The 56959-nt window shown below is 51.4% G+C and carries 54 protein-coding genes, 7 tRNA genes, 1 rRNA gene and 1 riboswitch (1 of these 63 cut by a window edge); of the genes, 43 read left to right on the top strand and 19 right to left on the bottom strand.

Going from position 1 to position 56959, the window contains the following annotated elements:
• The 5 genes from ilvA to ACTVDO_RS09540 form a co-directional block, all read left to right on the top strand.
• On the top strand, positions 1-1252 hold the 3' portion of the coding sequence (ilvA, locus tag ACTVDO_RS09560) for a threonine ammonia-lyase IlvA (protein WP_020959903.1). Its footprint begins 20 nt before the window's first position; the window shows 1252 of its 1272 coding nt (coding positions 21-1272); its start codon lies beyond the left edge, outside the window; its stop codon occupies positions 1250-1252.
• A gap of 107 nt (positions 1253-1359) precedes the next feature.
• Entirely contained in the window at positions 1360-1611 is a 252-nt protein-coding gene (locus tag ACTVDO_RS09555) for a YpmP family protein (RefSeq protein ID WP_020959902.1), read from the top strand.
• A 131-nt stretch (positions 1612-1742) separates the two neighbouring features.
• A complete protein-coding gene (locus tag ACTVDO_RS09550) occupies positions 1743-2315 on the top strand; it encodes an SCO family protein (protein WP_442901414.1) in 573 nt (190 codons plus the stop codon).
• A gap of 69 nt (positions 2316-2384) precedes the next feature.
• Positions 2385-3158: an SGNH/GDSL hydrolase family protein gene (locus tag ACTVDO_RS09545; RefSeq protein WP_442901413.1), complete on the top strand. Its 774-nt coding sequence runs from the start codon at positions 2385-2387 to the stop codon at positions 3156-3158.
• A 37-nt stretch (positions 3159-3195) separates the two neighbouring features.
• Positions 3196-3771: a YpmS family protein gene (locus tag ACTVDO_RS09540; RefSeq protein ID WP_020959899.1), complete on the top strand. Its 576-nt coding sequence runs from the start codon at positions 3196-3198 to the stop codon at positions 3769-3771.
• 130 nt (positions 3772-3901) lie between these two features.
• Here ACTVDO_RS09540 and ACTVDO_RS09535 read toward each other — a convergent pair whose 3' ends face one another.
• Both ACTVDO_RS09535 and plsY read right to left on the bottom strand, forming a co-directional pair.
• Positions 3902-5263 carry an RsmF rRNA methyltransferase first C-terminal domain-containing protein gene (locus tag ACTVDO_RS09535; protein ID WP_442901460.1) on the bottom strand — a complete coding sequence of 454 codons (1362 nt, stop codon included), beginning with the start codon at positions 5261-5263 and terminating at the stop codon, positions 3902-3904.
• Between the two features lie 60 nt (positions 5264-5323).
• Complete coding sequence (plsY, locus tag ACTVDO_RS09530; protein ID WP_020959897.1) at positions 5324-5917, bottom strand: glycerol-3-phosphate 1-O-acyltransferase PlsY; 594 nt, start codon at positions 5915-5917, stop codon at positions 5324-5326.
• Positions 5918-6116: 199 nt separating this feature from the next.
• Here plsY and ACTVDO_RS09525 point away from each other — a divergent pair, with 199 nt between their 5' ends.
• On the top strand, positions 6117-6542 hold the full coding sequence (locus tag ACTVDO_RS09525) for an OsmC family protein (RefSeq protein WP_020959896.1): 426 nt from the start codon (positions 6117-6119) through the stop codon (positions 6540-6542).
• 228 nt (positions 6543-6770) lie between these two features.
• Here the strand turns inward: ACTVDO_RS09525 and ACTVDO_RS09520 are convergent, their stop codons facing one another.
• The gene (locus ACTVDO_RS09520) at positions 6771-8231 is read right to left on the bottom strand and encodes an aldehyde dehydrogenase family protein (protein ID WP_020959895.1); all 1461 of its coding nucleotides are present in this window, start codon (positions 8229-8231) and stop codon (positions 6771-6773) included.
• A 318-nt stretch (positions 8232-8549) separates the two neighbouring features.
• On the opposite strand from ACTVDO_RS09520, the gene ACTVDO_RS09515 reads away from it, so the two are divergent.
• Positions 8550-10172, top strand: a complete 1623-nt coding sequence (locus ACTVDO_RS09515; protein ID WP_020959893.1) for a bifunctional metallophosphatase/5'-nucleotidase — start codon at positions 8550-8552, stop codon at positions 10170-10172.
• Between the two features lie 136 nt (positions 10173-10308).
• Here ACTVDO_RS09515 and pepT read toward each other — a convergent pair whose 3' ends face one another.
• Positions 10309-11544, bottom strand: coding sequence for a peptidase T (pepT, locus tag ACTVDO_RS09510; RefSeq protein ID WP_020959892.1), 1236 nt, complete (start codon positions 11542-11544; stop codon positions 10309-10311).
• 22 nt (positions 11545-11566) lie between these two features.
• Between pepT and ACTVDO_RS09505 the strand changes: the two genes are divergently transcribed.
• The 3 genes from ACTVDO_RS09505 to ACTVDO_RS09495 all read left to right on the top strand — a co-directional run bounded on the left by ACTVDO_RS09505 (position 11567) and on the right by ACTVDO_RS09495 (position 14352).
• Positions 11567-11989 (top strand): hypothetical protein, encoded by a 423-nt coding sequence (locus ACTVDO_RS09505; protein WP_442901412.1) that lies wholly within the window; start codon positions 11567-11569, stop codon positions 11987-11989.
• Positions 11990-12193: 204 nt separating this feature from the next.
• Positions 12194-13414: a threonine synthase gene (locus tag ACTVDO_RS09500; protein ID WP_442901411.1), complete on the top strand. Its 1221-nt coding sequence runs from the start codon at positions 12194-12196 to the stop codon at positions 13412-13414.
• 68 nt (positions 13415-13482) lie between these two features.
• A riboswitch (FMN riboswitch) is annotated at positions 13483-13615 on the top strand.
• 152 nt (positions 13616-13767) lie between these two features.
• Positions 13768-14352, top strand: coding sequence for an ECF transporter S component (locus ACTVDO_RS09495; RefSeq protein ID WP_020959889.1), 585 nt, complete (start codon positions 13768-13770; stop codon positions 14350-14352).
• A 66-nt stretch (positions 14353-14418) separates the two neighbouring features.
• On the opposite strand, the gene ACTVDO_RS09490 is transcribed toward ACTVDO_RS09495, so the two are convergent.
• Positions 14419-15033: a sulfite oxidase-like oxidoreductase gene (locus ACTVDO_RS09490; protein ID WP_020959888.1), complete on the bottom strand. Its 615-nt coding sequence runs from the start codon at positions 15031-15033 to the stop codon at positions 14419-14421.
• Positions 15034-15191: 158 nt separating this feature from the next.
• The gene (locus tag ACTVDO_RS09485; protein WP_442901410.1) at positions 15192-15974 is read right to left on the bottom strand and encodes a DeoR/GlpR family DNA-binding transcription regulator; all 783 of its coding nucleotides are present in this window, start codon (positions 15972-15974) and stop codon (positions 15192-15194) included.
• Positions 15975-16185: 211 nt separating this feature from the next.
• Between ACTVDO_RS09485 and ACTVDO_RS09480 the strand changes: the two genes are divergently transcribed.
• Positions 16186-17856 carry a DUF6044 family protein gene (locus ACTVDO_RS09480; protein WP_442901409.1) on the top strand — a complete coding sequence of 557 codons (1671 nt, stop codon included), beginning with the start codon at positions 16186-16188 and terminating at the stop codon, positions 17854-17856.
• Between the two features lie 46 nt (positions 17857-17902).
• Here the strand turns inward: ACTVDO_RS09480 and ACTVDO_RS09475 are convergent, their stop codons facing one another.
• Entirely contained in the window at positions 17903-18535 is a 633-nt protein-coding gene (locus ACTVDO_RS09475; RefSeq protein ID WP_442901408.1) for a DUF2238 domain-containing protein, read from the bottom strand.
• A 160-nt stretch (positions 18536-18695) separates the two neighbouring features.
• Here ACTVDO_RS09475 and ACTVDO_RS09470 point away from each other — a divergent pair, with 160 nt between their 5' ends.
• From ACTVDO_RS09470 to ACTVDO_RS09420, 11 genes are all read left to right on the top strand, one after another.
• Positions 18696-19193, top strand: a complete 498-nt coding sequence (locus ACTVDO_RS09470) for a GrpB family protein (RefSeq protein WP_442901407.1) — start codon at positions 18696-18698, stop codon at positions 19191-19193.
• 204 nt (positions 19194-19397) lie between these two features.
• Complete coding sequence (locus tag ACTVDO_RS09465) at positions 19398-19487, top strand: putative holin-like toxin (protein ID WP_020959884.1); 90 nt, start codon at positions 19398-19400, stop codon at positions 19485-19487.
• Between the two features lie 343 nt (positions 19488-19830).
• A 5S ribosomal RNA gene (gene rrf, locus ACTVDO_RS09460) occupies positions 19831-19947 on the top strand.
• An 8-nt stretch (positions 19948-19955) separates the two neighbouring features.
• Positions 19956-20030, top strand: a tRNA-Val gene (locus ACTVDO_RS09455).
• Between the two features lie 4 nt (positions 20031-20034).
• Positions 20035-20106 (top strand) — tRNA-Ala (locus ACTVDO_RS09450).
• 7 nt (positions 20107-20113) lie between these two features.
• Positions 20114-20196, top strand: a tRNA-Leu gene (locus tag ACTVDO_RS09445).
• Between the two features lie 17 nt (positions 20197-20213).
• A tRNA-Ser gene (locus tag ACTVDO_RS09440) sits at positions 20214-20306 on the top strand.
• Between the two features lie 172 nt (positions 20307-20478).
• Positions 20479-20551: transfer RNA gene (locus ACTVDO_RS09435), tRNA-Thr, on the top strand.
• Positions 20552-20561: 10 nt separating this feature from the next.
• A tRNA-Tyr gene (locus ACTVDO_RS09430) sits at positions 20562-20643 on the top strand.
• An 18-nt stretch (positions 20644-20661) separates the two neighbouring features.
• Positions 20662-20735 (top strand) — tRNA-Ile (locus ACTVDO_RS09425).
• A 152-nt stretch (positions 20736-20887) separates the two neighbouring features.
• The gene (locus ACTVDO_RS09420) at positions 20888-21094 is read left to right on the top strand and encodes a heavy-metal-associated domain-containing protein (protein WP_020959883.1); all 207 of its coding nucleotides are present in this window, start codon (positions 20888-20890) and stop codon (positions 21092-21094) included.
• Positions 21095-21241: 147 nt separating this feature from the next.
• Here the strand turns inward: ACTVDO_RS09420 and ACTVDO_RS09415 are convergent, their stop codons facing one another.
• The gene (locus ACTVDO_RS09415; RefSeq protein WP_020959882.1) at positions 21242-22090 is read right to left on the bottom strand and encodes an MBL fold metallo-hydrolase; all 849 of its coding nucleotides are present in this window, start codon (positions 22088-22090) and stop codon (positions 21242-21244) included.
• Positions 22091-22245: 155 nt separating this feature from the next.
• Between ACTVDO_RS09415 and ACTVDO_RS09410 the strand changes: the two genes are divergently transcribed.
• Positions 22246-22545 carry a phasin family protein gene (locus tag ACTVDO_RS09410; protein WP_020959881.1) on the top strand — a complete coding sequence of 100 codons (300 nt, stop codon included), beginning with the start codon at positions 22246-22248 and terminating at the stop codon, positions 22543-22545.
• Positions 22546-22590: 45 nt separating this feature from the next.
• Positions 22591-24267 carry an ABC1 kinase family protein gene (locus ACTVDO_RS09405; protein ID WP_020959880.1) on the top strand — a complete coding sequence of 559 codons (1677 nt, stop codon included), beginning with the start codon at positions 22591-22593 and terminating at the stop codon, positions 24265-24267.
• 34 nt (positions 24268-24301) lie between these two features.
• Here ACTVDO_RS09405 and ACTVDO_RS09400 read toward each other — a convergent pair whose 3' ends face one another.
• Together ACTVDO_RS09400 and ACTVDO_RS09395 are read right to left on the bottom strand one after the other, a co-directional pair.
• A complete protein-coding gene (locus tag ACTVDO_RS09400; RefSeq protein ID WP_442901406.1) occupies positions 24302-24595 on the bottom strand; it encodes a hypothetical protein in 294 nt (97 codons plus the stop codon).
• A 15-nt stretch (positions 24596-24610) separates the two neighbouring features.
• Positions 24611-25285, bottom strand: coding sequence for a hypothetical protein (locus ACTVDO_RS09395; RefSeq protein ID WP_442901405.1), 675 nt, complete (start codon positions 25283-25285; stop codon positions 24611-24613).
• A 154-nt stretch (positions 25286-25439) separates the two neighbouring features.
• On the opposite strand from ACTVDO_RS09395, the gene ACTVDO_RS09390 reads away from it, so the two are divergent.
• Positions 25440-26015 (top strand): CBO0543 family protein, encoded by a 576-nt coding sequence (locus ACTVDO_RS09390; RefSeq protein ID WP_442901404.1) that lies wholly within the window; start codon positions 25440-25442, stop codon positions 26013-26015.
• An 84-nt stretch (positions 26016-26099) separates the two neighbouring features.
• Here ACTVDO_RS09390 and ACTVDO_RS09385 read toward each other — a convergent pair whose 3' ends face one another.
• Positions 26100-26660: a hypothetical protein gene (locus ACTVDO_RS09385; RefSeq protein ID WP_020959876.1), complete on the bottom strand. Its 561-nt coding sequence runs from the start codon at positions 26658-26660 to the stop codon at positions 26100-26102.
• Positions 26661-26930: 270 nt separating this feature from the next.
• Here ACTVDO_RS09385 and ACTVDO_RS09380 point away from each other — a divergent pair, with 270 nt between their 5' ends.
• From ACTVDO_RS09380 to parC, 3 genes are all read left to right on the top strand, one after another.
• Positions 26931-27350 (top strand): CoA-binding protein, encoded by a 420-nt coding sequence (locus tag ACTVDO_RS09380; protein ID WP_020959875.1) that lies wholly within the window; start codon positions 26931-26933, stop codon positions 27348-27350.
• Positions 27351-27509: 159 nt separating this feature from the next.
• A complete protein-coding gene (gene parE / locus ACTVDO_RS09375; RefSeq protein WP_442901403.1) occupies positions 27510-29447 on the top strand; it encodes a DNA topoisomerase IV subunit B in 1938 nt (645 codons plus the stop codon).
• Positions 29448-29508: 61 nt separating this feature from the next.
• On the top strand, positions 29509-31953 hold the full coding sequence (gene parC / locus ACTVDO_RS09370; RefSeq protein ID WP_442901402.1) for a DNA topoisomerase IV subunit A: 2445 nt from the start codon (positions 29509-29511) through the stop codon (positions 31951-31953).
• Between the two features lie 252 nt (positions 31954-32205).
• On the opposite strand, the gene ACTVDO_RS09365 is transcribed toward parC, so the two are convergent.
• Entirely contained in the window at positions 32206-32913 is a 708-nt protein-coding gene (locus ACTVDO_RS09365; protein ID WP_442901401.1) for a MerR family transcriptional regulator, read from the bottom strand.
• A 282-nt stretch (positions 32914-33195) separates the two neighbouring features.
• On the opposite strand from ACTVDO_RS09365, the gene treP reads away from it, so the two are divergent.
• The 7 genes from treP (at position 33196) to ACTVDO_RS09330 (ending at position 42431) form a co-directional block, all read left to right on the top strand.
• A complete protein-coding gene (gene treP / locus ACTVDO_RS09360) occupies positions 33196-34611 on the top strand; it encodes a PTS system trehalose-specific EIIBC component (protein ID WP_020959871.1) in 1416 nt (471 codons plus the stop codon).
• Between the two features lie 125 nt (positions 34612-34736).
• On the top strand, positions 34737-36428 hold the full coding sequence (treC, locus tag ACTVDO_RS09355) for an alpha,alpha-phosphotrehalase (RefSeq protein WP_442901400.1): 1692 nt from the start codon (positions 34737-34739) through the stop codon (positions 36426-36428).
• A 22-nt stretch (positions 36429-36450) separates the two neighbouring features.
• Positions 36451-37164, top strand: a complete 714-nt coding sequence (treR, locus tag ACTVDO_RS09350; RefSeq protein ID WP_020959869.1) for a trehalose operon repressor — start codon at positions 36451-36453, stop codon at positions 37162-37164.
• 232 nt (positions 37165-37396) lie between these two features.
• Positions 37397-38809: a Na+/H+ antiporter NhaC family protein gene (locus ACTVDO_RS09345; RefSeq protein ID WP_442901399.1), complete on the top strand. Its 1413-nt coding sequence runs from the start codon at positions 37397-37399 to the stop codon at positions 38807-38809.
• 207 nt (positions 38810-39016) lie between these two features.
• Positions 39017-39463, top strand: coding sequence for an acyl-CoA thioesterase (locus ACTVDO_RS09340; protein ID WP_020959867.1), 447 nt, complete (start codon positions 39017-39019; stop codon positions 39461-39463).
• Between the two features lie 127 nt (positions 39464-39590).
• Positions 39591-41087, top strand: coding sequence for an aminotransferase class V-fold PLP-dependent enzyme (locus ACTVDO_RS09335; RefSeq protein ID WP_442901398.1), 1497 nt, complete (start codon positions 39591-39593; stop codon positions 41085-41087).
• A gap of 150 nt (positions 41088-41237) precedes the next feature.
• Positions 41238-42431: an acyl-CoA dehydrogenase family protein gene (locus ACTVDO_RS09330; protein WP_442901397.1), complete on the top strand. Its 1194-nt coding sequence runs from the start codon at positions 41238-41240 to the stop codon at positions 42429-42431.
• 93 nt (positions 42432-42524) lie between these two features.
• On the opposite strand, the gene speE is transcribed toward ACTVDO_RS09330, so the two are convergent.
• The 4 genes from speE to nsrR all read right to left on the bottom strand — a co-directional run bounded on the left by speE (position 42525) and on the right by nsrR (position 44308).
• Positions 42525-43400: a polyamine aminopropyltransferase gene (speE, locus tag ACTVDO_RS09325; protein ID WP_442901396.1), complete on the bottom strand. Its 876-nt coding sequence runs from the start codon at positions 43398-43400 to the stop codon at positions 42525-42527.
• Between the two features lie 82 nt (positions 43401-43482).
• Positions 43483-43632: a hypothetical protein gene (locus ACTVDO_RS09320; protein WP_442901395.1), complete on the bottom strand. Its 150-nt coding sequence runs from the start codon at positions 43630-43632 to the stop codon at positions 43483-43485.
• 24 nt (positions 43633-43656) lie between these two features.
• The gene (locus ACTVDO_RS09315) at positions 43657-43884 is read right to left on the bottom strand and encodes an FAD-dependent oxidoreductase (protein ID WP_023817615.1); all 228 of its coding nucleotides are present in this window, start codon (positions 43882-43884) and stop codon (positions 43657-43659) included.
• Entirely contained in the window at positions 43862-44308 is a 447-nt protein-coding gene (gene nsrR, locus ACTVDO_RS09310; protein WP_020959861.1) for a nitric oxide-sensing transcriptional repressor NsrR, read from the bottom strand. The genes ACTVDO_RS09315 and nsrR overlap by 23 nt, the downstream gene beginning before the upstream one ends.
• Before the next feature lie 171 nt (positions 44309-44479).
• On the opposite strand from nsrR, the gene hmpA reads away from it, so the two are divergent.
• From hmpA to ACTVDO_RS09275, 7 genes are all read left to right on the top strand, one after another.
• Complete coding sequence (gene hmpA / locus ACTVDO_RS09305; protein ID WP_442901394.1) at positions 44480-45715, top strand: NO-inducible flavohemoprotein; 1236 nt, start codon at positions 44480-44482, stop codon at positions 45713-45715.
• Between the two features lie 199 nt (positions 45716-45914).
• The gene (gene purU, locus ACTVDO_RS09300; RefSeq protein ID WP_020959859.1) at positions 45915-46817 is read left to right on the top strand and encodes a formyltetrahydrofolate deformylase; all 903 of its coding nucleotides are present in this window, start codon (positions 45915-45917) and stop codon (positions 46815-46817) included.
• Between the two features lie 117 nt (positions 46818-46934).
• Complete coding sequence (locus ACTVDO_RS09295; RefSeq protein WP_020959858.1) at positions 46935-47309, top strand: helix-turn-helix transcriptional regulator; 375 nt, start codon at positions 46935-46937, stop codon at positions 47307-47309.
• 129 nt (positions 47310-47438) lie between these two features.
• Positions 47439-48314, top strand: coding sequence for an ATP-binding protein (locus ACTVDO_RS09290; RefSeq protein WP_020959857.1), 876 nt, complete (start codon positions 47439-47441; stop codon positions 48312-48314).
• A 10-nt stretch (positions 48315-48324) separates the two neighbouring features.
• Positions 48325-50232, top strand: coding sequence for a hypothetical protein (locus ACTVDO_RS09285; protein ID WP_442901393.1), 1908 nt, complete (start codon positions 48325-48327; stop codon positions 50230-50232).
• 18 nt (positions 50233-50250) lie between these two features.
• Positions 50251-51492 carry a DHH family phosphoesterase gene (locus ACTVDO_RS09280; protein WP_442901392.1) on the top strand — a complete coding sequence of 414 codons (1242 nt, stop codon included), beginning with the start codon at positions 50251-50253 and terminating at the stop codon, positions 51490-51492.
• Positions 51493-51669: 177 nt separating this feature from the next.
• Positions 51670-51864: a hypothetical protein gene (locus ACTVDO_RS09275; RefSeq protein ID WP_020959854.1), complete on the top strand. Its 195-nt coding sequence runs from the start codon at positions 51670-51672 to the stop codon at positions 51862-51864.
• 110 nt (positions 51865-51974) lie between these two features.
• Here the strand turns inward: ACTVDO_RS09275 and ACTVDO_RS09270 are convergent, their stop codons facing one another.
• Positions 51975-52148, bottom strand: coding sequence for a hypothetical protein (locus tag ACTVDO_RS09270; RefSeq protein ID WP_442901391.1), 174 nt, complete (start codon positions 52146-52148; stop codon positions 51975-51977).
• A 378-nt stretch (positions 52149-52526) separates the two neighbouring features.
• Between ACTVDO_RS09270 and ACTVDO_RS09265 the strand changes: the two genes are divergently transcribed.
• Positions 52527-53432 (top strand): tyrosine-type recombinase/integrase, encoded by a 906-nt coding sequence (locus tag ACTVDO_RS09265; RefSeq protein WP_033005840.1) that lies wholly within the window; start codon positions 52527-52529, stop codon positions 53430-53432.
• Between the two features lie 39 nt (positions 53433-53471).
• Here the strand turns inward: ACTVDO_RS09265 and ACTVDO_RS09260 are convergent, their stop codons facing one another.
• Both ACTVDO_RS09260 and ACTVDO_RS09255 read right to left on the bottom strand, forming a co-directional pair.
• Entirely contained in the window at positions 53472-54926 is a 1455-nt protein-coding gene (locus ACTVDO_RS09260; RefSeq protein ID WP_442901390.1) for a tyrosine-type recombinase/integrase, read from the bottom strand.
• Between the two features lie 411 nt (positions 54927-55337).
• Entirely contained in the window at positions 55338-56840 is a 1503-nt protein-coding gene (locus ACTVDO_RS09255; RefSeq protein WP_050367253.1) for an SIR2 family NAD-dependent protein deacylase, read from the bottom strand.
• Between the last annotated feature and the right edge of the window lie 119 nt (positions 56841-56959).

The raw sequence follows: 56959 nt of genomic DNA, 5'->3' as shown, positions 1-56959 counted from the left end.
GAAACAAGGGGCGGTATACGTCGAGGACATTTTGATTGCTTATCATACGCTCAAGGATGTTGTTTTGCATACCCCGCTGCAAAAAAATCCGCTCTTGTCCGAACGGTATGAATGCAACGTCTATTTGAAGCGCGAAGATTTGCAAGTCGTGCGTTCGTTTAAACTGCGCGGGGCGTACAACCGGATGAAGCATTTAACCGACGAGGAACGGCAAAGCGGAGTCATTTGCGCCAGCGCCGGCAACCATGCCCAAGGGGTGGCCTATTCATGCCGGGCGCTTGGTGTGCATGGGAAAATTTACATGCCGGCGACGACGCCGCGGCAAAAAGTGTCGCAAGTGCAGCTGTTTGGCAAAGACATGGTCGAGATCGTCCTTGTCGGTGACACGTTTGACGACTCATACAACGAAGCGGTGAAATGCGCCGAAGCGGAAGGGCGCACGTTCATTCACCCGTTTGATGATGAATACGTCATTGCCGGTCAAGGAACCATCGGGGTTGAGGTGTTAAATGACTGCGACGAGCCGATCGATTTTCTGTTCGCTAGCATCGGTGGCGGCGGATTGATAGCGGGGCTGGGGACGTATGTGAAAAGCATTTCTCCGTCCACCAACATCGTCGGCGTCGAGCCGGCCGGCGCACCGTCGATGAAAGCAGCGCTCGAGCACGGGCATGTCGTGACGCTCGGGGAGATCGACAAGTTCGTGGACGGTGCCGCGGTCAAAACGGTCGGGGAAAAAACGTTTGCGTTATGTAGTGGAATGCTTGATGACATCGTTGTCGTTCCAGAAGGGAAAGTATGCACGACGATTTTAGAGCTGTATAACGAAAACGCCATCGTCGTCGAGCCGGCCGGCGCGCTGCCGATCGCCGCGCTTGAGTTTTACAAAGAGCAAATTCGCGGCAAGACGGTCGTTTGCGTGGTGAGCGGCGGCAACAACGACATTGACCGGATGCAGGAAATTAAAGAGCGCTCGATGATTTATGAAGGGCTGCAGCACTATTTCATCGTCAACTTCCCGCAACGGGCCGGGGCGCTGCGCGAGTTTTTGGATGAAGTGCTCGGTCCGACCGATGACATTACCCGGTTTGAATATACGAAGAAAAACAATAAGGAAAGCGGACCGGCGCTCGTCGGCATCGAGCTGAAACGGCGCGAGGACTACGCACCGCTCATTGAACGGATGAAGAAAAAAGGATTTCCGTTCCAGGAAGTGAATAAAGATCCGAATTTGTTCCACCTGCTCATTTGACGAAAAATACGAAAAAAAGTCGAAAAGATTTCGCTGTATTCCGACATACTTTTTCACCGGATTGGTGTATAATATAAGTAAATCGGTGAAAAAAGAGGATTGATATTTTGCTATTCAAAAGCCTCGAGTTTAAAAACGCGTATGGGCAGAAAGTGAAGATTATCGAAATCCCAGTATTGGAGGAAGAGAACACGTACCGATTTATGATCCAACTTCGCTTGGAGACGTTTATTGCGAAAGTGTACCGATCAAGGACGAATCGTTCTGTTTACTCGTTCCGGGAGCACTTGAAGAAAGTGTTGAAATGGCCGGTATATGAACAAATCTTTAAGGAAACGGTGTTGAAACATAACGCGTGACTGCTGTTGTTTTGCCCATTGCGGCAAAACAACTTTTTTTTGGTGGGATTTTCGCCGATTTCATTATATAATGGAAACGAGATGACGCCAGGTAAAACAAAGCGGTACAGGCAGAAAGGGACGAACAGTTGATGTGGAAACGAATCATGATGATCGCTGCGATTTGTTTGCTTGCTGCGTGTGGGAAAACGATTCCGGATGCCAAAAATTGGCCGGTCGCTGACTTTACGTTTGTTGATCAGTCAGGTGAGCCGTTTGGACTTCGCGATCTGAAGGGGAAAGTGTGGGTCGCCGATTTTATTTTTACAAACTGCGAAACGGTTTGCCCGCCGATGACCGCCCATATGGCCAAACTGAAAGAGAAGGCGGAAGAAAAAGGGCTCGATGTTGAATTTGTTTCGTTCAGTGTCGACCCGGAAGTTGATACGCCAGAAAAACTAGAGGCTTACGCGAAACAGTTTACAAATGACCTAGCAAACTGGCATTTCTTGACCGGATACAGTCCGGCTGAGATTAGCGAACTGGCGCAAAAAAGCTTTAAAACGATTGTGCAAAAGCCGGTTGGCGATGACCAAGTCATCCACGGCACGAGCTTTTATTTAGTCGGCCCGGACGGCAAGGTGGTTCAAACGTACAGCGGCGTGCAGGATGTGCCGTATGACACGATTTTAGAGCATATTGAAATTTTGCAATCGTCGCGATAAGGCAAAAACGGGCGCCGTTTTGCCTTCTTTTCGTCTTTCCCCTGTTGCAGCAAAAGGCAGGTGTCACACATGATACGATGGGGATGGCTTTTCGTGTTGGGGATGTTGCTCGCCGGATGTACGGTGCTTCCGGCCGGCGGGAAGCCAGACCGCCCACATGAGACCGCCATCAGGCAGCCGGAAGCAAAGCCGTTGCCCAAAGACATTCACCTCGTCGCGTTAGGCGATTCATTGACCGAAGGAGTCGGAGACGGCGAAGGGAAAGGAGGCTATGTTGGCCGCCTTATCCCGCTTTTGGCGGCGGAAGACGGGGTGCGGACGGTGACGGTTACGAATGCCGGAAAGCGGGGCCGGCGCATCAACGAACTTGAACCGGTTATTCGCGCCCACCAAGCGGAGCTCGAGCGGGCGCATATCATTACGATTACGATCGGCGGCAACGATGTGATGAATGTCGTCCGCTCGCATTTTTTTGATTTATCGTACGAGCGGTTTGCGAACGAGAGCCAGCGATTTGCCGAGCGGCTCGATCACCTGTTGCTGTTGTTGCGCACGATCAACCCGGATGCGGTCGTTGTGCTCATCGGCTTATACAACCCGTTTTCCACGACATTGCCGAACATTCCGGAAATTGACGACGTCATCGTTGAATGGAACCGTGCGAGCAACGCGGTGCTTTCCCGCTATCCGCGCACGATCTTTGTGGATATTCAAGATATGTTTGCCGACCGCGATGATTTGCTTCACCGCGATGAATTTCATCCAAACGCCGCGGGATATGAACTAATGGCGATGCGGATATATGAAGCGCTGGACGCGCGAAAAGAGTGGTGGGCGAACTGATGGAAAAGAAACGGGATAGCATAAGGAGCATATTAGGATGAATTGGAAACGAGCGTTTTGGACGTTGGCGGCCGTCAATGCCGCTGTCCTTGTCTTGGTGGCTGTTTGGCTGCTGCAGCCGTCTCCGCCGGTAAAACGGCCGGCGCGCCCGGACGTGGAAGGGGCTTCGTTTACGGTATACTCGAAGAAAGAGCATTTGAACGCCGTTATTAACGACTATTTGGCAGAAAAAACGAAAGACCATCCGCTCCGGTACGACGTTTGGCTTGCCGACCGCGTCTACGTCTCAAGCGAAATTCCGATTTTTGAACGCGAAGTCGAGCTCGTCGTCTCGTTTGTGCCGAAAGTCATGAAAGGCGGGAACGTCGAGCTTGTCGAACCGGTCATTTCGCTTGGCGACTGGAAGCTGCCGGTGACATACGTGCTTCGCTACTTGCAAAAGCATGCGCCGCTGCCGGATGAAGTTGTCATTGATCCGGAGCAGGCCCGCATTTATGTGGCGCTCCATGAGATCCGTTTTGGCAACGGGTATCAAGTGGCGGCGAAAAAAATCGATTTGGCGGCCGATGAAATCGTATTTACCTTAACGATCCCGACAAACCGTCCGCGGTAAAAACGTTGGCTTCAACGTTTCCGCGCAACATCGCGAATCTTGTCGGGCTCCTATTTGGAAGAAAAAGGGTGTCTCATTGCCTTTGAGACACCCTTTTTTTGGCCGTCCCAGCCTCGTGCGGCCCCCGCCGTTAGACAAGGCGCAGTCCTTTTGGATAAAAGTTTTTCACCGTTCCTTTAACTTCTTTTCCCCAAGCGAACGGAAATCCGTCCACCGTCACGAGCAGCCAGCCGCGGTCGCCGCCGGTGGACAGCGTTTCACCGCGCCAATACTGAAGGCATTGCCGGCTGCTGCTTGATAAGTCAAGCACGTGTTTCGCTTCGCCCGCCCGCAATGCCAAGGCGAGAGCATGGTTTGGCTCAAACCGCTCTTTTTTGGTCTCGCCAAGATGAAGTCCGGCGCGCATCACTTTTAAGCCGGACAAATCCGGGCACCGGTCCGGCAGCATGGCCAAATGGCTGCCAAACGAGATGACCGTCCCGTGCTGCTCGGTTTGCAATGATTGTTGTTCAAATTGGCGGTACAATCGGACGGCTGCTTTCGGTGCGTTCGCTTTTGCCCACCGCCCGCTCCATGGCGGAGTCGGCCGCTGTTTTTGCAGCTTGGCGACAAAATGCCCTTCTCCTTTGAGACGGTGCGGCCAAAGACGGGCGGCGCATTCAAGTTCGGCCCGGTTCGTTTTCGTCCACTCCGGCCGCCCCGGCTCGATGCCGCCGATTTTCGCAATCGGCAGCAACCGCAAATCATCGTACGTCTCGAGCAGCCATTCCACCGTTTGCTCGTTTTCCTCGGGCGAGAATGTGCATGTCGAATAGACGAGAATGCCGCCTTCTTTCAGCATGGCATAGGCGCTTTCTAAAATGCGCCGCTGCCTCGCCGCGCATTGTTCCACATAGGACGGACTCCAAAACGAGGCGGCCTCTTCTTCTTTCCGGAACATGCCTTCCCCTGAGCACGGAGCGTCAACTAAAATTTTGTCAAAAAAACCGGGAAACCGCTCGGCGAGCGCTTCGGGAGTTTCATTGATGACAACGGTGTTCGTCAATCCGAACCGCTCGACGTTCTCCGCCAACGCTTTGACCCGCTTCGGGTGAATTTCGTTGGCGACGAGCAGCCCTTTGTTTTTCATCATCGCGCCAAGTTGAGTTGTTTTTCCGCCGGGAGCGGCGCACAAGTCAAGCACCATATCCCCCGGCTCAGGCTGCAGCGCCTCGGCGACCGCCATGGCGCTCGGCTCCTGAATGTAGTATAACCCTGCCGCGTGGTACGGATGTTTTCCCGGTTGATCGCTTCGTCCGCAATAAAACCCGGTCGGACAAAACGGTATGGGTGTGAGAGAAAACGGCGCCGTTTCCGCCCAAGCAGGGCGGACTTTCAACGGATTGACGCGCAGGCCGTTTGCTTTTTCCCTTTTGTAGGCGGCGAAAAATTCGTCCGCTTCTTCTTGAAGCAACGTTTTCATTTTTTCTACAAATTGTTCTGGCAACATCAGCAAGCTTGGCTCCTTTCTTCATCAGAAGGGGCATCGATGGCCGCGACCAGCTTGACAGCGTCAAGAGCGGCGTCCCGGCCATTGAATTTTCGGTTCCGTTTTGTTCACAATGCGTTTGATATTGGCGCGGTGGCGGTAGAATATAAATGAAGCAAGCAACAAAACGGCCGCCATCAACGGAATGTCGTCGGTGAAAAAGACGGTGTACACTGCGGCGTAAAGCGCCACCGCCATCGATGACAGCGACACGTACCGCGAAATGGCCAAGACGATCAGAAAGACGGCGATGAGCGACAAAAAGAAAAGCGGCGAATAAAACAGCATTACCCCGCCCGATGTCGCCACCGCCTTGCCGCCGCGAAATTTCGCAAACACCGGATACATATGGCCAATTACCGCAACCGCCCCGGCCAAGAGTGGATGGACCGGGACGGAAAAAAACATCGGCAAGCTCGCCGCCAACGTTCCTTTCAACATATCCCCGACAATGACGATCGTTCCCGCTTTCGCTCCGAGAACGCGGAACGTGTTCGTCCCCCCGAGATTGCCGCTTCCGTGTTCGCGAATGTCGATCCCGTAGCCGATTTTTCCGACGAGAAGGGCAAACGGGATCGAACCGAGAAGATAAGCGATAAGCAAAATAAGTGCTATCATGCCGTGAAACACCCTTTACTCAACAAGTTTGTGCATGTTTCTATTTTATCATGCGTCGGTTAAAACGGTAGACTGGAAATGAAGAAAAGCGATTGTTTTGCATTTTCACACGATAACCGGTAAACTGAAAAGCGGGCAGGGACGGACGGAAACGTTCATTCGTCCCGCAACAAACGCAGAGAAGAGAGGAGCGGCTGTGGTGAAAACGACCGTCACGTGGAACGGAAATATGTCATTCAGCGGTCAAAGCGTTTCCGGTGTCACCATTCCGATCGATGCGGCCAAAGACGTTGGCGGCAACGATTCGGGCGCCCGGCCGATGGAGCTTTTGCTTCACGCCTTGGCCGGCTGCACCGGCATTGACATCATATTGATCTTGCAAAAAATGCGACTTGACGTCCGCGCGTTTTCGATGGAGGTGGAAGGAACGCGGGCGGATGACCATCCGAAGCGGTTTACCGACATTCATATTCATTACGCGCTTGAAGGCGATTTGCCGGAAGAGAAAGTTGCCCGTGCCATTCGATTGTCAAAAGAAAAATATTGCTCCGTTTCCCATTCGCTCAGCGCTGCCATTACGGCGAGCTATTCGATTAACGGCGTTCGCGGGAAGGAAACGATTTAGCGCAGGCGGTGCGTTCGCCTTTACGCCTAGACGGCCGGCGCAGGCGAGCCGCCGCCTGAATGTCGGGCGCGATACGTTCGGGTGCCTTCGCGTTCCCCCTTTCGCCGTCAGCAAGGAACGCGGCGTTCGGGCGTGTATAGGATGGCGCCGATGGCAAGGAGGAAGCAATCGCCCGCTTTGTCTAAAGCAAAACAGGGGGCGCCCGTCGGCGCCCCTCCTTTGTCGCCATTAAAATGGATAGCGGCGATAGACAGTTTGAACAGACACCCATTTAGTCATGGTAAACTCGTCGACCACCCATGGGTTGCCAAAACGTCCGACACCGCTTGCCTTTGTGCCGCCAAACGGCACGGTCGGGCTGTCATTGACCGTTTGGTCGTTAATATGCGTCATGCCGCTCTCGATGCGGAGCGCCAGCTGTTCGCCTTCGCTCAAATCTTCGGTGAAAATGGCTGAGCTTAATCCGTATTCCGTATCGTTCGCCATCGCAATCGCTTCTTCATCCGAGCGGGCTTTGATGATCGTGGCGATCGGAGCGAACAACTCCGTTTGCGCCAGTTTGCTTCGGTTGTCAACATCGACAAAGACGGTCGGCGTCAACACGTTGCCGATCCGTCTTCCTTCGAGCGCCGCCTTTGCCCCTTCCCGTTTCGCTTCTTCGATGATCGCGAGCGCTTTTTCCACTTGTTTTTCGTTGATGAGCGGGCCGATGACGGTTTTTGGGTCGCGCGGGTCGCCATACGGAAGTTCTTTTGCCCGGGCGACGAACTTTTCGACAAATTCGTCATAATGCCGTTCATGGACGATCATCCGGTTAATGATCATGCAAATTTGCCCTTGATGGATGAACTTCCCAAAAATCGCCGCATCAACAGCGCGGTCGACGTTGGCGTCGGCAAGCACGACAAACGGGTTGTTGCCGCCAAGCTCCAAGGCGACACGCTTCAGCATCCCGCCGGCGACTGCACCGATATGCTTCCCTACTTCAGTCGATCCGGTAAAGCTAATGAGCGCAGAGTGCGGGCTTGTCAACATATCGTCGCCGATTTCATCGATGTCCGTCAAGATGACATTCAACACCCCTTTTGGCAAACCGGCGTGCTCAAATGCTTTGGCGATGACAACACCGCCGGTGAAGCACGTTTGAATGTCCGGTTTGTGGACGACGCTGTTGCCGAGCGCAATGGCCGGGGCGATCGTCCGCATCGACAAGTTCATCGGGAAGTTAAACGGCGAAATCGATGTAATCACCCCGAGCGGCAGCCGGTAGACGCGGTTGACTTTCCCTTCCGTTTCCGATGGCAGCTCTTTGACCTTTGTTAATTCATCGGCCATATGAACGGCTTCTTCCACAAGGCCGATCGACAAATCGAGCTCCACGTTCGCTTTAATCAGGCTGCCGCCTGTTTCGCGGGCGATGAGGTCGACAATTTCCTCGCGATGGGTGCGCAAATAGTCCGCCGCTTTGCGCAATACCTCTTTTTTCGTCTCCACTGTTGTTTGCGCCCATTCTTTCTGCGCCTGCTTGGCTGTCCAAAAAGCGTCGGCCAGCTGCTCTTTTGTCGCCAAGCGCACCGAAGCGATCAGCGACCCGTCGTATGGGTTCGTGTTGTCATACGTGCGGGCGCTTTTTCCCTCAACCCATTCCCCATTAAGGAAACTGCGGTTCCATTGCTCAAACATTGCCATTGCTATCACCTCCATCGTATATTGTTCGTTGTTTTTCTGAAGCTATGCCCGATCAACGAAATGACCGACGAGCAGAACAGAAAAGTTTGTTCCTATGCTTAATGCGGTTGGATAATGGTCTGGAGGCCATCCTAAGAGGCCTTGCGCAAGGCTCTTAGGATGGCTTTTTTGATTTGGATGGGCATGTTTTAACTTTACAAAAGATTTACAAAAAGAACGTCTTTTTTCTCTATTATTCTACCTATTCCAAATATATAATCAGGAAGTGGAGAAATAATCAGGAAGTGGAGAAACCATAAGAAGGAAGGGGACTGGAGGATGAAGCGTTCCAAACGATGGGGAAAGCACGTGCTGCCGGCATTGGCGGCGACAGCCATCCTGGCTGCAAGCCCGGTCGGAGCGGCGGGAATAGGAAAGGGGGCAGCAGAGCCTTCTGCTTCCGCGCATCGTTATATTGATGTACAGCTGTTAGGCATGAACGATTTCCACGGCCAGCTCAATGTGACAAGAAAAGTCGGCGGCCGGGAAGCCGGACGGGCTGACTATTTGGCCGCCTATTTGAAACAGCGGGAGGCGGAAAACAAAAACACGCTGCTCGTCCATGCCGGTGATGCGGTCGGCGCCAGCCCGCCGGTATCAGCGTTGCTGCAAGATGAACCGACGATTGAGGTGTTGAACAAGCTCGGGTTTGACGTCGGCACTCTCGGCAATCACGAATTTGATGAAGGAGTAGCGGAAATGCTCCGCTTGATCCATGGCGGATATCACCCGGCGACTGGTGACTTTGCCGGAGCGGATTTCCCGTACGTGAGCGCCAACGTCGTTGATGTAAAAACGGGAGAGCCGATTCTTCCGCCGTACGTCATTAAGCGCGTCAACGGCATGCCGATCGGGTTTATCGGCGTCACGCTCACGGAAACGCCGACGATTGTGACGCCAAGCGGCGTTGCGGGGGTCAAGTTCATCGACGAAGCAACAGCCATTAACAACGCAGTTCGCGAGCTGAAAGAAAAAGGAGTGCAAACGATCGTCGTTCTCGCCCATAACCCAGGCGTATCCAATCGGGACGGAACGAACGCCAACGGCGAAATCGTCGAGATCGCCAAAACAATCGATGACGAAGTGGACGTCATTTTCGCCGGCCATAACCATGCGTACTTAAACGCGATGGTGGATGGCAAGCTGCTCGTTCAGTCGTATTCGTACGGTACGGCGTTTTCGGATGTCGATTTAAAAATCGACCCGCGCACGAAAGACGTCGTCGAGAAAAAAGCGGAAATTGTGACGACCTATCATGACGGCATTGCCCCAGACCCGGAAATTCGCGCGCTCATTGCAAAATACGAAGCGAAAGTGGCGCCGCTTGTCAACCAAGTCGTCGGCGCGGCAGCCGAAACGATCACCGATGAACAAAACGAAAGCGGCGAGTCCGCCTTGGGCAATTTGATCGCTGATGCCCAGCGGGCGGCGATGAAAACCGATTTCGCCTTTATGAACCCGGGCGGCATTCGCGCCGATATTGAACAAGGCGAGGTAACGTGGGGCGAGCTGTACAACGTTCAGCCGTTCAACAACCAGCTTGTGAAAATGACGCTCACCGGCGCGCAAATCCGCCAGCTGCTCAACCAACAATGGCAGCGAGGGCAAACGCGCATGCTGCAAATCTCCGGCCTCCGCTATACATGGAGCGCCAGCAGGCCAGCAGGGGACAAGGTCGTTGACATTCAGCTGCCAGACGGCACCCCGCTTCATCCAGACGCTGAATATACGGTAACGGTCAACAGCTTTCTCGCTGATGGCGGCGACGGGTTTACGGTGTTGAAAGAGGCGGCAAACCGCGAGGTAGGGCCGGTTGATTTGGATGCTCTTGTTTCGTATATTCGCAGCCTTGAGCAGCCGTTCTCGGCACGGATTGAGGGACGGATCAACCGTCTTCCGTGACGGAACGGGATGAAGGCGATCGATCGCTTCATCAAAAAGGTGTCCTGATGTTCGGGACACCTTTTCGTATGGTCGCACCGAAACTGCTGCCTAGCCGATCGGCTCATGATCGTCCGAGATAAGCTCTCACCGCAGATCAGGATGCTTTTTGCTCGAACAGCTTGATGATTTCCACGATCACCTCGGCCGCTTTCACCATCGTATCGGCGGAAACATATTCGTAGCGGCCGTGGAAATTTTCGCCGCCGGCGAAAATGTTTGGCGTCGGCAGCCCCATATACGACAGCTGCGACCCGTCCGTGCCGCCGCGGATCGGTTTCACTTTCGGTTCAATGCCCAAGTTCGTCATCGCTTCGTGGGCGATGTCGACGATATGGCGCACCGGTTCGATTTTTTCCCGCATGTTGTAGTATTGATCGTTGATTTCAAGGCTGATTCGGTTGTTTCCGTATTTTTGCGCAAGCGAAGCGGCGATCTCTTTCATTTTGGCCTTGCGCGCTTCGAACTGTTCACGGTCGAAATCGCGGATAATGTAGTGAAGCTTCGTTTCCTCCACGCTGCCTTGGAATGAAAGCAAATGGTAAAACCCTTCGTATCCTTCGGTATGCTCGGGCGCCTCATCGGCTGGCAGCTGCTGTTGGAATTCCATGGCGATTTTGATCGAATTGATCATTTTCCCTTTCGCCGTACCGGGGTGAACGTTTTTCCCTTTGATCGTGATTTTCGCTTCGGCAGCGTTGAAGCTTTCGTATTCCAATTCGCCAAGCGGCCCGCCGTCGACCGTATAGGCAAATTGGGCGCCGAACTTCGCGACGTCAAATTTGTGCGGCCCGCGGCCGATTTCTTCATCCGGCGTAAAGGCGACGCGCACTTTGCCATGCTTGATTTCTGGATGTTGGATGAGATAGTTCATGGCCGTCATAATTTCGGCGATCCCCGCTTTATCGTCAGCGCCAAGCAGCGTCGTCCCGTCGGTTGTAATCAATGTATGTCCTTTGTAGTGGGCAAGCTCCGGGAAATCGTTTGGCGACAGAACGATGCCTTGTTCTTTGTTCAACACGATGTCGCCGCCGTCGTACTGTTCGATGATTTCGGGGTTGACATTGGCTCCCGTAAACTCCGGAGACGTATCCATATGAGCCAAAAAACCGATCACGGGCACATTTTTCTCCGTATTGGCCGGCAGCGTCGCCATGACGTAGCCATTTTCGTCGACCGTGACGTCTTCCATGCCGATTGCCTTGAGCTCTTCAACCAACATGTCGGCCAGCTTCCATTGCCCTTCGGTGGACGGGCAGGTGCTGCTTTCCGGGTCGGACTGGGTATCCATTTTGGCATAGCGGATGAAGCGTTCGATGAGCTCTTGTTTCATATGTCCATCTCCTTGTTCATTTATGTATGAAATGGTGTGGCGTCCGGATCGTTCCGCGCCTGCTTTTGCCCTCATCATCATGGCTAGGGTGGGAAAAGCAGGTGGTGGTTTCCATATTTATTTTACCATAAGCGGCGTAAACGGTAAAAAAGAGGACCCGGATTTTATGACGGGCCAGCGGTGCGAGGGGGCATCACTGGCAGCGGGCGCATCCAACGCAAAAAGCGGTTCGCTGTCAGACGGGAACCGCTTCGATGCTTTCTGTCGCCAGTTTTTACTTGTCACATCTTCGGTGCGCGTTGCTTATTTTTTTCGCTCTCGGCCTGTTTTTGAGCGGCGAGATTTCCTGGCGTCGCCTTCGTTTCAAGGTTGTTCAAGCTTTCTTTTGTTTTTTGTCCACTGTGATGACCTCCTTGCCATGCTTGTGAGATGGATGACCGGCTGAGTCACTGGCATGGTCCGCCATTTTCCCGACTATAGTGTTTGCCGGTTTCGCGCGATTATGCATAAAAAAGCGAGGGATGCTTCGTCGCTAAATGCATCGGCAACGGCTATGATATAATGAAAAGGTTGGTGTCTCGCTAGAAACGTGAAAGCAGGCGCTTCCTGTCTTGTGTGGGTGAAACGAACGGAAAGGAGAATCGAAACGATGCCATTCAGCTATGTATCCCATCTATACTGCCCGAAGTGTGAACGTACATACGGTGTTGACCAAATTCACCAACTTTGTGAATGCGGGTCGCCGCTTCTAGTCGCGTACGACTTGGAGTCGATGCGCCAAGAAGTAAAGCGGGAGGCACTTGCGGAGCGGGAACCGAGTTTATGGCGGTATCATGAGTTATTGCCAGTGAAGCATCGTGAACATATCGTTTCTTTGGGCGAGGGGATGACTCCGCTTGTGCCGATGCCGCGTTTTGGACAAAAAATCGGTATTCCCTCGCTTTATATGAAAGACGAAGGCGTCATTCCGACCGGGACGTTCAAAGCCCGCGGGGCGGCCGTCGGGGTTTCGAAAGCCAAGGAATTGGGCGTCAAACAGTTGGCGATGCCGACAAACGGCAACGCTGGCGCGGCCTGGTCGCTGTATGCGGCGCGGGCGGGCATTCAGGCGACCGTTGTCATGCCGGTCGATGCGCCGGAAATGACGCGAAAAGAATGCGCCGCCGCTGGTGCCAAGCTGTATTTAGTCGACGGCCTCATCAGCGATGCCGGGCAAATCGTAGCGAAGGCGATTCGCGAATATGGCTGGTACGATGCGTCAACATTGAAAGAACCATACCGGATTGAAGGAAAGAAAACGATGGGGCTGGAAATCGCCGAACAGTTTTCTTGGCAGCTTCCGGATGTCATTTTGTACCCGACCGGGGGCGGCGTCGGGTTGATCGGCATTTATAAGGCGATCAAAGAACTGCAGGCGCTCGGCTGGGTGAGTGGCCGCATGCCGCGGCTTGTCGCTGTACAGGCCGAGCATTGTGCGCCGATCGTCAAAGCGTGGAACGAGAAAAAACGGGAGTCGGCATTCTGGCCGAATTCGTCAACTGTGGCGTTCGGCATCAACGTGCCGAAAGCGCTCGGCGATTTTCTTGTGCTCGAGGCCGTGTATGAAACGGACGGCTGTGCCGTGGCCATCGGCGATGAGGAGATTTTGGCTGAGCAGCGGACGGTGGCGGAACTGGAAGGGGCGTTCATTTGTCCGGAAGGAGCGGCGGCGTTTGCCGCGGCCCGGAAATTGCGCGAAAGCGGCTGGATTCGCGGCGGAGAGACGGTCGTTGTGCTCAATACGGGAACAGGATTGAAATACGCCGATTTGATCCACACCGCCCCGCTGGTGCTCGAGCCGGGGGATCCGTTTCCAAAGCGGGAATCATAAAAAATCATAGACAAATTGAAAAAGAGATTGTATACTAAACACATCGGAATTATCAAAAAACAGAAACGATTCATCTTCGGGGCAGGGTGGAATTCCCGACCGGCGGTGATGAGGCGCTTGGCCTCTCAGCCCGCGAGCCGCAAGGCAGGATCCGGTGCAAGTCCGGAGCCGACAGTATAGTCTGGATGGGAGAAGATGAAGGTTTGCCGGTGTTTCGTGTATGTGCGAAACGCCTAGTTGAGCATACCCTTTTTTCTCCCTTAGGCTCCGTGCTTAAGGGAGTTTTGATTTGCGCTCAATGCGGCAGCCTTCTTCTTGTGAGGATGAATCACGAGAAGGGAGGAGAAATAAGGATGAAGCGTGTTCCAATCCGCGTCTTTGCCGGCATCGGGGTGTTGGGCGCCATGGCGTATGTGTTGATGATGCTTAACTTTCCGCTGCCGCCGTTTCCAAATTTTTTGCTTGTTGACTTCAGCGATGTGCCGGCGCTTGTCGCCGCGCTGTTGTACGGCCCGCTCGCCGGCGTGGCGGTCGAATTTTTGAAAAACGTGCTGAACTATGTTTTCGTCGGCAGCGCGACCGGCGTTCCGATCGGCCAAATCGCCAACTTCACCGCTGGGGTGGCGTTCCTTTTGCCGGTTTCCTATGTTTATCGAAAAGCCGGGTCGAAAAAAGGCATGCTGCTGGGGCTGGCGGCGGGGACGGCGGCCATGGCTCTCGTGATGAGCGTGCTCAACTACTATGTGTTTTTGCCGGCGTACACGCTGTTTCTCGGCGCCCCGGCGATGAGCGCACCGGAAATAAAGGAACTGGTGATATCCGCGATTTTGCCGTTTAACGTCGTCAAAGGAGCCATCATGGCGATCGTGTTCCAGCTTCTCTTTGTGCGCCTTGGCTCTTGGCTTGCCAAACAAGCCGCATCCCGCCAGGCCGCTTAATGACCAAAAAGCGAGGGTGTTTTTCTCAACCCCTCGCTTTTTGGTGTACCGGCCGCCTTGGGGTTGTCAAAACCGAAATCGCGGCACCCAATCGGCAAATCGCTCTTCCTTAAACGGATTGGCGGTCATCGAATAGCCGCGCTCTTCCCAGTAGCCCGGCTCATCTTCCTTCATAAAGCGGATGCCGGACGCCCATTTCGCCCCTTTCCATAAGTAAAACGTCGCCGGCGGGATGAAACGGAGCGGATAGCCGTGCTTCGGCGAGATGTCCTGCCAGTCGTGATGGTTGTCTTTCCACCGATAGACAAACAAGGCATCATCGCCCATGAGCGCCTCAAGCGGCAAATTCGCCGAATAGCCGAACCGGTCGCCGTTTAAGTAGCCGTAAATTTTCACGTATTTGACATCGCGGTCCAGTTCGACAAAGCGCAAAAACTGGCGAAAAGCAATGCCTTCAAACGTCGTATCGAATTTCGACCATGTCGTCACGCAATGCATATCCACGGTCGAAACCGTCTTCGGCAGCTGCATCACCTCTTGATACGACAGCGACACTTCCTCTTTCACATCGCCGAACAGCCGAAACGTCCATGTTGCTTCATCAAATTCGTACACATCCCCTTCATGCAAAATCGGCCATTTTTCGGTTTCAAACTGGCCGGGAGGGAGTTGTTTGGTCATGATGGGCACTCCTTTTGATAGGTTGTTTTCTTCCATTGATGATACAAAAGAACGGAAGGGGATGCAATGAAGGTGCATAAACAGGGGTGCCAACAAAAACAGATAAAAGCAAAAATAAAACAACATTTAAAAAGGGAGCCAGCGACAACATTGACCGTTCAGCGGCCAACAGAACGATGTTTCAAACGGGCGATCGTCAACATGAGTTGCTTCCTTTCTAAATCGTTCATTGTCTTATCATCAACGTGGTCGTCAACGATAAGGTGATGTACGTCATCAAGTGGGGCCATGCGGACAAAGGCGCGTACGCCAAACTTGCTTGAATCGGCCATCAAAATCACTTGATCGGCAATAGTCATCATTTTTTTCTTCAACAACGCCTGCCATTCATTGGACTCACTTAATCCGCTTTCCAAATGAATTCCTTTGCATGACAAAAACGCTTTGTCGACATAATATGTTTCCAATGATCGCTCCGCCAACGGCCCTACATAGGAGAGCGAGCGCGGCAATAGCACGCCGCCGGTTGAGATGACTTGGATTTTTTCTTTTTTGCTTAACTCAACGGCGACTTTCACCGAATTTGTCAAGACCGTTAATGGAATGTCAGGCAACGCTTTGGCCAAATACCAAGCGGTCGTGCTGGCGTCTAAAATGATGCGCTCGCCGCTTTGGATGAATTTGACTGCTTCTTGGGCGATCGCCTTTTTTTCCAGTGCATTTGCAATTTCCCGTTCGGAGAAGTCAACTTCCGATTCGTTGCGAATGCTGATGGCGCCTCCGTGGCTTCGTTTTAGTTTGTTTTCCTTTTCTAATTTTTCCAAGTCGCGCCGGATCGTTTCTTCGGTGACAGAAAATATCTTGCTTAATTCGGACACGCGGACGCTTAGCCGTTCGTTAACGAGCTCGACGATTTTTTGCTGCCGTTCTGCCACTAACACGCCGGACTCCTCCCTTCGCCTGTTTTTATAAAAATTTTTTGTTTTTGTTTGTTTATTTTTGTTTATTTTTGTTTTTATCATAGCATATTTTTCCCCTGTCAAAATCAAAAAGTTTGAAAAAAGAAACGAGGAATAATTTTCTTGTTTCTGTACAACGTATCCAATAGGGGCTTTTGCAGCCAAAAACGGACGGGACAGGAGCGTGGTGCCGGTGACCGAACAGCGAGAACGACGGTTTTTCCTATTGGCGCTTGGCGTCATCGCCATTTATGTGTCCCCGCTCTTTCTCCTTGGCGAAAACGCTCATATTCGCGTGCACGATAACTTGGATTCCAATATCGCCTGGTACAAAGTGCTTGCTGAAAGCGGGCAAATCACCGGGCCGCTTGACGCGACGATTCCGCAAATCGCTAACGGCCAATTGTCAAGAAACGCCCTCGGCTCGGAGCTGACCGGCATCGTCTGGCTGCACGCCTTGTTTCCGACGATGACTGCGTATGCACTCAGCCAAACGATCACGAGGGTCGTGGCGTTTTTGGGCATGTATTTGCTGTTAAAGACGCATTTTTTAACTGATCCACGCTGGACGGCCGTCCGCATCGGGGTGGCGCTGGCGTTTGCGCTGACGCTTTTTTGGCCGTCGGGGATGTTAAGCACGTTAGGCATGCCGCTGGCGCTTTGGGCGTTTTTAAGCATCCGAAAAGGTGAGGGGAAGTGGAGACATTACGCAGCGCTCACGCTTCTCCCGTTTTATTCTAGTTTTGTGCTCGGATTTTTCTTTTTTCTTGCCGCCATGGGCGTTTTTTGGCTTGTTGATGTGCTGCGCGGAAGGGGATGGAACGTTCGGTTCTTCACCTCGATCGCGTATATGACGCTGCTTTACTTGCTTGTCGAGTACCGGCTTGTCTACTCGTTTTTATGGGAAGATGAGCCGACGAGCCGGGATGAATACTTCCATGCCCGCCTGACATTTTGGCATTGCGTCCGCTTGACGTGGAAAAACTTTCTTCTCGGCCACCATCATGTCATGACCGAGCATACGTTTTTTATTTTGCCAACCTGGTTGGTGGCGTTGTATCTCGTTTTCGTGAAAAAACGATGGAAGCAGGAGCGGGCGTTTCTGTTTTTGTTCGCGTTGAACTTCGCATTGTCCGCATGGTACGCCTTTTGGTTTTATAAAGGATGGCTGCCGCTTACGGAGCGGTTTCATTTTTTGGATACGTTTAACTTTGCCCGCTTTCATTTTTTGCGGCCGATGATCATTTATGTGCAGTTTGCGCTGGCGTTGAAAATCATGTGGCAATATAGCGGAAACGGGAAAAAGTGGGCGAAACGGCTGCTTGCGGCCCAGGTGATCTTCGTGTTTTTGATCAATGAAGAAATCGTCTTCCGCTATGAGCCGACGGTAAAGCAATTTTACGCGGAAAAACAGTTCCAAGACATCAAAGAATACATCGGGCTTCCCGTAGCCGATTACCGCGTCGTGAGCATCGGCCTTCATCCAGCCATCGCCCAATACAACGGGTTTTACACGCTCGATACGTACAACAACTTTTACCCGCTGTCATACAAATACGAGTTCCGCAAAATCATAGAACGTGAACTGGCCAAAAGCAAAACGATCCGCACGTATTTTGACGAATGGGGCGGGCGTTGCTACATCTTCACCGCAGAACTTGGGAAGCGGTACATGTTCACGAAACATTCGAAACAGCGGCTGAAGAACTTGCAGCTGAATACAGAACAGTTGAAAAAGATGGGCGGCCGCTACGTTTTCTCGGCCGTTCCGATCGATAACGCGGCGGAAAACAGGCTTGTGCTGGACCGCGTATTCACATCCGCTGAGTCGGCGTGGACGATTTACTTGTACAGGGTGAAATAAAAACAGCGGCCCCCTATTTGAAAGGGGAAGCCGCTGTTTTCTTGGCCTAGCTATGGGGCTGATCCAACCGCGCAAGCTGCCGGTCGTGCCATCTTGAAAGCAACAGCAAGGCGACGATCGTCCCGATCAATGCACATAACATGTCCCATTGCGTGTCCCAAATATCGCCTTGCGTGCCCAAAAAATCCTTCGATGCCCTTCCTCCCTTAGAGATGATGGAAACGAGCCATTCGATGATTTCATACAAGGCGGCAATGGCGAGCGACATGCTTGTGACGATTGTAAAAAGCCAAGAGCCGCGCGACAGCGGCGTTTTCCTTAGCACGATCTCCCTCAGGACGATGGCAAACGTCCCTTTGAGAAAATGGCCAAACCGGTCATAATGGTTGCGTTCGAAATGGAACGCATCTTTGATCCAGTTGAAAAAAGGAACTTTAGAGTAAATATAATGGCCGCCGATCAACATGAGGATCGCCAGCATGGCGATGATGGCATACGACATCGTTGTCAGCCGAAAGCGCCGATACAAAGCGATGATGATAACAAGCCCGATGAGTGCCGGGGTGACCTCAAGCGCCCATACCGCATAGCTGGCCGGGCGAATCACCGACCAAACGAACACGGCGGCGACGATCAGCAACAACAGCCCGTGAATACGTTGTTGTCTTATTTGTTCCACCTTTTTTCCTCCTTGAAACAGCGGGACTCACCTATCGTCATTATTCGGAAAAACGCGGATTTTATACAAATTATTTTTATGCGGAAAAGTATTTTTATGCGGAAAAGGGACAGAACGGGTTTGTATTGAAAAGAAATAAGACAGGGAGGGGAAAAGGAAAATGGAACTCGTTTCGTTTTTGCTTTCCAATCAGATTCGCGAGCGGGCGGAGCGTGTGTTTTCGGAACATCAAGAGCGTATTTTGCGGTTGCTTCCCAAGGCCGATGTGCAGCATGTTGGAAGCACGGCGATTCCCAACAGTCTCACAAAAGGGGATGTTGACTTGCAAGTGCGGGTTCCGGAGTCGATGTTTGCAGAGGCGATCGAGAAGCTATCTACCTTGTATAAGGTGAATGAAGGGAGTGTTCGAACCGATTCATTTTGTGCGTTTTATGATGAGACGGCTGATTTGCCGCTAGGAGTGCAGCTGACGGCCATCGGTTCGGAACTTGATCTATTTTGGAAGTTTCGTGACGTGTTGCTGGCCAACGATCGGTATAGAGTCGAATATGATGAGCTGAAAAAGCAATACGAAGGAAAAAACATGGAAGAATATCGACAAGCGAAACAACGGTTTTTTGGGCGCTTGATGAAAACGCCGGAGTTTCAGCGGCTGTAAGAAACGGAGAGGAGGGATCGTGGAGATGCGACGTGAAGTAACAGGCAAGATTGGTGGGATCCCTCCGGTAGGGAAACATTCCTAATTTTCAATGAAGACGCGAATATATATTCGCATTTTCCTGATTTGATGGTATAATGAAACATGCACAGCTAGATGCAGGGTGGGCGGTGGCCACTCCCTGAACGAAGGGGGGTGGTGCTGATGATGACGATTGCCGATGCGCTGACGCTCATGATTGCGTTTGCGTCACTCGTTGTTGCGGTGATCGCCGTATCAAAAGACAAAAAGTAACCCACCCTGCTAGGCCGAGGCGAGGGTAGGTTACGATTCCCGAGGCTTGGGCCACTGCGCTTCTTGCAGCGGCTGTGTATGGACAGGGCATTGGTGGCCGCCAATGCCCTGCTTTATTGTACGTTCCTTCTTCCTTTATTATACGCGTATAAAGAGGGGAATGACAAGAACTTTAGAGAAAGAGACAGTGAAGATCGAAAAAAAATGAAAAAGAGGGTTGACTCTTTCGCTTTTTTATAGTAGATTTTACATTGTCGTTCCGATTCTGAAAGAGCTGGAATAAAAGATACAAAAAAGCTTGACAAACTTTTGGATTGCTTTATAATAAAAATCGTCGCCATTGCCTAGTGGTGATAGCGGAGGGGAAACACCCGTTCCCATCCCGAACACGGAAGTTAAGCCCTCCAGCGCCGATGGTAGTTGGGGCCAGCGCCCCTGCAAGAGTAGGTCGCTGCTAGGCAATATCGTGGAGTATTAGCTCAGCGGGAGAGCACCACGTTGACAGCGTGGGGGTCACTGGTTCGATCCCAGTATACTCCACCATGATGGGGCGTTAGTTCAGGGGGAGAACGCTTCGCTGGCAGCGAAGAGGTCAGGGGTTCAAATCCCCTACGCTCCACTTCTATGCGGTCGTGGCGGAATGGCAGACGCGCTAGGTTGAGGGCCTAGTGGGGGCAACCCCGTGGAGGTTCAAGTCCTCTCGACCGCATCGCTCCAAACAGTTATGGAGGAGTACCCAAGTCTGGCTGAAGGGGTCGGTTTCGAAAACCGATAGGGGTGTCACAGCCCGCGGGGGTTCGAATCCCTCCTCCTCCGCCATGGTTCCAACTCGTTTTATTTCTATTATGCCGACTTAGCTCAATTGGTAGAGACGAGCATCAACATCATTGAATTGACTGCGAGTTGCCTCGACGCATCCTGCTTCTGTGAATGGGCTGTTAGAGGAAGAGGCACAGTAGGCAAACAATGAGCCACGTTTTATTTCTATTATGCCGACTTAGCTCAATTGGTAGAGCAACTGAATCGTAATCAGTAGGTTGCGGGTTCAAGTCCTGCAGTCGGCATCGCCATTACGGAGGGGTAGCGAAGTGGCTAAACGCGGCGGACTGTAAATCCGCTCCCTTTGGGTTCGGCGGTTCGAATCCGTCCCCCTCCATTTTTATTTTCCATAAACGGGCCTATAGCTCAGCTGGTCAGAGCGCACGCCTGATAAGCGTGAGGTCGGTGGTTCAAGTCCACTTAGGCCCATTTTTGATATGGGATGGTAAGAGCAAGTGACTCTTGCCATCTTTTTTTGTATTATCACGAACGGTACGATGTGCCTCGTTTATGAGGGAGCGAATCGGGGAAAATAAGCGACGGGAACGGCATGTTTCTGAAGAAGAGAAGGAGGGAAGACGATGGCTGAAGCTACCTTTTATATTGACGGAGCGACATCGCCGCAGCCTATTGCCCGCATTGAACGACTCCTTAGCGGGCTCGATGGCGTGGAGCGTTCGCTCGTCGATACAGAGGATGGGGAAGTGAAGATTCAATTTGATGAGAAAAAGATTTCGAAAGAACGCATCGTCTTAACGTTGCAGCAGCACGGCTTTCGTTTTCAGTAGCGAGGCGTCTTTGCGCCCCGCTATTCAACTGCGTAAGGGTGTCCCAGTTGGACACCCTTTTGTCTTGAAGAATGGCACGCTTATGGATCTTTTCGAACCGGGAAGCCTTTCGTTTCCTAGCATGGGCGTAGATGGGAGAGTGTTCACTCAATGGACGTACTTCCCGTAATCGGGAACGGCAAGGCGGTCAAAATCGCGGGCGAGTTTTGTCAGCCCCTCACGCAATTCCTCTCCTGCTACTGGGGCGCCGTGCCCTGTGACAGCGACCGATGGGAAGAGTGCAGCCAATTTCCGGACTGATTCACGGGCAGCCGTCCAGTCGATGGTATAGTAGCGCGGCGGGCCGGTAATGTCGGTTTGTTGGGTCAACACTTTGTACAGCGAGTCTTGACGGACGGTGACAAACGCATCGCCAGCGATTAAAGCCGCATCGCGCGGGCGGAACAAAGAGATGTGGCCTGGTGTGTGCCCAGGTGTGTGCAGCCAGCGGAACTCCGGCAAATGCGGGACGGTGCCATCCTCTGGAAGCGGATGAACGTGATCGCCCAGTTGAATTGGTTCGTTTGGGAAAAACGGTGAAATTTTGGCGAGAATCCCCCCTTCAACGGACGCGTCCGGTTCGGGATAACGCGCCTTGCCGGTCAAATACGGCAGTTCGTCTTTATGGGCGTACACCGGCACATTCCATTCCTGGATGAGCTCAACCAACGCCCCGACATGGTCAAAATGGCCGTGGGTTAAAATAATGGCTTGCGGGCGGCTGCCGCTGCCAAAGCGGTTTTCAATAACCGAAACAATGTCGTCCGCTGATCCTGGCATCCCCGCATCGATCAATACGAATGTGCCATCGTCAGGGTGGCCGACTAGGCAAATGTTGACGATTTGGATTGTATGGCAGTACAGGTCAGGCAATACGCTGACCCCGACGCCGCTTGCTGCAGATGTCGCAGGAATAAAATGATAGTCTTCCCCGTAATGCAATGGTTCATCAGCCATCAAAATCTCCTCCTTTGCATCGTTGTCCAACGGTAGATAGCATGCCGCATCGCCCCGCCTCTTATACAAATACAAAGGGCTGCCGCCTAACTCGACACGGATCGGCAAGCAATGGTACAATAAGGAAAAGGATTAACATAAGGAGGGGAAAATGGATGAGCATTTTGAAAAAAGGGTTGGCGTTTGGACTTGGTCTCGCCATTGCCAGCAAGGAGCAGGTGGAAAAACTCGTGGACGAGCTTGTGAAAAAAGGGGAGCTGTCGCTTGATGAATCGAAGGAAGTGATCGATCAATGGAAGCAGCAAACCGAAGCACGAAAAACAGAAGTGCAGCGGTTGGTGCGCGAACAAATCAAACAGGTGATTGACAAGCTCGACCTGGCGACAAAGGAAGAGGTGCGGCAGCTTGAGGAGCGGATCCGCCGTCTTGAGGAAAGGGAACAAAGCGGGGAGTAACGGGCTTTTTTGGCTGCTGTTTGACGCTCTAAGGGAGATGATCGGATGATCGGGAAACGGGTGCGCCATCTTGGCCGTTATCATGAAATTGCCAGTGCATTGCTTCGGCACGGATTCGGGATGATCGTCGATGATCTCGGCTTTGCGTCCGTTTTGTCCTTGCCGCCGCGCTGGCGTTCGGAACGGGGAAAACGGGAAGGAAAAACGGTCGGGGAACGGATCCGCCTCGTGCTCGAGGAGCTTGGGCCGACATTTGTGAAGCTTGGGCAGATTGCCAGCACGCGGCCCGATTTGATCCCTGATCATATCATCCGTGAACTGGAAAAACTGCAAGACCAAGTTCCGCCGTTTCCGTTTGCCGATGTCCGTCAGATTGTGGAGACAGAGCTTGGCGGCCCGCTTGAGGTGCTGTTCCGCTCTTTTGCCGATACGCCGCTTGCGGCCGCTTCTCTTGGACAAGTTCACCGGGCCGTTCTTCCCTCCGGGCAGCCGGTGGCGGTGAAAGTACAGCGTCCGCACATTTCCGCCCGGATTGAGACCGATTTGGAAATTTTGCAGGACTTGGCCATGCTTGCAGAACGGCGCTTAGATTGGGCCGCATCGTACCGGCTGTCCGAAATCGTTGACGAGCTGGCGAAATCGCTGCGGCAAGAACTCGATTACACCATTGAAGCGCGCCATGCGGCAGCGTTCGCCGAACAGTTTGCCGGTGATCCGACGGTATACGTGCCTGGCGTCTTTTGGGATTATACAACGAAAAACGTGCTTACGATGGAATACGTCGAAGGGATCAAGCTCGGGGAAATCGAGCGGCTAAAAGCAGAAGGGCACTCTTTCAAAACATTGGCGGAACGGTTGACCACAGCGGTGTTAAAGCAAATGTTTGAGTACGGATTTTTTCATGGCGACCCCCATCCTGGAAATGTGTTCGTTCTCCCTGATGGAGCGCTTGTCTTTATTGATTTCGGCTTGATGGGCCGTCTCCGTCCGAATGTCAAGCACCATCTTTCATCCCTCATTATCGCCTTGATGCGGCAAAGCACTGATGGGGTGTTGGACGCGATTTACGGCTTAGGGCTTGTTCCGGATGGGGCCGATGAGGGGAAACTGCGCGACGATATCGACGAGCTGCGGGAAAAATATTACGGCGTCCCGCTTGGTGAGATCAGTCTCGGTGAAGCTGTTGAAGACCTTTTAACGGTAGCGTTTCGCCATGGCATTCGCATTCCGAGCGACTTAACGCTGCTAGGGAAAGCGTTGCTGACCGTTGAAGGGGTGGTGGAAACGCTTGATCCGCAGTTTCGCATCATGGATGTGGCGGAGCCGTTTGGGCGGAAGCTGTTGAAGGACCGTCTTCGGCCTGACCGGGTGGCGGAGACAGCGTGGCGGCGCGTTGCCGACTACGGCGGGATGCTGCTTCGGCTGCCGGACAGCTTAAAGGAGTTAACGAAAGTGATGCGGCGAGGCAAGCTCCAGCTTGAAATGACCGCCCCCGACCTCGAAACGTTGTTACATAAACTCGATCAGGTTAGCGGCCGGTTGTCATCGAGCCTTGTCCTTCTTTCGTTTAGCATCATCATGGCTGGCGTCATGGTTGCTTCGTCGTTGGGACGCCCGTCAGCACTGCTGCGGAACGTGCCGATGACTGACATTGGCATCGGCATGGCGGCGCTCATGATTGGCTGGTTGCTTTATGTGCTATTCCGGTCGCGAAAGTTTTAGTGCGGGAAAGGGGAGCGAGTCCCCTTTCGTACTTTTATTGAACGGTGTTGGCTGCGTCTTGGACTTGTTGTTGCAACTGCCCGAGCTGTTGCTGCAGTTGTTGTTGGACTTGTTGTTGCTGTTGCTGTTGTTGAAGTTGTTGCTGCAGCTGTTGCAGTTGTTGCTGGCCCGCCTGGTTTTGCGTCTGTTGGGCTAAACTGCTTTGCAACTGGGAAAACGTTTGCTGGATTTGTTGAATTTGGCTTTTCAGTTGACCGAACTCTGCAGCAAATTCCGTCTTTTGCTGTTTGACGATGCTTTCGACAATCTCCTTTGTTTTTCGATCCATAAAACGAACCCCTCTTTAGAAATATTGTTGTTGTTGGCCGAGCTGCATTTGCGGTTGCTGCTGTTGTCCTTGTTGGCCGAATTGCATTTGCGGTTGCTGCTGTTGTCCTTGTTGGCCGAGCTGCATTTGCGGTTGTTGCTGCTGCCCTTGTTGGCCGAATTGCATTTGCGGTTGTTGCTGCTGCCCTTGTTGGCCGAATTGCATTTGCGGTTGTTGCTGTTGCCCTTGTTGGCCGAATTGCATTTGCGGTTGCTGCTGCTGTCCTTGTTGACCGAATTGCATTTGCGGTTGTTGCTGCTGCCCTTGTTGGCCGCCTGACATTTGCCGCAAATATTGCGCCGCTTGGTTGATGGCTTGGTTCATTTGCGCAAACGCCCGGTTGCTTTGGATGTATTGCGCTGCCTGGTTTAAAATTTGCGTTGCCTGCTGGATGGCTTGCTGGAGCAGCTGATCCGCTTGTTGTTGGGCTTGCTGGGCTTGTTGGCTGAAATATTGAATTTGCTGGAGCAGTTGGTTCGTTTGCGGATTTTGCTGCATTTGCATACCTTGCTGGGCTTGCTGCAGCAACTGGCCCATCGATTGTTGAATGCGATTCAGTTCGTTGCGCAACACGGCAAACTCAGCGGCAAACTCTTCTTTCGCTTTCCCTTTAGCGAGCGCCTCAACGGCCTCTTTTGTTTTCGAATCCATACTTCCCACTCCTTACCAGTTAAGATGTTGGCCCGCCCCTGCGGCGGACAGACATTATTATTTCGCTGCCTTGCGTCGATTTATTCTCGTCATAAATTCCGTCTTTTGGCCTATACTAACGCTGTATGCTGCGAGGAGGTTTGGCGGTTGCAAAATGACGGAGGAATTGATGATGGGTGTTTCACTATGGACCATTCGGGTCGTGGAAATGATTGCCGTGGCGGTCAGTGCAGCGGGAAGTATTTGGATCATGAGGCATGACAAAAAGCGCTATGGTGTTCTTTATGCACTAAGCGCCGCTGTCGGCATTCTCCTTTGTCTTGCGTTTGTGTTTGCGGGTTTTTATACATTCCCGGTCAAATTGATTCCGCATCCGCCAATTCCACTCATTGAAATGTTGACTGTCGTTCCGTTTTTCACCTTGCTTGGGGTGAGGTACAGCCCAAAGGAGTGGGCGTGGAAGCTGCCGTTTTATTTTGCGGGTGTGCAGGTGATTATGACGCTTGAGCTTGTCGCCCTCCTTTCACCGCTGCGGCTGATCGAGTACAACGAGCAATGGGACGCGTGGGATTCGTATACCGCATGGTGGCTGTATTTGCTTTTGTTTGAGTGGATCGGGGGGAACATCGTTCCCGCTGACGCGCGCGCCCGCTTGCTGCTTCCTCGTTCCGCTACGGGCGGTGGGGCTGGATCATCGTTCATGCCGTGGCGATGGCGACCGTCTTTTTAGCCGGGGTTTACACAGGGTGGAGCATAAGCAGCCGTTAGCTGGAAACGCCGCCCGCAATGACGGGCAGCGGGGGAGACAAAGGGCTCAGCTGCGCGCTTGGACGCGAACGAGAAAGCGGGTTACTCCATAGGCGATGAATACGATGGCTAAGTCAATTAAAAAGAGGTGAAACTTGTGCAATCCCCGGTGCAAGTCGAGCAACCCGAGCCATTGTTCAAGCGAAGCGAGCCCAAACGCGAAGACCGCACTGAGCAAAAGCGTATATGCATAAAAGTTTTTGTTGCGGTTCGTGCAATACTGGTAAAGCAGCAAAAAGCCAACCGGCAGCACCGAGGCGGTAATGTTTAAGGCAAACGGCAAAAACGGTGTCAAAAAATAGCGAGGAGACAAGTACATCGCGTTTTCTAAGGCGATGTACGCATATGTCCACAATATATGAACCGTATACCCGAAGAAAAACACTTCCAAAATGCGCCTCCGGTCAACCGTGAAAACGAGCAGAAGCACCGGAGCGACAAGAAAAACGACAATGAGCCAAAACTGCCATGTTCCGACGTTGGAATAGTCGTTCCAATATGACTGAAGCAGATCGTGCAGCTTGCTGCGGCTGTCGTCGATCGCATTCCAATAGCCATGAATACTCATAAAACATTCCCCCTTGCACGTTTATGATTTCACATAGCCGGTCAAATATGTGGAAAGGGTTCGGCCTAAAAGCTGGAAAAAAGCGGCCGGCTGTTTTAGAGGCTGGGGGGTTCGGGAAGGATACAAGAACAAGTGCCGATTTTGGCCTGGGCCGCCCGAGGGCAACGGCAGCCTATTTTTGGCGATTTTGCCGCAGCAAAGAAGGATTTTCATTTTGCGGCAGCGAAACTAGTACAGCGAAAAGGAGAACGAAGGAAGGAGAGGAACCTGATGTCCATTGTCAACCCAAGCCGTGAAGAAATCGGCGAAATTTTGCAGAAAGCGAAGCGGATTGCGGTAGTTGGTTTATCGAACAACCCGGAGCGCGAGTCGTATATGGTGGCGAAAGCGATGAAAGATGCCGGATATGAAATTATTCCCGTCAATCCGATGATTGATGAATGGGAAGGCATTCCGGCGGTCGACAAGCTGACGGATATCGAAGGGCATGTCGACATCGTCGATGTGTTTCGCCGTTCCGAACATTTGCCGGAGCTCGCCCGCGAGTTTGTGCAAATCGACGCGGATGTGTTTTGGGGACAGCTTGGTGTCGTCAATGAAGAAGCATACGCGTTTTTAAAAGAAAAAGGCTATACGGTGATTATGGACCGCTGCATTAAAGTGGAACATGCGCTCACAAAACGCGCATAACGATTGAAACGACCATCTTCTCTAAGATGGTCCTTTCGTTTTTCAGGCGTCGTTGTCCGATTTTGTCACGTAGTGTCAAAAGACAATGGACAGCTGGGCATTTTATGATACAATAAAACAGAAACAGATGTTCTTGTTTTGGCAGGAAGGGGTGGCCTTGTGGCAAAACAGTCGATATACGAATATAACGAAGATGCCATTCAAGTGTTAGAAGGGCTTGAGGCGGTGCGGAAACGGCCGGGGATGTACATCGGCAGCACCGACAGCCGCGGGTTGCATCATCTTGTTTATGAAATCGTCGATAACTCGATCGATGAAGCGTTAGCCGGATATGGGAACTACATTTTGGTGCAAATACATAAAGACAACAGCATCACCGTCCTCGATGAAGGGCGCGGCATGCCGGTCGGGATGCATAAGCTTGGCAAGCCGACGCCGGAGGTCATTTTGACGGTGCTCCATGCCGGGGGCAAGTTCGGCCAAGGCGGCTATAAAACGAGCGGCGGCTTGCACGGGGTCGGGGCCTCGGTCGTCAACGCCTTGTCCGAGTGGCTTGTCGTCACGATTCACCGCGATGGCTTCATTTACCGTCAGCGGTTTGAGCATGGCGGCAAGCCGGTCACAACGCTTGAAAAAATCGGGATGACGGACAAAACCGGAACGGTAATCCAATTTAAACCTGACCCGACGATTTTCAGCACAACGGTATTCGATTATGAAATATTGGGCGAACGGCTGCGCGAATCGGCCTTTTTGTTAAAAGGGCTGAAAATTGAGCTCGTGGATGAACGGACCGGCATGCGCGACGTCTTTCACTATGAAAATGGCATTGAAGCGTTTGTCGCCTATCTGAATGAAGAAAAAGACGTGCTTCATCCGGTTGTGTATTTTGCTGGCGAGCAAAACGGCATTGAAGTCGAGTTTGCGTTTCAGTTCCATGACGGCTACTCGGAAAACGTCTTGTCGTTTGTCAACAACGTGCGCACAAAAGACGGCGGGACGCATGAAGCCGGGGCGAAAACGGCGATGACGCGCGTTTTTAACGAATACGCCCGCCGCGTCGGCTTGCTCAAGGAAAAGGATAGAAATTTAGAGGGGGCCGATATTCGCGAAGGGCTGTCGGCGGTCGTCTCGGTGCGCATCCCGGAGCATTTGCTGCAGTTTGAGGGGCAGACGAAAGGGAAGCTCGGGACGAGCGAAGCGCGTTCGGCCGTCGATGCGGTTGTTTCCGAACAATTGACATACTTTTTGCAAGAAAATCCGGACGTGAGCGCGATGCTCATTAAAAAGGCGATCCGGGCGTACCAGGCGCGCGAAGCGGCCCGCAAAGCGCGCGAGGAAGCGCGCAGCGGCAAAAAGCGGAAAGGAAAAGAGGCGCTTTTAAGCGGCAAGCTGACACCAGCGCAAGGGCGCAATCCGCAAAAAAACGAGCTGTATTTGGTGGAAGGCGATTCGGCGGGCGGCTCGGCCAAACAAGGGCGTGACCGCCGCTTCCAAGCAGTGCTGCCGCTGCGCGGGAAGGTCATCAATACAGAAAAAGCGAAGCTTGGCGACATTTTGAAAAACGAGGAAATCAATACGATCATTCATGCCATTGGCGGCGGCGTCGGCGCTGATTTTTCGCTTGAGGACATTAACTACGACAAAGTGATCATTATGACCGACGCCGACACGGACGGCGCTCATATTCAAGTGTTGCTCTTGACGTTTTTTTACCGCTACATGCGCCCGCTCATTGAAGCGGGGAAAGTGTACATCGCCTTGCCCCCGCTTTATAAAATCAGCAAAAAAAGCGGCAAAAAGGAAGTCATCGAATACGCATGGACGGATGAGCAATTGCGGGAAATCACGAAACGAATGGGCCGCGGCTATACGATTCAGCGCTACAAAGGGCTTGGCGAGATGAACGCCGACCAATTGTGGGAAACGACGATGAATCCGGAAACGCGCACGTTGATCCGCGTGCGCATTGAAGATGCGGCCCGCGCCGAGCGGCGGGTGACGACGCTCATGGGTGACAAGGTCGAACCGCGTCGCAAATGGATTGAAACGCATGTTGCCTTTGGGCTTGAGGAAGAGCCAGGGTGGATCGGCTGATGGCGGCGCGAAAAGGCGCCGCCATGATTGCGCCGACGTCTTGTAGGAAAGGAGAGGTATGATGGCAGAGCGATTGTTGGAATTGCCGTTAGAAGACGTGCTTGGCGACCGCTTTGGCCGCTACAGCAAATACATTATCCAAGACCGGGCGCTGCCCGATGCACGCGATGGGTTAAAGCCGGTGCAGCGCCGCATTTTGTATGCCATGTACGTGGAAGGCAATACGGCGGACAAACCGTTTCGCAAAGCGGCGAAAACGGTCGGGAACGTGATCGGCAACTTCCATCCGCACGGCGACTCGTCCGTGTATGAGGCGATGGTGCGGATGAGCCAGGACTGGAAGCTGCGCAACGTGCTGATTGAAATGCATGGCAACAACGGCAGTGTAGACGGCGATCCGCCGGCGGCGATGCGTTATACGGAAGCGCGTCTGTCGGCCATTGCCGCTGAACTGCTTCGCGACATTGACAAACAAACGGTCGCGTTTGTGCCGAACTTTGATGATACGACGGAGGAGCCGACGGTTTTGCCGGCGATGTTTCCGAATTTGTTGGTAAACGGATCCACCGGCATTTCCGCCGGCTATGCGACCGACATTCCGCCGCATGCGCTCGGCGAGGTGATCGATGCTGTCCTGATGCGCATTGACCGGCCGGATTGCACGGTTGACGACTTGATGACCGTTCTTCCCGGTCCTGATTTTCCGACCGGCGGCATCATCCAGGGGAAAGACGGCATTCGCAAAGCGTACGAAACGGGGCGCGGCAAAATCATCATCCGCGCCAAGGCGGCAATCGAGCAGGCGAGAGGCGGCAAAAGGCAGATTGTCATCACCGAGCTGCCGTATGAAGTGAACAAGGCGAATTTGGTGAAAAAAATCGATGAGCTTCGTTTGGACAAAAAGCTCGACGGCATCGCCGACGTCCGTGATGAAACGGACCGGAACGGGCTGTCGATCGTCATTGAGCTGAAAAAAGACGCCGATGCCGAGGCGATTCTCAGCTATTTATACAAAAACACCGATTTGCAAGTGCCATACAGCTTTAACATGGTGGCGATCCATGAACGTCGGCCGAAGCTGATGAGCCTGCCGGAGCTGTTGGATGCATACATCGCCCACCGGAAAGACGTCGTCACAAACCGCTCGCATTTTGAGCTTAACAAAGCGAATGAGCGAAAACATATTGTTGACGGCTTGATCAAAGCGCTCTCGATTTTGGACGAGGTGATCGCGACGATTCGCGCGTCAAGCGACAAGCGCGATGCGAAAGATCGGCTGATGGCGAACTACGGGTTCACCGAGGCGCAGGCGGAAGCGATCGTGACGCTTCAGCTGTACCGGCTGACCAACACCGATATTACCGCACTTCGGCAGGAAGCAAAAGAGCTCGACAAAACGATCGCTGAATTGACCGCGATTTTAGCCGATGAGAAAAAGCTTCTTATGGTCATTCAAAAAGAGTTGAAGTCGATGAGAAAACAATATGCGGATGAACGGCGAACGGTGATTGAAGAGGAAATTGAGGAGCTGAAAGTGAACGTTGAAGCGCTCATCTCGGCCGAAGATGTGATTGTCACGGTGACAAAGGAAGGGTATGTGAAACGGACGAGCTACCGTTCCTACAGCGCATCGAACGGTCAGGACATCGGCATGAAGGAAACCGACCGCCTGCTCGCTCAACTGGAGATGAATACGACCGATGTGCTCTTATTGTTTACCCGTCGTGGCTATTATTTGTATTGCCCGGTGCATGCGCTGCCGGATATCCGCTGGAAAGACGTTGGCCAGCATATTTCAAGCTTGATTCCGCTCGAGCGCGATGATGAACTTGTCGCCGCTGTTCCTGTTTTCTCATTTGAGACGGATAGACAGCTTGTCTTTGTGACCAAGCAGGGGATGGTGAAACGGACCGAACTTTCCCAATATCAAGTGCAGCGCTACACACGCCCGCTTGTGGCGATCAATCTGAAAGACGATGATGAAGTAACCGCCGTCTATGCGACCGACGGCCGTGGTCTCATTTGGTTGGCGACGCATGATGGGTATGCGCTATTGTTTGCCGAAGAAGAAATCAGCTTGGTCGGCGTGCGTGCGGCCGGGGTGAAAGGCATTCAACTAAAAGAAGGCGATTTTGTCGCCGCCGCCTGTCCGATTCGTTCCGAAGACTGCGGTTCCCTCATTGTCGTAACGCAGCGTGGGGCGGTGAAAAAAATGGCGTTAAGCGAGTTTGAGCCATCCTCGCGCGCTAAACGCGGCGTGCGAATCGTGCGCGAAGTGAAATCGAACCCGCATCGAGTAGTTATGGCCATTCTCGTTGATGAGAGCGGGGGGACGGTCGGAATCCGGACGGAAAAAGGGGTCATCGAGACGGTGGAGGCCGCTTCGCTTCGCCTGTCGGACCGCTACAGCACCGGATCGTTCGTCATCGATACAGATGAGGCGGGGACGGTGGCAGACGTCTGGAAAGAGCCGGTGAAGGGGATTGGCAAAGGAGAAGAAGGATGAAGCGGAAAGGGGGCGGACCGTTCGGATGTGCCTGCCGGGCGGCGCGCGCGTTGTTCGATGGCGGGGAAACAGCGGGCGAAAGCCCCGCGCCTTCCAACCAACGCTTGTTTGCCGCCAAGCGAACCGGCGGGAAGAACCGCCCGTCCATGCCGGGGACTGATCAACAAAATAGGCAACGAAAAAGGGCGCTCCTTTTCATGGCGCCCTTTTTCTATTGTGGCATTTCCATTCGGGAAGTGGATGGCTGCGCTTTTACCAAAACTTCCACCATTTGTCCGCCCGGGTTCGGGCGGTGCTGGCGCTTGCCGCTGTTTGGCGGAAGGAAAGGACGAGTTCCCGGAACGCTTTCTCCCGTTCCAAAATGCGCTGTTCCAACCGTTTCCGCTCTTCCTCCTGTCTTGTCTTTTCCTCGTGGCAAAACGCGACGACCGTTTCCAAATGTTCATGCAGCTGTTCGGTTTTTTGCTGCCAAGCTTCTTTGTAATCATGAAGCGAGCGGTGCACCGTTTCGGCGGCTGCTCTCGTTTGCTCGCCGATATCATCAAGCTTCCCTTTTACCTCATCCATCGCCTGCCGCACGACCGCTGTTGTTTCCCGCTTTAAGGCATCGACGATCTCATCTTTCATGCGGGCAGCGAGCTGCTCGGCTATGTATGGAGCGCCATGGCGCAACAAGCGGGGAACATCGATAATTTCCCCTTCCATCACCGCCGATTCCGGGGGAGAGGACGGTTCATTGGCTTGTTTCAATTCCGCAGCGATCTCGTGCAGGCTGCGGCCGTCGGCGAGCAGCGTCTGGATTTGGCGGAACCGGTTGACGAGCTCTTCAGTGTAAATGCGCGCTCCTTGGGAAGTGCGTGGAATCGTAATCCATTCAGCAAGTTGCTTTTCCCATTGTTTCAAGTCGCGGGCTGTGACCCCGATTTTTTTCGCCGCTTCGCGGAGCGTATATGTTTTCATGGCGTTCCCCTCTTCCTTTTTTTCTCGTTTAGGATGACTATGTTTTATTTTCCCACTTGGTCGTTTATTTTCCTGCTGTTTGACAAAACATAACAAAAGAAGTGGAAGTTAGTGAAAAACAAACAATGATTGTCGACATATGCAAGTTTTTATCGAAAGACGTTGACAAACCTGTATATACAAGATAAAATAAGTTTGTGTTGTATATACAAGTTTGTAACCGATTGCTGAAAGCGATTTAACACAATCGGAAGCGGGAGAAAGAAAAAGGAGGCATGCGTGATGGGGGCATATGAGCAAACAGCCGCGCAAATCGTCGAGGCCATCGGCGGCAAGGAGAACATTGTTGCCGCCACACATTGTGTGACCCGGCTTCGGTTTGCGCTCAAAGACGAAGGGAAAGTTGACAAAGAGGCGCTCGAACGCATTGACGTCGTCAAAGGATCGTTTTCGGCTAACGGCCAGTTTCAAGTCGTCATCGGCCAAGGGCTTGTGGATAAAGTGTATAACGACCTTGTTGAACTGACGGGCGTCGGACGGGCGACAAAGCAGGAAATAAAAGATGCGGCGGAAGCGAAGCTCAACCCGCTGCAACGTGCGATCAAGACGCTCGCCGACATTTTTATCCCGATTTTGCCGGCGATCGTGACAGCTGGTTTGTTAATGGGGATTAACAACGTTTTAACCGGACCAGGTATTTTTTATGAAGGGAAATCGTTTGTCGACGTGCATCAACAATGGGCTGATTTGGCGAACATCATCAACTTGATCGCCAATACAGCGTTCGTCTTCCTGCCTGGTTTGATCGGTTGGTCGGCGGTGACGAAATTCGGCGGCAGTCCGCTGTTGGGAATTGTTCTTGGCTTGATGCTCGTCCACCCGGATTTGTTGAATGCTTGGGGCTGGGGGGCGGCGAAACAAGAAGGGGAAATTCCAGTTTGGAATTTATTTGGGCTTGAAGTGCAAAAAGTCGGCTACCAAGGGCAGGTATTGCCGGTGTTGGTGGCTTCGTACGTATTGGCGAAAATCGAGCTGTTTTTGCGCAAGCGCATTCCGGATGCGTTTCAACTGTTGCTTGTCGCACCGCTTGCACTGCTTGTTACAGGTTTCTTGGCATTTATCGCCATTGGTCCTGTCACGTTTACAATCGGGAATGCGATTACGAGCTTGTTTGTCGGGATTTTTGACAATGTTCCAGCCATTGGCGGTTTGCTGTATGGCGCGTTGTATGCGCCGCTTGTCGTCACCGGGATGCACCATACGTTCTTGCCGGTTGACTTGCAGTTGATCACCAGCACAGGCGGTACGTTCTTATGGCCGATTTTGGTCATGTCGAACATCGCTCAAGGCTCTGCGGCATTGGCGATGATGTTCGTCGCTAAAGACGAAAAGCTGCGCGGATTGTCGTTTACCTCCGCCGTCTCGGCCTATCTCGGCATTACCGAGCCAGCGATGTTCGGGGTCAACTTGCGCTTCCGTTTCCCGTTTATTGCCGCTATGGTCGGAGCGGCGATAGCAGGAATGTTTATCACGATCAATAAAGTTATCGCGCCATCGATCGGTGTCGGTGGTTTGCCGGGCTTCTTGTCGATCGTGCCGCAGAAATGGCTCCCGTTCTTTATCGGGATGGCGATTGCGATCGCGGTGCCGTTTGTGCTGACGTTTATCTTCGGCAAAGTGCGCAAAGCTGCACGCTAACGGTACATTCATAGAAGTAAAAGAACGATGTGCTAAATGATCAGTTTGCTGACATACCATTGGCCGCCAACGCCAATGGTATGTTTTTCATTCATTGTTGAAGTCAACGAACGAGGTGAAAAAACGTGTCAACAACACCATGGTGGAAAAAAGCGGTTGTGTATCAAATTTATCCGAAGAGCTTCCGTGATACGAACGGGGACGGCATCGGCGATTTGCCCGGGATCATCGAAAAGCTCGATTATTTGAAAGAACTTGGCGTTGACGTGATTTGGCTGACGCCGATTTATGCGTCGCCGCAGCGCGACAACGGCTATGACATCAGCGACTATTTCGCCATTCATCATGCGTACGGGACGATGGCTGACTTTGACCGCTTGCTTAATGAGGTGCATGCGCGCGGCATGAAGCTTGTCATGGACATGGTCGTCAATCATACGTCGACCGACCATGAATGGTTCAAGCAGGCGAGTGTATCCAAGACGAGTCCGTACCGCCATTTTTACATTTGGCGCGACCCGAAGCCGGACGGCAGCGCGCCGAACAACTGGCAGTCGAAATTCGGCGGTTCGGCGTGGGAATATGATGAACAAACTGGGCAATATTATTTGCATTTGTTCGATGTGACACAAGCCGACTTGAATTGGGAAAACGAAGAACTGCGCCGCTGCATTTACGAGATGATGCATTTTTGGCTGCAAAAAGGGGTCGACGGCTTCCGGCTCGATGTCATCAACTTGCTGTCCAAAGACCAGCGCTTCCCGGACGATGACGGCTCGATTCCACCGGGCGATGGACGCCGCTTCTATACGGACGGGCCGCGCATCCACGAGTTTTTGCAAGAGATGAACCGGGAAGTGTTTTCTCAATATGACGTCATGACCGTCGGGGAAATGTCGTCGACGACGATCGACCATTGCATCCGTTACACGAATCCGAAAAACCGCGAACTCAATATGACGTTTAACTTCCATCACTTGAAAGTCGATTACCCGAACGGGGAAAAATGGGCGGTCGCCCCGTTTGATTTCCTCGCCTTAAAACGCATTTTGTCGGAGTGGCAAGTGCGGATGCACGAAGGCGGGGGCTGGAACGCGCTTTTTTGGTGCAACCACGACCAGCCGCGCATTGTGTCGCGCTACGGCGATGACGGGACGTATTGGAAAGAGTCGGCGAAAATGTTGGCGACGGCGATTCATCTTATGCAAGGGACGCCATACATTTACCAAGGCGAAGAAATCGGCATGACCGACCCGAAATTCACCGATATTCGCGATTACCGGGACGTCGAGTCGCTTAATATGTACCGGATTTTGCTTGAAGAAGGCAAAAGTGAACAAGAGGTGTTAGACATTTTGCAGCGGAAGTCGCGCGACAATTCGCGCACGCCGATGCAATGGGACGACAGCGCTCATGCCGGTTTCACATCCGGGACGCCGTGGATTCGCGTCGCCGACAACTATCGGCACATCAACGTAAAACAGGCGCTTGCCGATCGTGATTCGATTTTTTATCACTATAAGCGGCTGATTGAGATGCGCAAGCAGTATGACATTATTACGACCGGCCGCTACGAGTTGCTCCTTGCCGACGATCCGCACCTTTTCGCCTATATGCGCCATGGTGACGGGGAGAAGCTGCTTGTCGTCAATAACTTTTATCCGGTCAAAACGACGTTCGTGCTGCCAAAAGAAGCGGGAGCGGACGGTTGGAAGGGCGAGCGGCTGTTGTCCAACTATCCGGATTCACCGGACGATTTTCGCCGCATCGACCTGCGTCCGTACGAATCAGTCGTTTATCTTCTGCGCCGTCCATGATACAATACAGACGGTGATGATCATGCATGAAAACAAATATTTAGCCATTTATCACGATCTCGTTTCCCGCATCCGTCATGGGGAATGGAAGGCGTACGATAAGCTGCCGTCAGAAAATGAGCTGGCTGTCCGGTATGAGACATCGCGCGAGACGATTCGCAAAGCGCTCAACTTATTGTCCGAGCACGGATACATCCAAAAAATGAAAGGAAAAGGGTCGATTGTGCTTGATGTCGGCAAATACGACTTTCCGGTCTCCGGGCTTGTCAGCTTCAAAGAGCTGGCGCAAACGATGAAACAGCCGGTGCGGACGATCGTCCATGAACTGGCGGTCGTGAAGCCGGACGGCGAGCTTCGGCAGCAGCTTCGCGCATCAAGCAAAGATGATGTTTGGAAAGTCGTGCGCGTCCGCGAAATCGGCGGGGAGCGGATCATTTTAGATAAAGATTTTTTCTTAAAAAAATATGTTCCGGTATTGACGAAAGAGATTTGCGAAGACTCAATTTATGAATATTTGGAAACGAAACTTCATTTGCCGATCAGCTTCGCGAAAAAGGAAATGTCGGTCGATGAGGCAACGGAGGACGACCGCCGCTATTTGGATCTAAATGGCGATGACCGCGTCGTTGTCGTGAAAAACTACGTCTATTTAAACGATGCGGCCTTGTTTCAATACACGGAATCGCGGCACCGGCTTGACAAGTTTCGTTTTGTCGACTTTGCCCGTCGGAAATGACGAAGTCCGACCGTGCGCTAGCAAGTTGGGCGGCAAGCTTCATGTTTTTCTGGGACTGGCCTAAAACGCATTCGCGTTGTAGATCAGTCCCATCTTTATTTCGGCGCTCTAGTCGTGGGGGAAACAAATAAACAATAAAATAAAACTATGTTCTAAATAATCATTAAAAATCATAAACAATCTACATTATGGCTATCCTTGTTAACAACGGCATCAGAAAGGGGGCGCCGACGTGGAAGGAACCTGGTGGTCGCTGTTGCCTTTTCTTCTCATCATTCCACTTGCTGTTTGGCTGAAAGAAATTTTGCCCGGCCTCGTTGTCGGTCTGCTTGTCGGGGCGCTCTGCCTTGAGCAGTCGGTCATTGGGGCCATCGAGCGAACCGTCTCCGCCATTCTTCATTCGCTTAGCGATCTTGAACATATCAAAGTAGCAGCGTTTTTATATTTGTTCGGTTCGCTTGTCGGCATGATGCAAATTACCGGCGGGATCAAAGGGTTTGTCGAAAGGCTTTCCGGGCGCATCCGCACGAAGCGCGGGCTGCTTTTATTCGTTTGGCTGACAGTGCCGGTAACGTTTTTCATGCCGATGTTCCGCATTATGCTGCTTGGGCCGGTGATGAAGGCGGTGCTTCGCCAGTTTCGCATCGACCGTCGCCGCATGGCGTACATCATCGATGTCTCGACTGAGCCGATCATCGTGCTGTTGCCGGCGGCGACGGCGTTTGTCGGCTTCATGACCTCAGTGGTGGCGGCAGCGCTGGCGCAAAACGATATTCGTGAATCAGCGTATGATATGTTTTTACGCAGTTTGCCATACAACTTGTTTGCCATTATCACCCTTATTGTCGGGCTGTTGACGACGTTGTTGAACATTCGGATTGGCAGACCGCAGGCCAAAAAAGGGGAAGGCGAAACGAATGAACTGCACGGTCTCGGGCTGCGCAAAGAACTGGCGCTTATCGCCGGAGAGCCGCTTCATCTTTTCGTCCCGTTGGCGCTGCTGCTCGGATTAACGTTTGTCTTTTTTGTCTATGACGGCCGTCAGCGTGGAGCGCGCGATTGGCTTGAGGCGTTTTCCGAAGCCGATGCGACATGGGCGATGCTTTTGGCGCTGTTTGTAACGATCCTATTGTCCATGGTGTTTTACTTGTGGCGCAAGCAGTCGCTCTCGGAACTCATTTATCATTTTTTCGCCGGGGGCAACGAGCTTATGGCGCCGATCGGCATGTTGATTCTCGTTTGGGCCGTATCGGCGGTAGCCGGGGAGCTCGGATTCACTGCTTACGTGGCCTCGACGTTTGGGACATGGCTTCCCGGGCCGTTCGTGCCGGCGGCCGTGTTTTTAGCCGGCTCGTTTCTGTCCTATTTTATCGGGTCGTCATGGGGGACGTGGGGCATTTTCATGCCCCTTGGCGTCACACTCGCCCATGCGACCGGAGCGCCGCTTGAGATGACCGTCGGCGCGGTGTTTGCGAGCGGAACGTTCGGTGCGTTCGCTTCACCGCTCGGCGATACAACGATTACAACGGCGGCAATTATGGATATGGATTTGATGAGTTATGCAAAATATAAGTTGCGCATCTCCCTCATTTGTGCTGGGCTGTCGCTCGCTGGGTACGTGCTTTTGCCGCTTTGGGTCGGTTAGAAGACGCGTTTCCGCCCAGCCTTTCTTTCGCCTTATTTATAATATAACACCATGTTCTAATTAATCAATATTAAAAACAAAACAGTTGCATCATAAAGCAAATCAAGCTATGATAAAAACAACATACTGACTAGTCGGTAGTCAAGTGTTCAGGATGATCCACGCATCGAACGCTTGGCTCCATCTAAGAAGGGGAGAGGGAGAGAAATGAAAACACATACGATCACAATTAATCCTCGCTTTTGCGAAACTGACGCGCTCGGGCATTTAAGCAATATCAGCTATTTCATTTATTTGGAGGAAGCGCGCACCCGCTTATTCGATGAATTAAGCTATGGAGGACGAACTGGCAATTGGCATTTTATTTTGGCGTCTGCGAAATGCGATTTTGTCAATCAAGGGTTTTTTGGCCGGCGACTCCGTGTCGAAACGAACGTCTCCCGCATCGGTCATAAAAGTTTTCAATGCATTCACCGCATTATTGAAGAAGAGACTGGCCAACTGATCGCCATCGGGGAAGCGGCGGTCGTCTACTTCAACTTCCATACGCAAATGAGCGAACCGCTTCCAGATGACTTGCGGGCGTTGCTTGCGCAATACCTCGTCTCCGCTGTCGAGGAGACAAATTCATCTGTTCGCTGCGAAAAACAATGACTATGTTTAGGTTGCGTCACCCGCCGGCAGGGCGGGTTTTTTTGCCTTTGTTCGTTTTCTCTGGACCGAACCGCCCAATGGCCACATATTGTATGAGTAAGTTGACCCGGAAAGGAGAACGATGCCGGTGATTCACGCAAAAATTGGAAGCGCCACCTATACGTGTCGCGGCGAGCTCGAGGACCACTTCCAACCGTTTCGCGACGGAACAATCGGCCGGTTTCATCCGTTTTCTACGCCGTTTGGCGAACAGCGGCTCATCTACGCCGACTGGACGGCGAGCGGACGGCTGTACCGGCCGATTGAAGAGAAAATGGTTCGCGAACTTGGTCCATTTGTCGGCAACACGCATACGGAGTCAAATGTGACCGGAACAAAAATGACGCTTGCGTATCAATACGCCAAAGACATCATCAAACAGCACGTTCACGCCGGGAGGGACGACGTATTGATCATGCAAGGAGCCGGCATGACGAGCGCCGTCAACAAACTGCAGCGCCTGCTTGGCTTGCGCGTACCGGAACGATGGAAGCCGCATCTTCCGCTTACAGATGATGAGCGTCCGGTCGTCTTCGTCACCCATATGGAGCATCATTCGAATTTATTGTCATGGGCCGAAACGATCGCTGAAGTCGTCACGATTCGGCCCACCGCCAACGGTGGGGTTGATCTTGATCATTTGCGCGAGCTGCTCAAGCGCTACCGGCAGAGGCCGCAAAAAATCGGCGCATTCACCGCCTGCTCGAACGTCACTGGTCTAGAGACGCCGTATCACGAATTGGCCAAACTCATGCATGAATACGGCGGACTTTGTTTTGTCGATTTTGCCGCTTCCGCTCCGTACGTCCGCATCGATATGCACCCGGATGATCCACTCGAAAAGCTCGATGCCATTTATTTTTCTCCGCATAAGTTTCTCGGTGGGCCGGGAAGCGCCGGCGTGCTTATTTTTGACAGTCGGTTGTACGACCAGAAGGCGCCGGACCATCCGGGCGGCGGGACGGTGTATTGGACTGATCCATGGGGGCATTATGAGTACGTGGAAGCAGTCGAAGAGCGGGAAGACGGGGGAACACCGCCATTTTGGCAAACGATCAAAGCAGCGCTCGCCATCCAACTGAAAGAGCAGATGAATATCACGAAGATGGGCGCCCGGGAAAAAGAACTCGTTTCGCTCCTGCTGCCGGCGTTACAGGACATCCCTGGTGTTCATGTGCTAGAAGGACATCGGAGCGACCGTCTTGGCATTGTTTCGTTCGTGATCGAGGGACTTCATTATAATCTTGTCGTCAAACTGCTTAACGACCGCTTCGGCATTCAGGCACGCGGTGGTTGCTCATGCGCCGGCCCGTACGGCCATTATTTGCTTGGCATTGATCAAGAACAGTCGGCTGCCTTGCTGAAGGAAGTCAAAAGCGGAAACGCCCTCGCCAAACCGGGTTGGATACGTCTATCGCTCCACCCGACGATGACGAATGAAGAAGTGTATGCGATCATTCGCGCCGTCCGCCAAATCGCCCGCTATGGCCGCCGCTGGCAAGATGAATACGAATACGATGCGGCAAAAAACGAGTTTGTCCACCGTGGTGATGACCGGTATATCCGGCATTTTTTCCTCTTTTAATGGCCGTCTGGAAGCAGGAACGGCTCCATTTCAGACCGGGAAGTCTCCCGCCTCTTAGCATGAGCATAGACGGGGGAGCGTTTTGGTTTTCACCCCTAATCAAAACCGGTACAATGAAATCATCTCAACAACAAAAGAAGGAGAGAGCTGATGAACGAATTGTACCATTTGATCGTGAGGACTGAGCGGGAACGGGAACTGTACGAACAGGCGCGGCACCTCGCCGGGCGGTTCGCGGCGCGAGCGGCGAATTATGACGAACAGGCGGAGTTTCCTTTTGCCGATTTTGCCGATTTAAAGGAAGCGGGTTTCCTTTCGTTCACTGTTCCAACTGAATACGGCGGCCAAGGGGCGTCGCTTTATGAGTTGGTGTTGGTGCAAGAAGTGCTTGCCCAAGGCAGCGGTGCTACCGCCTTGTCGTTCGGGTGGCATGCGAGCATCTTGATGCGTCTGTTTTTGCTTCGCCGCTGGCCGCAATCGATGCTCACCCGCTTGGCCAAAGAGGTGACAGAACACCATGTGCTCATTAACAGCGCCCATTCCGAGCGGGCGACCGGCAGCCCCGCGCGCGGCGGCAAGCCGGAAACGTCCGCCGTCCTTCGCGATGGCCGCTGGGTGCTCCGTGGACGAAAGGCATTTGCGTCGTTAGCTCCGGCGTTGGATTACGTGCTGATTTCGGCCACAATTGAAGACAGCGGCCAAGTCGGGGAATTCCTTGTGCCGATGGCGTCCCCGGGTGTCCGCATCGAGCCCGCATGGAACACGCTCGGCATGCGGGCGACGCGCAGCGACGATCTCATCTTAGATGGTGTCGAGATCGAACCGGAAGCGTTGGTGGAGATGCTGGAGAAACCGACCGGTGCAGTGCCGGCGCAAGGATGGCTTTTGCATGTCCCGGCATGCTACTTAGGGATCGCCATCGCCGCCCGCCATGAGGCGATCCGCTTTGCCCAAACGTACCAGCCGAACACGTTGTCGCAGCCGATCGCCTCAACGCCGGAGGTGCAGCGGAAAATCGCCGAGATGGAGTGGCGCCTCGTTCACGCCCGCCATTTTCTGTACACCATCGCCGACTTGTGGGACCGTTATCCCGACAAACGGTCCGAGATGAAGGAGGAATTGGCAACCGCCAAGCTTGTTGCTACGAACACCGCGCTTGAGGTCGTCGATTGGGCGATGCGCATCGTTGGCGGGCAAAGTTTATTCGCTGATAACCCACTCGGACGCTATTATCGGGATGTCCGCGCCGGTCTGCACAATCCGCCAGCCGATGACTTAACGCTCGCATGGCTGGTAAAACGGGTGTTGGCCAATCACCCGCCAAGCGAACCAAGCAACCATTAAAAGGATTTCCTCTCCAGGGAAAAGGGCGGGAGAAGATGCGGCGGAAATCAAAAAAAGCTGTCCCTAACGCAAGGGCAGCTTTTTTTGATGAAATTACTTCATATCGAGCGCTGAACGCAAAAATTCCGGCAAGGCGAAACATTGGCGGAAGACAGCATCATTGACATATTTCGTATCACTTGGAATCGCCGTCTGCGCCGGAAACTCAAGCGGCCGTTTGGAGCCGATCGTAAAGCTCCACAGCCCGCCCGGATACGTCGGCACAACCGCCGTGTAGACGAGCACGTGCGGGAACAATTCGCGAATGTTGCGGTATGTCCGCTTTAAAATATCCAAATGGAAAATGGGCGACTGGCTTTGGCACACCATCAACCCGTCCTCTTTTAACGCCCGGTGCACGTTGGCATAAAACTCTGGTGAAAACAGCGCCTCAGCCGGGCCGACCGGGTCGGACGAGTCGATCATAATGACATCGTACTCGTGTTCCTTCCCGCGCACAAAGGCGACACCGTCGCCATAAATGAAGTGGACGCGCGGGTCGGATAAATTGCCGGAGACGGCCGGCAAATGTTCTTTGCACGCCCGGACGACCTTCTCATCAATTTCCACCATCTCGATCGCCTCGAGGCGGGCATACTTGGCTGCCTCCCGGGCTGCCCCGCAGTCGCCCCCGCCGATGATCAGCGCCCGTTTGGCTTCCGGATGAAACTGAAGCGGCACGTGCGAGATCATTTCATTATAAATATGGCCGTCAATCGAGGTCGTTTGCACGACGCCGTCTAGCACGAGCATGCGGCCAAAATCATACGAATCCAAAATCATGACATGCTGGTACTCAGACGGCTCGGCAAAGATCACCTCTTTGATCCGGTAGCTGATTTTCAAATTGTCGCGGTCATCTTCGGTGAGCCAAAGCTCTCCGTTGTCCATATGCAAGTAAGGGGGTAAAGCGTTTCCTTGCTGTTTCATTGTTACCTCCTTTGGTTTTGCAGTTTTTTCTCACACCTTTCTAATCTTAATATATTATGCCCGCGGTGGCAAACAAAGGGGTTTACCGGCCGGTGCCGGACGTGTTCATCCCGCCGCCCATGTTCGACGACTGGTTGCGTTTTTCCGGCCGCTCCTCGTCTTGGCCGCAGCCGACACAAAGGCTGACCGCTAACGCGCAAATGGCGGCAAGCGGCATCCATCGTTTTCGCATCCTTTCCTCCTCCTTTCGTTTCAATCATAAACCGAGACGGCGGGCGACGACCGTTGCCGCCCGCTCCCCTGAGACGACCGTCCCTTCCATCGTCGCAAAGTACGGCTGGCGCGTATAGTCTCCCGCCAACGTCAAACCGGGCCCATCTGTTCCTTCGTGCGGCGATGCTTGCTTATAGTGTGCCTGCTTGGGCGCAAAATAAAACTCTCCGGCCGAAGCCGGAGAGCCGTTATTGGCTGTGCCGCCCGCCAAGCAATAGGCGGAGCGGGCCGCGGTTTTCAAGCAAATCGGCAAGCGTATAGGCGTCCAACACCCGCAAAAATGCTTCCAGCGCTTCCTGCAGCACGGAGCGAAGCCGGCAGACAGGCGTCAAGACGCATTCATTGCCATGAGCGGCAAAACATTCGACGAGCGACAAATTGTCCTCGGTTTCGCGGACGACCGCACCGACGACGATCTCCTCCGGTCGTTTCGCAAGGCGAATCCCGCCGTTGCGTCCGCGGATCGTCTCGATGTAGCCAAGCTTTCCGAGCTCATGGACGATTTTGCTTAAATGATGCTCAGAGAGGGAAAACGCAGCGGAAATTTCTTTAATATTTGTTTTTTCGCCTTCATCGAGCGTTCCTAAAAACAGCAGCACACGCAACGCATATTCTGTATAGTTCGTCAGCTGCATGGTCATCCACAACCTTTAGACGAGATGGTTGCTTCCATTGTATCACACCTGTCTCTAGGAGGGAATTGTGAACAATTTGTTAAAGATGCATTTGAAATATTGCTTTTTCACTATGCGTATGGTTGAATAAAACATGTATTTAAAATACATGTTTTTGTGAGGGGATGACACATGGCTACGACAACGGCTTTGCACCCAAAAACGATTGAGATCGTCAAATCGACCGTACCGGTGTTGGAGCAGCACGGCGAACAAATTACCAAACGGTTTTACCAATTGATGTTCTCCAACCATCCGGAATTGTTGAATATTTTCAACCATGCCAACCAAAAACAAGGGCGGCAGCAACGCGCCTTGGCGGCAGCTGTGTACGCGGCGGCGCGCTATATCGATCAATTGGACGCCATTTTGCCGGTCGTGCGGCAAATCGGCCATAAGCACCGGAGTTTAGGCATTAAACCGGAACAATATCCGATTGTCGGAAAGCACTTGCTGATGGCGATCAAGGACGTGCTCGGCGACGCCGCCACTGATGACGTGATGGCGGCTTGGGCGGAAGCGTATGAAGCCATTGCAGCTGTTTTCATTCAAGTAGAGAAGGAGCTTTACGATGAAGCCGCGGCCAAACACGGCGGCTGGCGCGATTTCCGCCGCTTTGTCGTCGCGAAAAAGGTGAAGGAAAGCGACGTCATCACGTCGTTTTATTTCGAGCCGGAAGACGGCGGCGCCATCAGCGACTATTTGCCGGGCCAATATGTGAGCGTAAAACTGGACATCCCTGGTCAAACGTATACGCACATTCGCCAATACAGCTTATCCGACGCCCCCGGCAAAGGGTATTACCGCATCAGCGTCAAACGGGAAGCGGCAACGGCGGAAAAACCGGCCGGCATCGTGTCGAACTATTTGCATGACCACATTCACGAAGGCGATGTCGTCGAGTTAAGCGCTCCAGCCGGCGACTTTACGCTCGACTTGACAAACGAAACGCCGGTTGTGCTGATCAGCGGCGGCGTTGGGGTCACTCCGCTTTTAAGCATGGCGAACACATTGGCCATCCGTCAGCCGAATCGTCCGGTGACGTTTCTTCAAGCTGCCCTAAACGGCCGCGTGCAGGCGTTTGACAAAGAGTTGCGGACGTTGGCCGAACGCCCGTCGTTTGCCTACTATCTCTGTTACGAGTCGCCGTCTGAAGACGACCGCCGTCATCCGCATTTCAGCAAAGAAGGGCGGATCGATCTTGCCTGGATGCAAACGGTTATTCCGACGAAAGACGCTGACTTCTACTTCTGCGGCCCGGTGCCATTTATGAAAACGGTCTACCGCGCCTTAACAGAGTGGGGCGTGCCAGAAGAACGCATCCATTACGAATTTTTCGGCCCGGCCGGCGATTTGACGAAAGACTGACCGATCATTGTTCCATCAACAGGAGGCATCCCCACCAAGGGGATGCCTTTTGTGATGGAGAATATCAACAATTCTCCTATTTGGCGTCAACCTTTGCTACAATGTCTGTAGTGAAAATTTAGGCACAATCTGTTGGCAAGAAGAAAATTTTTCTGTATGATGGAAGGCAAACGACTGCAGGAAAAGGGAGAGAAAATCGATGACGACGTTTCGCCAACATCGCTGGCAATCATTCTTGCAAGGGTATGAACAGCGCGCCCGGCTGCTCATTTCCTGTCCGGACCGCCCAGGCATTGTCGCCGCGGTCACGTCTTTTTTGTATGAACATGGCGCCAATATCGTCGAGTCCAGCCAATACTCGACCGATCCAGAAGGAGGCACGTTTTTCCTCCGCTTGGAGTTTGACTGTCCCAACATTGCCGATCGAAAAGCGGCGATCGAGGCGGCGTTTGCCCCGATCGCCGCTGAGTTCGGCATGGATTGGCAGCTTCGCCTCCATAACGATATTCGGCGGATCGCCATTTTCGTCTCGAAAGCGGAACACTGCTTGCTTGAACTTCTTTGGCAATGGCAGGCAGGCGAACTGATCGCCGATATCGCGCTCGTTGTCAGCAACCACCCGGATTTGCGCGATGCGGTCGAACCGCTCGGCATCCCGTATGTGTACATTCCGGTGACGAAAGAAACGAAAGCCGATGCCGAGGCGGAACAAATTCGTCTGCTTCATGAATATCGCATCGATACGATCGTGCTCGCCCGCTACATGCAAATTTTATCGCCGGCGTTTGTTGCCGAATTCCCGGGGCGGATCATCAACATCCACCACTCATTTTTGCCGGCATTTATCGGCGCCAGGCCGTACGAGCGGGCGTATGAGCGCGGAGTGAAGCTGATCGGCGCTACATCCCACTATGTCACCGATGATTTGGATGAAGGGCCGATCATCGAGCAGGATGTCGCCCGTGTCGATCACCGCCATCACCCTGACGATTTGAAACGGATCGGCCGCTTGATTGAAAAGACGGTGCTCGCTCGGGCGCTCAAATGGCATTTGGAAGACCGGGTCATTATTCACGGCAACAAAACGATCGTGTTTTACTAACAGGCAGCAGGGAAGGACATTTCCTTCCCCTTTGTGATATAATGGAAAGAAAGCGGAACCAAGCAGGAATCCGCCGCCTAGAAAGCGAAATCCAATGGAAAGGAAGGAGGGCATGCAATGGGGGAGAAACGGACGCCTAGCGGTTTTCTGTTAAAACAACGTGCGTTTTTAAAATTATATTTGATTACGTTGACGGAGCAGGAACGGTTGTACGGCCTGAAGCTGCTCGATGTGCTGCGTCAGGAGTTTAAACCGTTCGGTTATCGCCCGAACCATTCAGAAGTGTACAAAGCGCTCCACGATTTAATCGAAGACGGCATTTTAAAACAAGTGAAACAGAAAAAAGAGGGAATGAAGTACCAGGAAGTGGTGTATTACCGGTTCGCCGAGGGCGGGCAGGAAAAAGCGAAACTGTACAAACGGCAGCTGAAAGCGGAACTCGACCGATGCGCGGCGCTCATTCGCAAGGCGATTGAGGACAACTACAGCTAGGAGCGCCCTGTTTTTCCTTCTTCATCTTATTTACATAATATAATTATAGTATACTTCGTTTGTTTTGCGTCCTGGCGGGTGATTTAGTAGAATGAGAGGGAAAGATGGCGACAGAAGGGAAGACATCACATGATCACATGGCCATTGGTTGTAACCGAAGAAATGAAAAAGCGAAAAGAACTGTTCCACCGCGACCCGGATCGGGTGTTGGTCGGGTCTGGCGGATATACGGCCGAAGACGAGGCCATCCTCCATGATGCGGCAGTCGCGCTCGCACTTGGAAAAAACGTGCTCTTAAAAGGACCGACCGGATCCGGAAAGACGCGGCTTGCGGAAACATTGTCAGCCTTGTTTGGGCAGCCGATGCACAGCATCAACTGCTCCGTCGACCTCGATGCCGAAGCGCTGCTTGGGTTTAAGACGATCGTGCACCGTGGCGGCCAGGCGGTGATTGATTACGTTCCCGGCCCGGTCATTCAGGCGATGACAAAAGGCCATTTGTTATACATTGATGAAATCAACATGGCCAAACCGGAAACGCTCCCGATTTTAAACAGCGTCCTCGATTACCGGCGCCGGCTCACCAACCCACTCACCGGCGAGGTCGTCGAGGCGAAGCCGACATTTGGCGTCATCGCAGCGATCAACGAAGGCTATATCGGCACCGTGCCGCTCAACGAAGCGTTAAAAAACCGGTTTGTCGTCATCGATGTGCCGTATGTGCAAGGAGCAACGTTAAAATCGGTGCTGTTGGCGCAAACTACATTAACGGACGAAACGTTGATCGACCGTTTCGTTTCTCTGTCAGCCGACTTGCTCGCGCAAGTGCGAAACGGGCAAGTCGCCGAGGAAGCGGCCTCGGTGCGCGCCCTGTTGGATGCGTGTGACTTGGCCGCCTATATGCCGCCGTTGCGCGCCATTGAACGAAGCATTGTCGATAAGCTCGACGATGAGCGGGAACGGGCTGCGGCGCGCAACATCGCTGAAACATGGTTTGATGAGTAGGAGGCGGCATATGGAACGGTTTATGATGTTCAACGACCGGCCGATCGACTCGTTTTTGGTCATGCAGCTTTCCGATCTCGCCCAAACGCTTGCCCGCAGCCGCCGTTGGACAGTGGAGTTTGCCGCCCACTCCGGCGTGCATTTGGCCAAGCAGACGATTTATGTCAGCCAGTTGTGGGATGTGTACCCACTTCCGGATAAAGAACGGGCGATGAAAAGCGACGTCGCCTTGCGGATGGTCGGCACATACCGGCATACCGATGCGGCTGCCGTCCGCGCCTTCCGGCGGACAGCCGAGGCGCAGCGGCTCCCAAAACTGTTAAAGCAGCTGTTTTCCTTCGCTGAAGATCTTCGCCTAGAGGCTGTCTGCGAGCGGGAACGGCCGGGGTTGAAACGTTGGTTTCGCGCACGCCGCCGCTTGCACCGCCGCTATTTTTTCCAGCAATGGCAGGCGAACCGGACGCGGGGTGCCTTGGCCGATCAATTTTTGGCCGCCATGTATTTGCGGCTGACCGCGGATTCGCCGCTTGACGATGTTCCGCTCGCCCCGATGGCGGATGGAGCCGGACAAGCGCGCCTTGAAGCGCTATGGCCGCAATTTTTTGACGCCTCATCGACGGCGGAAACGGCCCGCTGGGCGTTGGCGGTTGTAGAGCTGATGGAACGTGTGCTGCCAGGGGATATGGTAAACGCCTACACGTCGCTGCCGATCGTTGATCATGATGAAGAACGGAAGATGACGCTTCACGATTTAAAGCGGACCGATCCGTTGGAAAACCGCGATACATTGAATGATTCCCCAAGCGGGGAAGTGCACCGGCAAGTGCTGTCAACCTGGCATCGGGAAACGAGTCGAACAGGCGGGAATTTTCTCCGCTTTGAGTTGGAGCGCGGCACGCGCACCGGCATGTTTGGCGACGGAGCGCGGCCAGGTGAGGACGGAGATCAGGCGCTCGCCATCGTCCAAGGAACGTCGCGGCCGACGAAGCGAAACGAATATGGTCCCGAGGCGCACGCCTCCTTCGGCGACCATCCGTCCACCGGAAGCGGTGCACCGTATGGCGAGGTGAACCGTCAAGCCGGTCTCGTTCTTCTTCCTACCTCGCCGCCAAGTCCGACTCATCTCGAGCAGTACCGCACCAAGCAGGCAGCGGTGGCGCCGTACCGGAAGCGGCTCGTGCGCGTGATGGAGCAATGGCTTGAGCATCAGCGCAGCGCCTGGCGCACTAACTTGCCCGCCGGGCGGCTGCGCAAACAGTTAGTGCCGTTTTTCACCGAAGAGCGGCCGCGCCTGTTTTACAAAAAAGGCGAGCCAGCGCGGCGGTTTGATGCAGTGTTCGGGCTGTTAGTTGATTGTTCAGCCTCGATGCATGACAAAATGGAGGAGACGAAAACCGGCCTTATTCTTTGCCACGAGACGCTGAAAACGCTGCGGGTGCCGCACGCCATTGTTGGATTTTGGGAAGATGCGAACGAAGCCACCGCTTCTTGGCAGCCAAACTATATGCAAATGGCCATATCGTTTCGCCAGTCATTGGAGCCATCAAGCGGCCCGTCGATCCTGCAGCTTGAGCCGCATGAAGACAACCGTGACGGATTCGCCATCCGTTGGATGACAGAACAACTCCTCCGCCGTCCGGAAGCACAAAAAGTGCTGCTCGTGTTTTCCGATGGCGAACCGGCCGCATATGGCTACGAACAAAACGGCATCATCGATACACATGAAGCGGTCGCCGAAGCGCGGCGCCGCGGCATTGAGGTCGTCAACCTCTTTTTAGGCCGCGGGGCGGATGACGAACCGACGCGACGAACGATCGAAAACATTTACGGCCGTTTCCGCGTCTTCGTACCACATGTCAGTGAGCTGACGGACCGGCTGCTTCCGCTTTTGAAAACGTGGCTGCAAAAAAGCTTGTGACAAAAAGGATGGGAAACGATGATCAAATTATTTACCGACAGCGATTTAGACGGTATCGGCTGCGGGTTGCTCGCCAAACTGGCGTTTACGGAAGTAAACATTTCGTTTTGCTCCTACCGGAATTTGGATGAACGGGTCGCCCGGTTTCTACAAACTGAAGAAGCGGACAACGCCATGCTGTTTATCACCGACTTGGCCGTCGGCAAGGATGTTGAGCAGCAGCTCGCCGAACGGGCCAAGCGCGGCGGTCATGTGCAAGTCGTCGATCACCACGTGACGGCACTTCATTTCAATGACTACCCGTGGGGGTGGGTTGTGCCGGCCGATGGTGACGGCAAAAAAACGTGTGCGACTTCTCTTTTTTATGACTACCTCGTCCGGGAAGGGAAACTGACGCCAAGCGACTCGCTAGCAACGTTCGTCGAGCTCGTCCGTCAATACGATACATGGGAATGGGAAGAAAACGGAAATGTGCAAGCCAAGCGGCTCAATGATTTGTTTTCGATTTTGGGGCTCGACGGCTTTTGGGAGACGATGAGCGAGCGTCTCGCCTCCGGTGAACCGTTCGCCTTGACCGAAACGGAAGAGCTGCTTTTGGATACGGAAGAAAAGAAAATTCAACGCTACATCCGGCAAAAACAAAAGCAGCTTGTTCAACGCTGGCTCGGTGATTATTGCATTGGCGTTGTGTTTGCCGAGCGGAATCTTTCCGAACTTGGCAACGCCTTATCGAAACGATACCCGCATCTGGATCTCATCGCTATGGTCAATATGGGGACAAAGCATATCGGCTTTCGTACCATTCACGATGACGTCAATGTTGCTGAGTTCGCTAAGCAGTTTGGCGGCGGCGGCCACCCGAAGGCATCGGGCTGCTTTGTGGATGACACGACCTTCCCGCTGTTTGTCATCGAAACGTTCCCGCTTGCACCCGTTTATGGCGATGCGGAACAAAACCAACTGAACAAGCGGGAAGAGGCGGAAGGCGTGTTTTGGACGAATCATCATGGCCAATGGTGGTTAAGCCGTCAGACGGAACGAGGATGGACATGGTATGCCGACGGGGGAGAAGCTCGTACATTCCCCGATGAAGCCACGGGCGAACGCTGGCTGAAGCGGCAGTTTGCCGCAGGGCTTGCTCACGATGCCGCTGTGCTTGAGTTTTTAAGCGCGCGGCTCGGCCGGGATAAAGATGCCATTCAAGCCGACTATCCGGCAGCTGTCAAGCAATACAACCAACAAACCGGCATCGAACGATGATGCCGGTTTTCACACGATTGAACGGGGACGGGGGGGACTGCATTCCGTGCAGCGGTTAAAAAACGGCTTTGTCACAGCAACGCGGCACAGAAATGTTAACATAATTGTAACAGTTTTGGTGTTTAGGAAAAACAGTCTTCGATTATAATGGAATTAACTATATAGGGGGTGAAAAAGGTGAAGCAGTATGTCTTTTCCTTCCAGACAGATCAAGGAAAGACGGTCGTGTGGGAAGAGGCGATCTTGGCGTCCGGAATGATGGAAGCCTTTTCAAAAGCCCAACGGCTCCTTATCAAATATAAACAAGAAAAAGGCGTGCCGGTTCGCATTCGGTATAAAGGAGTCCGCTATCGCCATACCGATATTGCATAACGTTGAAAGTTGAAAAAAGAAAGGATGGGAGCATGCCTTTCCTGCGACAATCGACACGCAGCGGCTAACGTGCAGTGTTTTCTTGAGACACTCGGGAACACTGCACGTTTTTATTTGATTTGCACCCGCACGCGATCAGGAAGGCGAGACGGATACGGAAAATGATTGCGGCGAAACACATACTGCTCCGGCACAAGCCATGAACGGCGCAAAAACCAAATCGGCGACTCTTGATTTTCCGGCACGACACTTCTTGTCAACAAATATGGACGAGCCCTCATCATCGCGCACTCCTTTAACAGATTTCCGGGTGGTGGGTAGTTCACGAGCCCAATATGCCCGCTATCATGCGTATGCTGCAAAACCGTTCATTCATGCCGGATGGCGTTGTTTTTTTGTTTTCGTCTCACTATCAAAAGATTACTTGTTATTGAGACAAAACCGAATATAACTTCCTATAATTTATATTATGTAAACTTATCAATTTCCCCGAAATTTGAGGGTTTCTTCCCTCAAGTACCCATAAAATCAATTATCCGGAACTTGTTAACCTAAGTTCCTCATAATTTTTTGTGTCTACGAATTATCATTTTTTAAACGAGTTATCATTATTTTTTTATCGATTATCATCGGTCGTTGATTATCAACTGGAGGTGTTTTTTATGTTGTTTCGACAAGCCATTGATGAATTTGTGTTGTACTTGCAAATTGAAAAAAACTATTCACTTAACACCGTTGATGGTTATGCTTATGATTTGAGATGTTTCGAGAACTTCTTAATTCAACACGGTTATTCTGTACAACTTCATGACATTACAAAAACGCATGTTCGTCGCTTCATCCAGCATCAGATTACAAAAGAAAACGTCAAACCTAGAACGGTCTATCGGAGAATTTCTTGCTTGAAATCGTTCAGTAAATACTGTGTCAAAGAAAATCTAATCGACAGCGATTTTATGATCGGAATTGATACTCCTAAAACGGATAGCAAATTACCGACTTATATGTCTTTGTCTGAACTACGAAAGCTGTTCCATTTTTTGGAGCAAGACAATAGCCGAATGGCGATGCGAAACCATCTTCTATTTAAACTGTTAGCCACTACGGGTATGCGAAGATCTGAAATTGTTGAACTAACTTGGGAACAAATTGATTTATCGAACAACACGATACGCATATATGGGAAAGGAAAAAAAGAGCGCTTACTCCCCCTTCATCCCATGGTTGTCCCTTTAATTAAGAGCTATATGGGAAGTTTAGAAGAATATCAGCTCCATCCTTCCCAACCGGTATTTTTAAATAAAAACGGTAAAAAACTGAATCCGCGTGGTTTACATAAGATATTTAAAGAAATCTTACAAAAAGCTGGTCTGCCACCTCAACGGTTCTCACTCCATCATTTGCGGCATACGTTTGCTACCTTGTTGATACAAGAAAATAAAGAAAATGTTGATTTGCGTACCGTACAAGAACTACTCGGCCATGAAAGTTTAGTCACGACGCAAGTATACACTCATGTTGACTTTGAGCAAAAGAAAAAAGCGATTGAAACATTTAACATATTTTAAAACCTGCTTAGTACGGAAATAACTACCCTAGCCGGGTAGTTATTTCATGTGAATATGAGTTGGCGGATACAAAGGCACTGGATGCGTGAGATCGTATGACATTGAGTGCATTCCATGAGTTTGCTGATAAGGCATTGGAGCATGTGGAAAATACCCTTGCTGCGCCATAGCAATCTGATTATAAAGTTCTGGTGCTTTAAATGTAAAATAATCAGAATGATTATTCCCTGATTCTTTAAGTATTTTTTGATGTAATGCCGCAAATGCATACTTTACGAGATGTTCTTTAAACAGATTGATGTAATTTTTGTTTTTCAATTGATTCGAATAAACTTTAGGAATTTCATCAAAAATTTCTTCTAAATCTAGCGTGATATTATAATTAGATTCAAGTTCCATAGCAGTTTCAAAAAGAGTTTCGATTATTACTTGGGCCGCTCGAATTTCTTTAATATACTTTGCATCACTTAAAATATAATGCTGCAGAGCGCCAAGCTCATATTTAGAGTGTCCAAGCAAAAAGCGTATAGCATCATCTGAGACCCCCATTTCATGAAACAAGGTAGAAAGAGTGTATCGTAGTCCGTGCGGTGTGAAATACTTCTCTGTTTTACGGATTATTTTGTTTCTTCTTCCCTTCTCTTTTGCATTGTTATGATTTTCATTATTCTCTGGTTGTTCATATTCTACTTTCACCCATCCCAAATGTTCACATACTTTATCGATTATATAATTCATTTGCTTGTTAATGAGCGGTTTCCCTCTCAAACCGTATAACAATGCATCATTTGGTTCCATGTGTTCTGTATATTGGGTGAGTAATTTCATGAGCTTAGGTGGTAATGGAATAAAGAAATCTTTGTTTTTGCTGTTTGGTGAATTATCAGTGTGTTTATCCCCTTCCTCTAGATATTGGTCAAGAAGTTTGTCTTCTTTTACTCGATCTTTTTTTGGATCAAACTCATAAACTAGCCCGTTCATAGTAGTAGAAACTGAACGAACTGTTAGTTTTTCGAGCGATGTGACTCTGAGAGCAGTAAACATATCTATTAGGGTTGGAACTAATACATTAACACCACTTTCTTGCAACTCAAACGCAGCTTTGTAAACTTGGTATAATTCGGTAATATTTAATGCTCTCGAATGATGTTTTTGTTTATTAGAATCTGTGATTTTTAATGCTGCGAATGGATTTCCGTTAATAACTCCGAGCCGGTTATAATGCGTAAACATAGATTGCATCGTTGCCTGATGTTGTTTTATCGTTCTCGGACTATAGCCTTGTTTTCGTTGATCATTTTCCCATATCTTCACAAATTCATAATCGATATTCTCAAGCACTGGATTTAACCCTTGGTTTAACATATATTCTGACATGTAAATTACATTTTTACGGTAGGTACGTCTAGTGTTTTTTGACCAAAACTGGCTTTTTTCATATTCATTAAAAGCCTCAATTAAAGTAGATTTAGCTGAAATATTTGTCTTGCTCATGATCTATTACCTCCGTATAAAAATAATTGAGCTTAAAATACAAAAAACCCCAAGCCAAACACCGCTACTTCTTATGCGTGTATATACGCATAGGTAGCGCTGTAAAGCTTGGGGTTTTCCCTTGTCGTATATTAAGTTATTCATTTGTTTTGTATTTTATCAGATTATGATGAAAAGTCAACAACTATTTTGCAAAATTTTATAGATTTGTTTCTTTTTCAGCTAAATATTTTTATAAATCATCTGTAACGGATAGCGTATTTAACGCTCGTTTAATTAAAGCTGGACGGTGTTTTAAATAGCTGTTTAAAAGGTGTGATTGTGTTCCACAATTGCGCCTTATTTTATTATTGAACAATACTATTTCTGTGGCCGTAATGACCCTTCTTCTATATTCTATAAAGACAAACGTTAAAGTTCTTGGTTAATTAACTCGCTCAGTAATTTAGTTTCATCTTCTGTAAGACTAACTGAGGGGTCAATTAAAGAATAATCTCGAAGTCTTTGTTGCCTTTTAATCGGATGTTCTGCGACTGTTTTGCAATCTCTTCTCATTTTATCTACCCAGTACATTACGTATTGTTGTATTTGTTTTGGTAAAGCCTTAAAATCTGCTCCTTTTTCAATCCAGTGATTAACATTCCAAGAAAGAGGAGGTGTTGGTTTCCATCCCCAACTATAGACGTATTCAATTGCTTTTGCTGCAACAACAATGTAAGTACTTTTACTAACACCTTGCATCCCAACAAAGAAATGGTCACCACCGTACTTACTTTTTGGGCTTCTTACATTAGCAGTTGCCATAAGTGCAGCCAAAATCCTAAGTTTATTCAATGGATTCTTTAATTTTAAGTTAAAGATTGCTGCATTCAAAGAATCGGTATCTTCATCGGTCTTCACTTTCTTAGCTAGTTCAGTAAAAGCTTCGACAATTCGCTTTTCATAATCTAAAGGAATATCTGATAAATCGCAAATTTCCCGAAATAATTTAATGCCTATAGAAAAAGGTTTCTTTTTTATAGTTTGTTCTAAAAGATCTATTTCTTGCTTACTTACCACTTTTACAGGTGTTGAAGATATTGGTGTAAAAAACTCTTCCATTCCATCTTCAAATTTTTTGCTCCTTGTTTCTTCTAACATACATTTTAAAAAGGTTTCGAAGGCTTCTATATGATTTTTAGCTTCAGGGCATTCCTTCATGGGATCTATCAATGTAATTCCGTATTGATCACACAATGATTGGAGTTCATTACTATATCTATATGCAATCATATAGGATGTTGGTAATTCTCCATAAAATGCTTTCTGTAGTTCAGCAAACATTTGTTGAATATTGATATCACGAAAACTATAGCCTACAAATAACAAATTTTTTGCTAATAGATCCGCTCGTAAACGGATGTTAAATGCATTTTCCGGATCACTCATTCTTTTTTGATAATCCTCTTGTGTGAATACGATAGATTCAGGATAGTTAAGATCCCCATGAAACTTAATATAAAGCTGTTCTGACAATTTCGCTTCAGCAAAATCCTTTAAATGAATGATAGTCCTGTATTTCCTTCCATACTTCTCAAACGCTTTTTCCATCACATTATCTTGGTTTGTAGTGTAAATAACGGGAACACCCATATTCATTATTGTTAAATGGACATATCCTTTTTCATCATCAAATTCCGAAATTTCTAATTTACTCTTCAAAAACTCACAAAATTTATCCCTTCCGAACGTATCCACATATTTTTGAGCAATTTCAAAATGATTCGTAATAGACGTTAGTCCTAACTGCTCGGCCATCTCGCTGACTAGAGAATCCCAATCTGGTAGCATAGAAGCAGAACAGCCAGCACCCATAAATGGGACCAATTTTTGCTTAGCAGCTAATTCGCCTAAAGTATCAATAATTTGACTCATTTTCTTTCCCCTTCTTCTTGCAACTCTAAAATATTGACTAGTTGTTGAAAACAATTCAAGACTTCTCTAATTTATAAGCTTATTAAAACTCATCAGTAAAATTTTTTTAATTCCTTTTT

This window comes from Geobacillus sp. BK01 (assembly GCF_052220245.1).
GTDB lineage: Bacteria > Bacillota > Bacilli > Bacillales > Anoxybacillaceae > Geobacillus.
Note: the sequence above shows the minus strand (reverse complement) of the source record. Positions and strands in the feature narration are given on the sequence as shown.

Bases quoted from the DNA above. Each gene is read 5' to 3' on its own strand.
- ACTVDO_RS09285 (WP_442901393.1), top strand. From the start codon at position 48,325: ATGGAACGGTTTATGATGTTCAACGACCGGCCGATCGACTCGTTTTTG.
- ACTVDO_RS09255 (WP_050367253.1), bottom strand. From the start codon at position 56,840: ATGAGTCAAATTATTGATACTTTAGGCGAATTAGCTGCTAAGCAAAAA.
- plsY (WP_020959897.1), bottom strand. From the start codon at position 5,917: ATGATAGCACTTATTTTGCTTATCGCTTATCTTCTCGGTTCGATCCCG.
- ACTVDO_RS09420 (WP_020959883.1), top strand. From the start codon at position 20,888: ATGGCTGAAGCTACCTTTTATATTGACGGAGCGACATCGCCGCAGCCT.
- ACTVDO_RS09500 (WP_442901411.1), top strand. From the start codon at position 12,194: ATGCCATTCAGCTATGTATCCCATCTATACTGCCCGAAGTGTGAACGT.
- ACTVDO_RS09330 (WP_442901397.1), top strand. From the start codon at position 41,238: ATGAACGAATTGTACCATTTGATCGTGAGGACTGAGCGGGAACGGGAA.
- purU (WP_020959859.1), top strand. From the start codon at position 45,915: ATGACGACGTTTCGCCAACATCGCTGGCAATCATTCTTGCAAGGGTAT.
- ACTVDO_RS09415 (WP_020959882.1), bottom strand. From the start codon at position 22,090: ATGGCTGATGAACCATTGCATTACGGGGAAGACTATCATTTTATTCCT.
- ACTVDO_RS09340 (WP_020959867.1), top strand. From the start codon at position 39,017: ATGAAAACACATACGATCACAATTAATCCTCGCTTTTGCGAAACTGAC.
- ACTVDO_RS09405 (WP_020959880.1), top strand. From the start codon at position 22,591: ATGATCGGGAAACGGGTGCGCCATCTTGGCCGTTATCATGAAATTGCC.
- ACTVDO_RS09490 (WP_020959888.1), bottom strand. From the start codon at position 15,033: ATGACCAAACAACTCCCTCCCGGCCAGTTTGAAACCGAAAAATGGCCG.
- pepT (WP_020959892.1), bottom strand. From the start codon at position 11,544: ATGAAACAAGAGCTCATCGAACGCTTCATCCGCTATGCCAAAATGGAT.
- ACTVDO_RS09270 (WP_442901391.1), bottom strand. From the start codon at position 52,148: ATGATGAGGGCTCGTCCATATTTGTTGACAAGAAGTGTCGTGCCGGAA.
- ACTVDO_RS09400 (WP_442901406.1), bottom strand. From the start codon at position 24,595: ATGGATCGAAAAACAAAGGAGATTGTCGAAAGCATCGTCAAACAGCAA.
- hmpA (WP_442901394.1), top strand. From the start codon at position 44,480: ATGGCTACGACAACGGCTTTGCACCCAAAAACGATTGAGATCGTCAAA.
- ACTVDO_RS09260 (WP_442901390.1), bottom strand. From the start codon at position 54,926: ATGAGCAAGACAAATATTTCAGCTAAATCTACTTTAATTGAGGCTTTT.
- ACTVDO_RS09515 (WP_020959893.1), top strand. From the start codon at position 8,550: ATGAAGCGTTCCAAACGATGGGGAAAGCACGTGCTGCCGGCATTGGCG.
- ACTVDO_RS09265 (WP_033005840.1), top strand. From the start codon at position 52,527: ATGTTGTTTCGACAAGCCATTGATGAATTTGTGTTGTACTTGCAAATT.
- ACTVDO_RS09520 (WP_020959895.1), bottom strand. From the start codon at position 8,231: ATGGCAATGTTTGAGCAATGGAACCGCAGTTTCCTTAATGGGGAATGG.
- ACTVDO_RS09385 (WP_020959876.1), bottom strand. From the start codon at position 26,660: ATGAGTATTCATGGCTATTGGAATGCGATCGACGACAGCCGCAGCAAG.
- ACTVDO_RS09495 (WP_020959889.1), top strand. From the start codon at position 13,768: ATGAAGCGTGTTCCAATCCGCGTCTTTGCCGGCATCGGGGTGTTGGGC.
- speE (WP_442901396.1), bottom strand. From the start codon at position 43,400: ATGAAACAGCAAGGAAACGCTTTACCCCCTTACTTGCATATGGACAAC.
- treP (WP_020959871.1), top strand. From the start codon at position 33,196: ATGGGGGCATATGAGCAAACAGCCGCGCAAATCGTCGAGGCCATCGGC.
- ACTVDO_RS09395 (WP_442901405.1), bottom strand. From the start codon at position 25,285: ATGGATTCGAAAACAAAAGAGGCCGTTGAGGCGCTCGCTAAAGGGAAA.
- ACTVDO_RS09380 (WP_020959875.1), top strand. From the start codon at position 26,931: ATGTCCATTGTCAACCCAAGCCGTGAAGAAATCGGCGAAATTTTGCAG.
- treR (WP_020959869.1), top strand. From the start codon at position 36,451: ATGCATGAAAACAAATATTTAGCCATTTATCACGATCTCGTTTCCCGC.
- ACTVDO_RS09545 (WP_442901413.1), top strand. From the start codon at position 2,385: ATGATACGATGGGGATGGCTTTTCGTGTTGGGGATGTTGCTCGCCGGA.
- ACTVDO_RS09290 (WP_020959857.1), top strand. From the start codon at position 47,439: ATGATCACATGGCCATTGGTTGTAACCGAAGAAATGAAAAAGCGAAAA.
- ACTVDO_RS09295 (WP_020959858.1), top strand. From the start codon at position 46,935: ATGGGGGAGAAACGGACGCCTAGCGGTTTTCTGTTAAAACAACGTGCG.
- ACTVDO_RS09470 (WP_442901407.1), top strand. From the start codon at position 18,696: ATGGAACTCGTTTCGTTTTTGCTTTCCAATCAGATTCGCGAGCGGGCG.
- ACTVDO_RS09410 (WP_020959881.1), top strand. From the start codon at position 22,246: ATGAGCATTTTGAAAAAAGGGTTGGCGTTTGGACTTGGTCTCGCCATT.
- ACTVDO_RS09505 (WP_442901412.1), top strand. From the start codon at position 11,567: ATGTATGAAATGGTGTGGCGTCCGGATCGTTCCGCGCCTGCTTTTGCC.
- ACTVDO_RS09320 (WP_442901395.1), bottom strand. From the start codon at position 43,632: ATGCGAAAACGATGGATGCCGCTTGCCGCCATTTGCGCGTTAGCGGTC.
- ACTVDO_RS09465 (WP_020959884.1), top strand. From the start codon at position 19,398: ATGATGACGATTGCCGATGCGCTGACGCTCATGATTGCGTTTGCGTCA.
- ACTVDO_RS09540 (WP_020959899.1), top strand. From the start codon at position 3,196: ATGAATTGGAAACGAGCGTTTTGGACGTTGGCGGCCGTCAATGCCGCT.
- nsrR (WP_020959861.1), bottom strand. From the start codon at position 44,308: ATGCAGCTGACGAACTATACAGAATATGCGTTGCGTGTGCTGCTGTTT.
- ACTVDO_RS09550 (WP_442901414.1), top strand. From the start codon at position 1,743: ATGTGGAAACGAATCATGATGATCGCTGCGATTTGTTTGCTTGCTGCG.
- ACTVDO_RS09390 (WP_442901404.1), top strand. From the start codon at position 25,440: ATGACGGAGGAATTGATGATGGGTGTTTCACTATGGACCATTCGGGTC.
- ACTVDO_RS09280 (WP_442901392.1), top strand. From the start codon at position 50,251: ATGATCAAATTATTTACCGACAGCGATTTAGACGGTATCGGCTGCGGG.
- ACTVDO_RS09365 (WP_442901401.1), bottom strand. From the start codon at position 32,913: ATGAAAACATATACGCTCCGCGAAGCGGCGAAAAAAATCGGGGTCACA.
- parC (WP_442901402.1), top strand. From the start codon at position 29,509: ATGGCAGAGCGATTGTTGGAATTGCCGTTAGAAGACGTGCTTGGCGAC.